Below are 57,671 nucleotides of genomic sequence, written 5' to 3' on the forward strand. Positions count from 1 at the left end.
TCAATATTAAAGGCGTGGAAATTGGCGGCGAGCAACTAGTCGTTATGGGCGGACCTTGCGCCGTAGAAACACCGGAGCAAATCGATGAAATCGCCCGTTTGGTGAAAGCGGCAGGGGGGCAAGTGTTGCGCGGCGGCGCGTTCAAGCCAAGAACAGGGCCATACAGCTTCCAAGGCGTTGGCGTAGAAGGTTTGATCATGATGGCTGAAGCGGGCAAGAAGCATGGACTTCTAACCATTACAGAAGTAATGACTCCTGAGTACGTGGATGTGTGTGCTCAGTATGCAGATATCCTGCAAGTAGGCACACGCAATATGCAAAACTTCGATCTGCTGCGTAAGCTTGGTACGATTCAAACGCCAGTTCTGCTAAAACGCGGATTTAGCTCCACATATGACGAATTCCTGAATGCTGCAGAATACATTCTTGCCGGCGGTAACCCGAACGTGATGCTCTGTGAGCGCGGAATCCGAACATTCGAAACATACACGCGTAATACATTGGATTTATCTGCTATTCCAGTACTTAAACAACTTAGCCATCTTCCTGTCATTTCTGATCCAAGCCATGGTACGGGTCGCAGAGAACTTGTCGTTCCGATGACCAAAGCTTCCGTTGCTGCAGGCGCGGACGGCTTAATCATCGAAATGCATACAGATCCGGACAACTCCATGACTGGCGACGGCGTACAATCGCTGTTCCCGGACCAATTCGCAAACTTGCTTGTTGATTTAGAGAAGCTTGCGCCATTGCTTGGCAAAAAGTTCGATACGCAGAAAGAAGCTATTCTGGCATAATATTATGTTCAAGGAAACGAGTTTCTTCTATTAGGAAGAAACTCGTTTCCTTTTTTTGTATATAAGAAAAGTCTGTGAAAGAGTGTGAGCATAGCTTACACATCAATAAAAAATACCTGACATAAGTATTGACTGTGAAAGCTTAATCGCTATATAATATGTGCAAGATAACAACAAAAAGTTGAACATTAATCATGTAAAGTACGTTGAATGTACGGAAATGGGAGGGTTTTTTAAATGTCAGTTCAAAACGTGTTGAACCTTATCAAGGAAAAAAATATTGAGTGGGTAGATTTTCGTTTCGTAGGTCTTTCCGGTAAAGCACAGCATATCTCTTTGCCAGCTACGGAAGTAGATGAAGAAACATTTGTAAACGGCGTAGCTTTTGACGGTTCCTCCATCCCAGGATTCCGTGGTATTGAACAATCTGACATGGTAATGATGCCAGATACGGAAACTGCTTATGTAGATCCTTTCACAGCTCACCCAACATTGATCATTATGAGCAACATCCATACGCCAGAAGGCGAGCGTTACGATCGTGATCCGCGCAGTATCGCACAAAAAGCTGAAGAGTATCTTCAAACAACTGGTGTTGGTACGACTGCATTCTTCGCACCAGAATCCGAATTCTTCATCTTTGATGATGTTCGTTTCGAAAATGGCATGAACAAGTCTTACTTCGAGGTTGACTCCGAAGAAGCAGGTTGGAACACTGGCCGCAAAGAAGAAGGCGGCAACCTTGGTTATAAAGTTCCAGTTAAAGGCGGTTACGTTCCAGTAGCTCCAATCGATTCCCAACAAGACATTCGTTCCGAAATGTGTAACAAGCTTGCTGACGCAGGTCTTCGCATCGAACGTCACCATCACGAAGTGGCAACAGCTGGTCAAGCTGAAATCAACTTCCGTTTTGACACTTTGACTAAAACAGCAGATAACCTGCTCAAATACAAGTACATCGTTGCTAACACTGCAAGAGAATATGGCAAAGTTGCTACATTCATGCCTAAGCCGCTGTTTGGCGACAATGGTAGCGGTATGCACGTTCACATGTCCATCTTCGACGGAAGCGAGCCTTTGTTCTATGAAAAAGGAGCATATGCAAACTTAAGCGAAATGGCAATCAACTATATCGGTGGTATCCTTTACCATGCACCAGCATTGATTGCTTTGACGAACCCAAGTACAAACTCCTTTAAACGTCTAGTTCCTGGTTACGAAGCACCGGTTAACCTTGTATTCTCCAAAGGAAACCGTTCCGCTGCAGTTCGTATTCCAATCGCGGCTGTGACACCTAAAGGCTGTCGTATCGAATTCCGTACACCAGACAGCACAGCTAACCCATACCTTGCTTTCGCAGCAATGTTGATGGCTGGACTTGACGGTATCAAAAAGAAAATCGATCCACGTGCACTTGGATACGGTCCTTTCGATACAAACATCTATGAAATGTCTGATGCTGAGAAAGCTGAAATCCGCAGCGTTCCTGGTACATTAGACGAAGCTCTTGATGCTCTTGCAGCTGATTCCGACTTCTTGATTGAAGGCGGCGTATTCACACAAGATTTCATCGATAACTATATCGAATTGAAACGTGGCGAAGCGAAACAAGTTGCAATCCGCATTCACCCGCACGAGTACAACCTGTACTTCGATTGCTAATTTCTTAGCCCTTATATATTTTATTAAGATGAGCTGCTTCTATCATGGTCTTCCATGGTGGAGGCAGCTTTTTTTAATGATAACAATTACTTTTTAATAATTATTCTAATTTATTACTGGAAATTTAATGAAAACAAGGTATAATGAAAACATCAATCATTTCATATTCATTATTATTCCAACGCAGGGAAGGAAGATATTTTATGAGAATCACCCTTATTGCAGGAAGCAACCACCAAGCAGCTACAAGTACGAGACTCACGGAGTATATTCAGCACTTGGTACAATCACATGGGCATCAAGCAACACTTATTGATCTGAACAAAACACCAATACCTTTTTATTCACCGGATGATGCTCATGGTGGTCACGAGGCACTTGAATTTCTGAAGCGTGCGATGCACGAAGCGGATAGCATTGTGCTCGCGACGCCCGAATATCATAGCGGAATCTCTGGCGTCCTAAAAAATGCACTGGATCATCTCGGACAAGATCATTTTAATAATAAAGCTGTTCTTTCTGTCAGCTCATCAGGCGGTGCTGTAGCCGTTAGCTCGCTAACGCAGCTGCAAACGATCGTTCGCAATCTTCACGGCATTAACTGCCCAGAGTGGATTTCAATTGGCGGTGATCAGCGGAAAAGTTTTCAAGCAGGGGTAGCTTATGCCGATATTCATCCAGATGTCGATAAACGCGTTAGGCGTGTCGTAAATTCATTCCTCGATTTGACAACTATATTGAATGTTCGACAATAGTTTGTTCGACAAGAAATGATTTAAATTCACATTTTATTTCATAAGAGTAGTGCTAAGCGTTCAGACGCTTTGCATTGCTCTTTTTTTATTGTTAACCAGCGAATAGATGAAAATGTATTTACAAGGCTGTTTGGATCTGCTAAACTGACCACTATCAATTGTTAACTTAAATATTGTTATTCAGGTTGACAATTAATTCTGATTAGGGGGGATTGTCGTGTCAAAATCCTACGAACGGCTTGTGGCCCTAAACAAGTCGCACGTTTGGCATCCTTTTACACAAATGAAAGACTACAATAACGAGGATCCTCTCATCATTGAGCGCGGAGAAGGCGTTAGGCTCTACGATGTCCAAGGACGTGCTTATTACGATGGATTTTCGTCCGTTTGGCTTAATGTTCATGGACATCATGTACCAGAGCTTAACCAAGCCATTTCGAACCAATTAGAGCTAGTTGCTCATTCAACTTTGTTAGGAATGGCTAATATCCCTGCAATTGAATTGGCTGAGCAGCTGGTGAACATCACACCACATGGATTAAACAAAGTGTTTTATTCGGATTCTGGAGCAACCGGGGTGGAGATCGCAATTAAAATGGCTTTCCAGTACTGGCATAACAAGGGGGTACGTAATAAAAAGTCTTTTATCACAATGGGTCAGGCGTATCACGGAGATACGATTGGCGCGGTGAGTGTTGGGGCGATTCCCCTTTATCATGAGGTGTTTCGTCCCATGTTGTTCAAGTCGCACGTCATCCCTTACCCCTATGCTTATCGACATGAAGGAGGGGCAGAGGGAGCCAAAGAAGCGACTATAGATGCTTTGCGAAGTTTGCTAGAAGAACAGGCGGATGAGATTGCGGCACTTATTGTGGAGCCAATTGTCCAAGGAGCCAGTGGGATTGTCGTGATGCCCGAGGGCTGCCTGCGCGAGATGGCTGAGCTTTGCCGTAAGTACGACGTGTTATTAATTGCAGACGAGGTTGCAACTGGCTTCGGCCGGACGGGTGAGATGTTTGCTTGTGACCTGGAAAACGTAACACCGGATCTGATGGTGGTTGGAAAGGGACTCACAGGCGGCTACTTGCCTGTAGCGGCAACGCTGGCGACGGATGAGATTTATGGCGCTTTTTATGCGGATTATCACGAGCAGAAAACTTTTTTCCATGGACACTCTTACACGGGGAATCCGCTCGGTTGTGCTGTAGCTTTGGCCAGCTTAAGGCTTTTTGAGGAGAGAAAGATGTTGGAGGGAGTCCGCTCTAAGGCTGTATTTACTGCGAATAAGCTAGCTGCACTTATAGAAAGACCGCATGTCGGTGAAATCCGGCAAAAAGGATTGATGATCGGAATCGAGCTTGTTCGTGATAAAGGTTCGCGAGAACCGTACGAATGGGAAGAGCGGATTGGCGTACGAACGAGTCAGAAAGCGAGAGAACTTGGCATGCTGACGCGGCCGCTTGGTAATGTGATTGTCTTCATCCCGCCTTTAGCGAGCACTGAGGCTGAGCTTGGAGAGATGACAGCAATTTTGGCGGAATCCATTATTCAGGTCACGGAAGGAAGCGGCGGATCATGAATAAAGATAACGCGGAGCCAATCCGGGGCTTGTTCATCACAGGTACGGATACCGGAGTCGGCAAAACGATGGTAACGGCAGCGATAGCAGCGGCGCTTCGTGCGGATGGTTGCCAGGTAGGCGTGTGGAAGCCCGTACAGTCCGGGGCACGCCTAGGCCGTGGAGAAACAGATGCGGAACGACTGCTGCAGCTAACGGGAATCAATGAACGGCCAGAAGCAGTAGCGCCATACACGTTTGAAATGCCACTTGCTCCTATACTTGCTGCTAGGCATGCTGGCGTGACCTTAACGGTGCTGGAGCTGATCGCCGCGGGCAAGCCGCTTACTAAGCGATACGAGGCCCTGCTTATTGAAGGCGCAGGAGGCGTGGCCGTTCCGCTGAACGATGATGCTCTGATGGCGGATCTGATCGCAGAGCTTCGAATTCCTGCACTGATTGTTGCCCGTTCCGGTCTGGGGACGATTAACCATACGATATTGACGGCAGCTTTTCTATGGCACTATGGAATCCCGATCTTAGGTGTCATTTTAAATGATGGTGATGATCCAGAAATTGGGCACGATCCGAGTGTTGCCACGAACGCGGAGCTTATTGAGCAGTACAGCGGTCTTACCGTTCTCGGGCGTTTTCCTTTTTTACCCGCTGATGTCGATACCGATCTTTTAATACATATGGCTAGGAAATCCATACAACTCGGACCGATCAAACAAGCGTTAAAGTTCTGCCATAATGAACGCCAAGGAGGAGACAATGAACAACATTTCAACCTGTAAGGATTGGCCTTTGTTGGCCCAAAAAGCATTAAACGGCGAGTGTTTGACGGAAGAGGAAGGGCTGGGTGTGCTCGAAGCAGGCAATGATGAGGTTCTGCCGCTGCTCCAAGCTGCTTTTCAAGTAAGAAAGCACTATTACGGTAAAAAAGTTAAATTGAACATGATTATAAATGCGAAAAGCGGGCTTTGCCCCGAGGACTGCGGCTATTGCTCGCAATCGATTGTGTCAACAGCGCCGGTAAGTAAATATACCTTGCTTGATAAAGATACGCTGCTTGCTGGCGCACGTGAAGCAATGGCGCGTAAAGCCGGCACATACTGCATCGTAGCAGCAGGCAAAGGTCCGACAGACAAGGAACTGGCGCAAGTCGTGGATGCTGTAAAAGAAATCCGTGAAACGATGCCGCTCAAAATTTGCGCTTGTTTAGGCATTTTGAAGGACGAGCAAGCGCAGCGACTAGCAGAAGCAGGCGTACATCGATACAACCATAATCTCAATACGAGCAAAGCGAACTATCCGTCGATTACGACGACCCATACGTACGATCAGCGTGTTGAAACGGTGGAAAAAGTAAAAACATACGGCATGTCCCCCTGCTCCGGTGTCATAATCGGAATGGGTGAAACCAATCAAGAAATTGTAGAAATGGCCTATGCGCTGCGTGAACTGGACAGTGATTCGATTCCGATTAATTTCCTCAATGCGATTCCTGGAACACCTTTGGAGCATGCAGGGAGGACCCCGGCGATGAAGGCTTTGAAAGTGCTCGCTTTATTCCGCTTCATCTGCCCATCCAAAGAAATTCGTGTAGCAGGAGGCCGTGAGGTGAATCTGCGTACACTGCAGCCCATGTCGCTGTATGCGGCGAATTCGCTTTTTGTCGGAGATTATTTAACAACGGCAGGCCAATCGATTGGCGTGGATCACCAAATGATCGAGGATTTGGGCTTTGAGATTGAACTTAACGCTTTGTAAGGGGGCAGACAATGAATCCGATATCATCTTTGAAATGGATGGAACAGGAGCTTGCCTCTCTGGAAGAAGCCTCATTGAAACGATCCCTACGGGCAAGTTTAGCAGTTCCAGCGTCTCCAGGGCACTTGTACCGCGGCACAGGACCGCACAACTTGCACAACATGCATAACATGCTCAACTTGTCTGGCAACGACTATCTTGGACTGTCCCAGCATCCTGCGATAATCGAAGTGATGCGGGAAGTGCTGCTCAAGGATGGCGTTGGCGCCGGGTCTTCCAGGCTAGTCACCGGCAATCGGCTGGCTTATACGGAACTTGAAGAAGCTATAGCTGAATGGCAGAGCTGCGAAGCTGCGCTTATATTTGCCAATGGTTATATGGCAAATACAGGAGTTATCCGTGCTGTAGTCGGCAGGGGGGATGTGGTGTTCAGCGATCAACTGAATCATGCCAGTATTGTGGATGGCATTTTGATGAGCCGGGCGGAGATGGCACGTTACAGGCATAACGATATAGAGCACTTAGGGGCGCTGCTGCATAAGCACCGCGACAGGAAACGAAAACTGATCGTTACAGATACTGTCTTCTCCATGGATGGAGATCAGGCTCTCCTGCGAGATCTCATCCTCCTCAAACATGAGTATGGAGCGATACTGATGGTGGACGAAGCGCACAGTGGAGGAGTTTATGGGAGACGCGGCGAGGGGTTATGCCATGTTCTCGGGGTTAAAGACGAGGTGGACATTCATATGGGAACGTTCAGCAAAGCCTTCGGTACCTATGGCGCTTATGTTTGCGGCAGCCGCACGCTCATCGATTACCTCGTGAACAAGGCGCGCACGCTTATCTATTCAACAGCAATGCCACCTGCGCTGCTCGCAGGTATTGCTCAAGCATTGGTGCTGGTGCAGCAGGAGCACTGGCGGCGTGAACGGCTGCACACAAACATTCGTTCCTTCCGATCTTTGTTGCAAAAGTCAGGCTTCCTGCTCGGAATAGGCGACTCTCCTATCGTCCCGATCATCATCGGTGATAATGAGACTGCTTTGCGCTTCAGCGCAACGCTGGAAGAGAACGGCATCGCAGCGGTTGCAATCAGACCGCCGACGGTTCCAGAGGGGACTGCGCGCATACGCTTCTCTTTGTCCTCAGCCCACTCAGATAAAGAACTGCGGTATGCAGCCGCGTGCATTCGTGAGGTAGGATTACAGCTTGGAGTTTTGAGATGATGACACCAGGAAAGAAAGCGACGATCGTATGGTTCCCTGGGTGGAGTATGCCGTCCGAGGTTTTTGACCGGCTTTGTAACGCACTGCCTGATTATCATCACGTGCATGTCAATATTAGCGATTCTGAAACGCCTGAAGACATGCTGTCGATCACCGAAGATGTGGCAGCAGAATGGCAATCTTCGGCAGTCCATAGACCTCTATTCATTGGAGGATGGTCGCTTGGCGGATTGTTGGCGCTTAGATTAGCAGCTCAAGGTTTGGTGGATGGCCTCCTCCTATTTGCGGCTACGGCTCAATTCGTTCGCTCGAAGAGCGAAGCCCATCTAGGCCAGCCGGACGCTTATATCAGGCAGATGATCAAAGCTGCCGCGCAAGATGCGCTTGCTGTAGAAGCCAATTTTCGTCAAATCCTGTGGACAGAAACAGAGCGAGAGGCAGGAATAGGTGACAAACTTCCTCCAATAGGCAGCTGGACAGTACCGGCTCTGACGTCAGGCCTTCAGATTTTGCGGAAGGTGGAAGTTAGCGCTGTACGCTCAGAAATTGCGTGCCCAGTGCTACTGTTCCATGGCAGGGAGGACCGGATATGCCCTTACAAAGGGGCAGAAGAGCTTGCTGCTGGACTGTCTCACGCAAAGTTACATGCCATACCTGATTGCGGTCATGTACCATTTCTAGGAAGGGAAGAGGAAATTGCAGCAGAAATAAGGCGGTGGTGGGTTGAACAACAGCACGGAAATTGAACGTCAATTTAATCGGAGTTCGGCAGGTTCCTACGATCAACACGCTAATGTACAGAGGATGATGGCGGACCAGCTTGCTGCGGCGCTTAAAGTGCTGGATAGCGCGCGCGATAGTGCGCCAATATGTAGGATTCTTGAGATTGGCTGCGGTACAGGAGTTGTGACGAGCGGGTTAGTTGACACATGGCCAACAGCGGTGATTACTGCTTTGGACATTGCACCTGGCATGCTTCGGGCGGCTGAGCAGCGTATAAGGTGCAGTCAGCCTGCTGACAGAGACATACACTTTATTCACGCCGATGTGGAAAAGTGGTCGGCAGCTGCACCGTCGGCTTCATTCGATTTGATCGTCTCCGGCGCCTGCTTTCAGTGGTTAAAACAACCGAAGATGACACTTCAGCATCTTCGGCGTCTTCTTCGCCCGGGCGGTATGTTGGTATTCACGACATTCGGGCCGGCAACATTTGATGAGCTGCATGAGTCATTCATGGAGGCGTATCGTGAGGTTGGGCGTCAGCCGCAGCGGCATGGGCTAACTTTTCAATCCAGCGCTGAGTGGAGAGAAATGCTTGTGGACAGTGGCTTCTCGCACATCCAAGAAGATGGCTTGCTCCAGGTGGAAACGTACCCGACGCCTAGGGATTTTCTGCATACAGTTAAAGCAATGGGAGCTAGCACTTCGGAGGCAGCGGTTGTGCCAGGCATCAGCACACGGCGTTTGTTCGCCAGCATGTACAAGGTGTATGCATCGAGGTTTAGCGTATTAGGAGGCGTTGCAGCTACCTATGAGCTTTTGATGATGCAAGCGAGTGTTCCTCAAAAAGATAGTGACTCAGACAGGTTCTGAAGTCTCTATCTTTTTTGTTTTATACATAGTTTTGACACATTTATGTGCTAAAGTATGGAAAATTGGGCGTGGAGGGAAATCATGGGAGTAACTTGGACGAACACGGAAGTTGTTCATTTATTGCTTCGTGCCGGATTTGGAGGGGCAGAGGACGAGGTTAAGACTTGTGTGGCTCTGGGTCGCGAGGAGACGGTGCGACGGCTTATCGCAGGTGAAGCATTGACCGAAACGGCTGCGCTGACACCTTTTGATCAACTTAACGCAGAAGGTAAGAAAGCTCTGGATCCATTGCAGTTTGGCGATCAGCAAATGTACTGGTTATACCGGATGGTGAATTCCAGCGCACCGTTGATTGAGAAAATGACGTTGTTTTGGCACGGACATTTCGCAACTGCAAATTACAAGGTCAAGGATGTCACACTGATGGTTCAGCAAAATGCGCTGTTCCGCAAGTATGCGTTAGGTAATTATAAGGAGCTCGTACTCGCTATCGGCAAAGATCCGGCTATGATGATTTGGCTGGATGTGAATCGCAATAAGAAAAACAAGCCGAATGAGAACTATGCACGTGAAGTGATGGAGCTTTTTACACTTGGCATTGGTCAATATACCGAAACGGATGTGAAGGAAGCGGCGAGAGCTTTCACGGGCTGGACGTACAGCGAGAAGGAAAATAAAGTAGCTTTTAATCCCAAACAACATGACAATGATCCGAAAACGCTGCTCGGCGAAACGGGAGATCTGGACGGCGATAAGGCAATTGATATTATTTTTCATCAAAAGTCGTTATCTTCGTTTCTAGCTTTGAAATTGCTCAAATATTTTGCTACAGATAATCCGCCAGACAGCTGGATACAGCAAGTGGCGAAGCACATTGTAGAAAAGGCGACAATCGGAGAAGTGCTTCACGAGCTGTTCTTGTCGGACGATTTCTATAATCCCAATTTACGGTTATCTCTCATTAAAACCCCGGCTGATTACGTAGCTAGTATTCTCAAAACGCTGCGGCTGCCTGTAGCCAATGGACATGCGCAAGCGATGAAGAAAATGGGCCAGGAACTCTTTTCCCCGCCTGATGTTGCAGGTTGGAGAGGCGGCTCATCATGGCTGAATACCAACTTGCTGCTCGCGAGGTATCGATTCGCTGAGTCCATTGCTATGCAAATGAACAACAAGAAATGGATGCCGGATGATACCACGCCGAAGCAAGCGGAACTGCCAGAGGAATGGGTGAAGCTGTGGAGTCAGCATCTCGGGATCACGCAATTATCGGATAAGACGTTGAAGGGTTTAAGCGCTTATGTGGCAGATACCATCTTACATACGAAGCAGAAAAACGCCGGTTTACAGGGCTTGTTGCAACTAATCTTAATCAGTCCGGAAGCACAAATGAAATAGCGGAGGTGAAGGCATTGAAATTAACAAGAAGGGAATTTCTGCTGAAGGGTACGGCGATGTTTGCTACTTTAAGCCTTGGCGGCATTTTGTTTACGGAAACCGGCAAATCGATATTCGCAGGGGGAGCCGAGGACGATGTCGACGAGCCAGTGCTCGTTGTTGTGCAGCTTAGCGGAGGCAATGATGGTATTAATACGCTTATTCCTTATGGGCAAGGCGTTTATTATGATTCAAGACCAACGCTGGCTTATCAGCAAAAGGACGTGCTTGCTCTTGATAATCAAGTGGGCTTGCATCCTAGCCTGGCCGGGCTCGCAGCCCTTTACAAGAGTGGGAACATGGCGGTCATTCAAGGTGTCGGTTACCCGGAGCCGGATCATTCCCATTTCCGGTCTATGGAAATTTGGCAGACCGCTGAGCCAGCGATAATTAGCCGAAGCGGCTGGTTAGCCCGCTATGTAGAGTCTTCGCTGCGCGATAACACGAATCCGCTCAAAGCGGTTCAGGTTGGTGCGGCGGGCAGCAAAGCTTTTGCCTCGGAAAAGATGAGCTTTCCTGTTATTCAATCGCTGGAATCATATCATATGATCGATCCGAAAACGGCGATGATGGACAAAAATCGGATAAGCAAAGCTTTTTTGGACATGTATGGTGATCAGAACCAGATGGAACAGCTGCGAGTCGTTGCGGGGCGCGGATATGAGGCGTATAAAAGTGTTGAAGCTATTCAATCGTTAACAGCAGCTTATGTCACTAAGGTAGAGTACCCGAAAACGAATTTTGCCAGTGATCTTCAACTCGTTGCCAAGCTGCTCACGGGGAAGTCGGGAACGCGAGTATGTAATGTCCAAATTGGCGGATTCGATGATCATGCCGATGAAAAGGAGCAGCATGCAAGAGTTTTGACACAGGTTGATCAGGGGCTGACGGCCTTTTATAAAGATTTGGAAGTGCAGGGTCTGCAGGATCGGGTTGCCATCATGGTGTTTTCCGAATTTGGGCGTCGTGTGAAAGAAAATGGGAGCGGTGGCACGGATCACGGCACGGCAGCACCGATGTTTGTGATTGGCGGGAAAGTGAAAGGCGGTCTCTATGGCGCTTACCCGAGTCTAAGTAATTTGGATAACGGGGATTTGAAATATGAGGTTGATTTCCGCTCCGTGTACAGCACTCTGGTGGATAGTTGGTTAAAAGGTGACGCTTCAGCTGTTCTTGGGAAGACCTATGAATCGTTGAAGTTTATATAGGGATAGTGGTAATCTATTTGATAGAGTGAAGATTTCTAGATTTTGATGGACGCATGGAAGGTGGGTTAAGTACGGTGGAAATAAAACCGATCTCGGATCATTTGAAGGAGCAATTAAACATCCTTTTCGTGGGATATAACCCAAGTATTCGATCGGGTGAAACCGGCCATCACTATGCGAATCCGAACAATCGGTTCTACCGCATATTAGTTCAAGCTGGATTAACGCCTCGGCTGTATAAGCCTCAAGAAGATCAAGATCTACTTGAACTTGGTTATGGATTTACGAATATTGTGGCGAGGCCCTCACTGACGGCTGCTGAAATAACGCCTGAGGAATACAGGGAAGGCCGCGTAATTCTCAGGGAGAAGATCCAAAACATGCGACCAAGGGTTGTGTGTTTTGTAGGCAAAGGAGTTTACGAACAATATAGCGGCCGTAGAGGCATGGCATGGGGCAGCCAGCCAGAGCCTATCGTACCAGGTGTAGTAGAGTACGTATGTCCCTCCTCCAGCGGGCTGGTTCGGATGAAGCTCGAGGAGATGGTCGCTATCTATAGCGGAATTAAGAATTTTATCGGGATGGAGTTGGGTAATGGATGAATATTCCATGGCTGCATTGGGCGAAAGAAATTCAAGCGATTAGTCAAGCTGGGCTTACTTATGGCGAGAACGGCTATGATTTGGAGCGTTACGAGGCGCTGCGCAAGATCAGCGTGGAGATGATGAGTCACTTCACGGACACCCCGATTGACAAAGTGACGGAATTATTCGCCAGTGACACGGGGTACCAGACGCCGAAGGTTGATATTCGGGCGGTTGTTCTGCAGGAGCACAAGATGCTGCTTGTAAAGGAAAGAACCGACGGCGCATGGGCTTTGCCAGGCGGTTGGGCGGATATCGGCTACACACCAAGCGAGGTCGCTGTCAAAGAGACACGCGAGGAAGCGGGTTATGAGGTCAAGCCTGTGCGTTTGCTGGCGGTTCTGGATAAGAAGTGCCATGCACACCCTCCTGCTCCCAACTATGTATACAAGATATTTATCTTGTGCGAGTTAATCGGCGGAGAGGCGCTTGAGGTCAGTTTGGAAACGACCGAAGTTGGCTTTTTTGGCGAAAATGAGCTGCCGCCTCTGTCGATAGAGCGGAATACGGTAGAGCAAGTAAAACGGATGTTTGAGCTTGCTAACGGCCCAGCATCGCAGGTGCTGCTGGATTAAAAACAAGAATGCTCCCAGTCGTATAGCCACGGCGGGGAGCATTTTGATTTATCGCGTCAATATAGGCTTAAGTTGATCGAGGATACCCTCCATTTGCTTGGAGCATTGCTCGTACATCGCCTTTGCTTGTTTATTGTTGGTGGTCAGTCCGTATAGCATGAGATCTGCTTCACACTGTTTTAAGCTAGCGAAGAGAGTAGCTTTTTCCTGCGGTACAGGGATATTGATTTTATCATCAAACAAATCTACATACAATTGGCCGTACGAATCGACTTCCCCGAGAAATACATTTTCAATGGTTATTCCTATTTTGTCTAGTTCCGTTTTGAGCCAACCTCGGCTGAAACCGAGAGTAGCCAGTGATTCGTCCAGTATTTCGCCATCCATGATAACCGCTTGAGGTTCCTTCTCAGGTGCCACTTTGATGCCCAAATGTTTGGGTGTTAAGGGCTGATTTTCGCGCTTTAACAGGACATTGATTTCCCCGTTCGGCTCCATGATTGCAAATTCAACATCTGCCACCATGAAAGCAGACCGCTTCCGCAGCTGCTCCATGAGCTCGTCTGTGGTCAGCCGCTCCTTTTTCAAGTTATCTTCCAGCACTTTGCCGTCTCGAATGAGAACGGTCCCCTTGCTGTCAATAAAATCCCGCATTTTTTTGCTTTTAAGCTGCAAATATTCAATGCCTAAAGAACAAGCGATCCAAACAGCCAAAGATACCAAACCAAGGTACCAATTCGCCTCCAGATCAAGTGAGATATAGGCCGCAAGGCTGCCAATGGTAATACCGGTTATGTATTCGAAAAAAGAAAGCTGCGAGACTTGTCTTTTCCCTAACATCTTTGTCATCAGGAAAAGTACGATAACGGCTAACAATGTCCTTAATACAATTTCAAGCCAATCCTGCACGTTGGAACCTCCTACTTGTTGAATAGCTATTTCACAAAGAGAAATGAGCAAAGTCAATTGTATTTCATTGTTTGTAGAGTGTCAGAAAATTATTCAAAACCATACATTTTATGTAAGGGTCAAAGGGGGCCCAGAGCGAAAACGCCCAGCCTCTCATAGGAAGGCTGCCGGCCCAAGTGGCTGCGGTAGAGGACGATGTCCGCTGCCCGCCACGCGGGCAGCGAAGGCGCGCCTGCCAGGGCGGCGCGCGAGAACGGTTCCGCCGCTTGCTGGTAGCGGCGGGCTAGCGTGAGATGCGGCCGGTAGGCGCGCGCCTCGGCCGGAAAGCCATGGCGGGCACAGGCGCCCGCGACCTCGCGCTGCAGCGCAGCCAGCGCGTCCAGTTCGCCGGCGATGCCCGCCCAAAGCACCGACGGCGCTGCCGGAGGTCCGAACACGCCGAGCCCCTCGGCGTGCAGATTCAGCGGCAGCGCAGCTGCTGCGATCTGGCGAAGTTCGTTCGCCAGCGTGTCGGCTGTCTCGGCGGATGTGTCGCCGAGGAAGCTTAAAGTGACGTGGACGTCCTGTGGATGCGTCCACTTATGGAAGGGCAGCCGCTCCTTGAGGGAGGCTGCCAGGAGAGACAGCTCCCGCTGGGACTCCTGCGGGAGACCGATGCCGACAAAAAGCCGGTATTTGTCGGACGGTGTTGAAAGCGCTTTTGTCGAATGAGCAGAAGGATGCATGCGAGTTTAGGCTCCTTTTCAGCTTTTTATGACGCGTACCCTGGTCCGGATTTCCTGCTTCAACTAGCATTGCCAACTAAGGTTTTACTTGATGCATGAGGAGAATATTGCTATCATAGCCATAATACAAAAAGCAAAGGTGTGGTCATTCATGGGAAATCGGGCCTATAACTTTAACGCAGGGCCTGCGGCATTACCGCTCGAAGTTTTGCAGAAAGCGCAAGAGGAACTTGTCGAATTCAAGGGTATCGGCATGTCGATCATGGAAATTTCGCATCGCAGCGCGGAATACGAGCAAGTACATACTGAAACGCAGCAATTATTGAAGCAAATTTTTGCTATTCCGGATGGCTATCAAGTACAGTTCCTGCAAGGCGGAGCGAGTACTCAATTCGCTATGATTCCTATGAATTTCTTGAAGCCAGGCAAAGTGGGCAGCTATGTGCTGACAGGCGCTTGGGCTGAGAAAGCGGTACAGGAAGCAAGTCTTTTCGGAGAAGTAGCTATTGCAGCTAGCTCCAAGGAGAACAAATTTATGAAAATTCCGGATCTCAGTGAAATCAACATTCACCCGGATTCCGCTTACCTGCACTTGACATCCAATGAAACGATCGAAGGCGCTCAGTTCCAAAGCTATCCGGAAACAGGCAATGTGCCGCTTATCGGGGATATGTCCAGCGATATCTTGAGCCGTCCAGTTGATGTATCGAAGTTCGGCATGATTTATGCTGGTGCCCAAAAAAATCTAGGTCCATCAGGCGTGACTGTTGTCATCGTCAAAGAAGATCTTCTGCAAGACCTGCCGAAAACAATCCCGACCATGCTGCGTTACGAAATTCACGGCAAAAACAATTCCCTATACAACACGCCGCCGGTGTACTCCATCTACATGGTAAACCTCGTGCTGAAATGGATTCAGGAACAAGGCGGACTAGCTGTTATCGAGAAAAACAACCTGGAGAAGTCAGGTTTGATCTACAGCGCAATTGATCAAAGCGGTGGTTTCTACCGTGGTCCTGTCGATAAGGGCAGCCGTTCAGCAATGAATATCACTTTCCGTGTGCAGGATGAAGAGCTGGAGAAGAAATTCATCAAGGAAACCGAGCAGAACGGGTTTGTCGGGTTGAAAGGGCATCGCAGTGTAGGCGGCCTGAGAGCATCTACTTACAATGCAGTTCCTTATTCTTCTTGCAAAGCGCTCGCAGATTTCATGATTGATTTCCAAAAACGCAACGGTTAGTAACGGACGAAGACATACATGAGCTATTCATGGCACCCTCGTGTGCGCGTGAATGGCTTTTTTTTGTCTCGGCATGGAATGGTCAGTTCATCGTTTACAATGTCTTAAGATGGCCTCTGAGACGGTTTGAGGGGCTTTTTTTGAGAGGGGTGCGGAACTAGATCTAGTAGGGTAAAAGAGGAGATTCCGAGCGATGTTCCTTTCGACATTTGTGAAAATTTCAAGTCTAAAATGAAAATATTTTTTCAAATCCTCTGGAGCCACGTCCTGTCTGGGTTTGGCTATTTTGGACCTGGAAATGTGTCATAATACACGTTGACAAACACAATATATTGATATAAATTTGAATCTATCAACTAGATGTCGTGGGAAAAAGCGAATTGGACATATCCTGAATTCGCAGCGGAAATACCGCGTAATACCGGGGGAAAGCCCGATTTACCGCCAATTTCAGCCCTTTTCCTACCTGCGGAAATTCAGCTATTTTGTCGAGAGGACAAAGGACAATACTAGATATGGATGGACGGTAAGATTTATATTACTAACTACATATAGGTTATCTACATAAGTTAGACACTAGACGCGAGAATGCTTGAAACCATGATTGAGATGTTAGGAGACGGAGCCCATGCTGATTGCTTACGATTCGAAAACGGGGAATGTTCGCCGATTTATTAACAAACTTCAAATGCCGGCGATCCAAATCGAGGAAGCGATGAAAGTGGACGAGCCTTTCGTGCTCGTTACCTACACAACCGGATTTGGCCAAGTTCCTGAGAAGGTAAGTTCCTTCCTGGAATCGAACGCCTCGAATATGATCGGAGTAGCAGCAAGCGGTAACCGTAACTGGGGAGACGGGTTTGCGAAAAGCGCAGACACCATCTCACAGCTGTATGATGTGCCTGTGTTAACGAAGTTCGAGTTATCCGGCACCAAAAATGATGTAATACGATTTGTTCAGGGGGTACATGCAATTGCGGCACATTGAGCTGAATAATTTATTAATGCAACGCGGAGCGGATGGCTTTTTTCAACTAGAGAAGGATAAAGAAGCCGTTGAAGTTTTTATGCAGGATGTTCATAGTAAAAGCCTCACTTTCCCCGATACGACGGCAAAAGTTCGTTATATGATTGATAACAACTATTATGAGAACGTATATGAGTACTACACGTTAGAGGAAGTAAATCAAGTTTATCAAGTGGCTCACGACAATCAATTCGAGTTCGCCTCGTATATGGCAGCTTCGAAATTTTATACAGACTATGCTTTGCGCAGTGACGATAAATCCTTGTATCTAGAGCATTTCCCGGATCGCGTTGCGATTGTAGCTCTTTACTTGGGGCGTGGTAACGTAGAAACTGCTTCTACGCTTGCTGTATCGATGATGGAGCAGCGCTTGCAGCCGGCAACGCCGACATTCCTTAACGCAGGGAAAAGCCGTCGTGGCGAGATGGTCTCCTGTTTCCTTCTGGAGATGGATGATTCTCTCAACTCTATTAACTACGTGCTGGCGACATGCATGCAGCTTTCCAAAATTGGCGGCGGTGTAGCCGTTAACTTGTCCAAACTACGCGGGCGCGGTGAGTCCATCAAAGGTGTAGAACGCGCAGCCAAAGGGATTATGCCTGTTCTTAAGCTGATGGAGGATGCGTTCTCCTATGCAGATCAAATGGGACAGCGCAAAGGCTCTGGAGCGGCTTATTACAACATTTTCGGCTGGGATCTTATGGAATTCCTGGACAGCAAGAAAATTAATGCAGATGAGAAATCACGTCTGAAAACTCTTTCCATCGGTCTTATCGTACCGAATAAGTTCTACAAGTTGGCAGAAGAGAACAAACCTCTTCATGTTTTTGCGCCTTATACGGTTTTACAAGCCTATGGCAAGCATTTGGATGATCTTGATATTGATGATATGTATGATGAGCTTCTGGCGAACCCGAAAGTTAAGAAAAAAGTAGTGATGAGCGCGCGTGACATGCTGATCAAAATTGCGACAACCCAACTGGAATCCGGTTATCCATATATGATGAATCGTACGAATGCCAACAAGGATCATGCCCTGAAAGGGATCGGAACGATCAAAATGTCTAATCTCTGCACTGAGATCTTCCAATTGCAAGAAACATCGGAAATCAATGATTACGGTCAAGATGATGTGATTCTGCGAGATATCAGCTGTAACTTGGCTTCCATGAACATTGCAAATGTGATGGGTCACAAGAAACTCCGTGAAACCGTTCATGAAGGCATGACGGCTCTGACAGCAGTTAGTGATATGACGACGATCAGCAATGCACCAGGTGTGGCAAAAGCAAATCGTGAACTGCATTCGGTTGGACTGGGAGTCATGAATCTGCACGGATATTTATCCAAGAACAAAATTAGCTATGAGAGTGATGAAGCGAAGGATTTCGTCCGCACATTCTTTATGGCGATGAACTATTATTCGATCGAGAAAAGCATGGAGATTGCCAAAGCGAAAGAGCAGGTTTTTGCAGGCTTTGAGCTGTCAGAATACGCGAATGGCGCTTATTTTAACCGTTACACAGAGACAGATTATCGTCCGGTTACGGATAAAGTGAAAGAACTGTTTGCAGGTATGGAGATCCCATCACGGGACGATTGGAGCAAGCTGCAGGAAGAAGTCCAGAAGCACGGTTTGTATCATGCTTACCGTCTAGCTGTTGCTCCAACACAAAGTATTTCGTATATCCAAAACTCGACTTCGAGCGTTATGCCGATTGTTGAGCCCATCGAGACTCGTACATATGCGAACTCAACGACTTACTATCCGATGCCATTCATGGCACGCGACAATTATTTTTACTATAAATCCGCGTATCAAATGGATCAATTCAAAATTCTCGATCTGATTGCCGAAATTCAAACGCATGTGGATCAAGGCATTTCGACTATTTTGCACGTGAATAGTGATGTGTCTACGAGACAACTTGCTAGATTGTATCTATATGCGGCACACAAAGGACTTAAATCGCTCTACTACACGCGAACAAACCAGCTATCCGTCGAGGAATGTGTAAGCTGTTCGGTGTAATTGGGAAGGGGATTGAACATAGATGAGTATTGCAACTACCATTAATCAGCCAATCGTCAAAAAAGCGGTGAACTGGAACCGGCCAGATGATGATTTCACGATTACATTCTGGAACCAGAACATTATGCAGTTCTGGACGGACGAGGAAATTCCGCTGTCTGATGATAAAATGTCATGGATCACGCTGAGCGGGGCTGAGCGTGAGCTCTACATGAAGGTGCTTGGCGGCCTTACGCTGCTTGATACGATGCAAGGCGGCGTTGGCATGCCGAAGATTCTTGAGCATGTTGACGGGCTGCAGCGCAAAGCTGTGCTTAGCTTCATGGGCATGATGGAGCAAATTCATGCGAAGTCGTACAGCTCTATTTTTACGACACTGTCTACGACAGAAGAGATCAATGAGTTATTCGCATGGGTAGAGCGCAATCCTCATCTGCAGTTCAAAGCGAATAAGATTTCCCATTATTACGAAAATATTACGACGACGAAAGAGCTGTACTTAGCGATGGCAGCGTCGGTTCTGCTGGAGAGTTACTTGTTCTACAGCGGCTTCTATTACCCGCTTTATTTGGCCGGACAGGGTAAAATGACAAGCAGCGGGGAAATCATTGATTTGATTTTACGTGACGAGAGTATTCATGGTCTGTACATTGGTGTATTGGCTCAGGAAGTTTATGCAGAGCTTAGCCCTGCTGAACAAGATGAGGCTTACGAGACATTGTCTGCGCTGCTGAAAGAGCTTCATGCCAATGAGGAAGGCTACACAGAAAGCCTGTATGGGCCACTGGGGCTGGCGGAAGATGTGAAAGCATTCCTGCGTTACAACGCGAACAAAGCGTTCATGAACTTAGGGGTAGAGCCGTTGTTCCCCGAAGAGGAAATCAATCCGATTGTTCTGAACGGACTCAGCACGAAGACGAAGCAGCATGACTTTTTCTCTAAAAAAGGGAATGGGTATGTGCGTACGATTCACGTTGAAGCTTTGACAGACGATGATTTTGTATTTTAATATGTTGATAAAAGGTGCCCTTAGGCGCCTTTTTTTATTGGTTTGGGGTAGGGGGCGCCGCCTGAGCAGTGGCTCTAATGCAGCAAGATGATGATCATTCTTGCTGCATTTCGAGAATCGGAGATGGCTCTGGCATATATCGGGCGGTACTGTCGCGGATGACTAATTCCGGTTTTTTGGGCATCTCAAAAGACGGCGACTTACCTTCAATGCGCTGCAGAAGAAGATCTACAAGCTTGGAGCTAGTCCAAGAGATATCATAGCTGACGTTCGTTAAATTGGGACGCAGCGTGCGAAAAAACTCGGAAGGCCCGAAGCCAATGATGGATACATCCTGTGGTACCCTGTAGCCATAATCAGCGAAGTAGTTCAAGGCTGCAACCGTGGTGATTTCGTTCGAAATCAGAAGAGCTGAAGGTTTCTGTGTCTGAAACAACTGATAGATAGCGTTATAGCTTTGATCCATTTGCCCAATAATAGGGACGATCATTTCTTCCTTGAACGGTACTCCGTATTGTGCCAAGGCTTTCTTAAAGCCATTAATTCTTTCGACATTGAAAGACAACATGCTGCCTTTGACACTGCCCACCAACATACGAATGTCCGTATGGTTCAAATCGAGCAGATATTTAGCTGCAAGGTACCCGCCTTCGAAGTCGTCCGAGGATACGTAGTAACGGTCCTGGGGGTTGTCAGAGTATTTCATGTTGAAGACGTAGGGGACTTCAGCCTCTTCAAGCAAGGAAGTTAACGTGTCATTTTGAGAGGGGCTGAAAATAATAAAGCCATCCGCCAGTTGATTTTTGATCACCTCAAAATAGGAATAAGCATCCCCTTCAGCAGAAGTGATGATTAAAATATTATATCCTTCTTTGTGGGCCTTCTCGGTCAAGCCTTTAAACTGTGCCTGAAATCCGGCATTAGACATAATCTCGCTAATATGAGCCTGGCTAATCACAAGTCCAAGAATATAGCTTTTACCGGACTTGAAGATCCGGGCAGTCTTGTTCGGGATATAGCCGAGACTTTCAATGACCTCTAGTACCTTTTGCCTTGTACGGGGTTTCACGAGATCGGAATCATTTAATACTCTAGAGACCGTGGAAGCAGTGACATTCGCTTTAAGGGCGACGTCACGGATAGTAGGCTTTTTGATTGGGACTCTCCCCTTTGGAAAACTTGAATGATAATAATGATAACGATGCCATTATAGCACTTTATACAAAATATTTACAGTAAATTATTCATGAACAATTGTTTAAAATCAGGTTGACATCGTTTAAATGCAGGGCTAATATGAATGTGTAAGTGCTTTCACATCTTTGTAAAACAAAATGGCAACGGTACCATTTCTTGTGTGAATTTCATTAAAGAGAGGGGTATGACCTTGCACAGTTCGTTGCAAATTTTCGGGAAGCAGACGCGTACATATCATTTTTCAGATAATGGAACTACCTTCTACAATTTGAATTACGTATCACATATGCCAGTAACGACTCAGAGGAATGGGGGGAGTCTTACTTTTGATGATCGGAATAAACATAAAAGTTATGAATACGCAACACTTTTTGAGTTGGAAGAAAGACTCTGCAGTACGATTATGCGAAGTACAATCAAAAAGTTGCAAAGTACGCTAGACTACATTGAACTGTGTATGGATGCCATTCAGCCAGATGATACGAACACGGCCAGGCGTGTGTATCTGCACTTGACGCATGCCATTATTCGAACGGTATATAAAGCAGGTTTTACCCTCCGAGACATGATGGATTGTGATATTGATCCTTGTGCTAACATGGAGAAGTTTGCAACAAAGCAAGAAATTCACCGGTATATGGAAGGGATTTGCCTGCATATTTGTAAACATATGCTTGCTTTACGTGTTGACAAAAATCAACGTATTGTATGGGAGATTAGGTCCTACATAGATGAACACTTTAACCAGGATTTTGGATTAGAGCATGTGTCTGAGCTGGTGAAATGCTCTTCTACGTATATTAACCGCTTACTGAAGCAGTACACGGGAAGCACTTTTTATAACTTACTGACCGCAAGACGCATCGTAAGCTCTAAGCAAATGCTTTCCTTGAATGATTGGACGGTTTGTCAAATTAGTAATGAAGTTGGCTACAACAATGTGCATAGCTTTATCCGTGCCTTTAAACGGAGCGAGGGCATTACACCCGGGCAATATCGCGATTTGCTTGTCTATAACGCCATGGAACTTGACTAACAGAATACGCAATGTTTGTAGAGTAAAGGAATCCTCTGTATGTAAAAATGGCAACGGTACCATTTTAATTTCGATAAGGGGGCAACTATGGAAAGAGTCAAAAATAACAATTTGGGTTTAACTCCTTTAGCCGGTATTTGCAGCTATGAAAGGGCCTGCTCTGTCGGTTATGATATTGACCGTTCTGTGAGTTTATTGAAACGGTATGTGTACGTGGAAACTCAACTGACGAACATTTATGCCGCACATATTGCCCATGTGCCCGAATGGGAAGTGAAGTGTGCCTCAGGATTGCATATGTGGCTGGATGCCGAACACAGTGCCATGCTCCGTAAGCGGATTACGGAGATGCGCGAACCTCCGCATTATTTGGACAAAACGCCAGATGCTGTGATTGAACTGTTTTTCCAGGAGCTGATTCGATCGCAGACGACCCTAGAGTTGATGATTGGTATTTATGGCGTAGCCAAGAAGGAACTTATCCGATCTCTGAACAAGCATTTGGCAGAAACCAATCCGTTAGTGGATCATCCTACGTGTCGAATACTCAAATTCATGCTAATGGAAGAAGAAGAGATGCAGGTTTGGGGAGAAAAGGCGATACAGGCATTGATGATAACAGAGGAGGACCGGATAGCCGCACAACAATGGCAGGAGCATTTGCAATGCTGTCTGCAAGCGGCAGGAGGCTTCTCAGGAGATTTGGAAAAGTCAGCGAACTGGTCGCCTATTACTCCACGTAACGTGGATGGCAAGCCTTATGAAATGAAAGATGAACCTCGCCGGGATGCCCGATTTGTTGATAAGTATAACTTTGCTGGGAAAATAGATGATTACTATCTTGAAGAGACGCGTCCATCAGACGAGAGAACGTATGCCTTGATTTATAAACGGTTGAAGGAAATGACGGTGCCGGAATGGATGGGGCCAATCATTTACAAGACACAGGGAAAACCATGGGACTATTATGTGGACATGAGCAGGCAGCTGTGGGATGAAGCCCGTCATTCTATGCTTGGTGAGGTTGGCTTGTATCAAGACGGCGTTGAGTTTTATAAATACCCGATCGACTTTAGAACAAGCTTAACGTTGAACACGAAGTTCGAGCCGTTGGAAGCGCACATGATTCTGTGGTATTTCGAACAAAGGCAAATGCCCAAAAAGACTGGGAAACGGCTAGAGTGGGTCATTGCCAAATCGTCCGACAATGAGCTTGCTCAAACATTTCAGGATTATGATTGGGCCGACGAGGTGCTTCACACACAAATCGGCAGAAAATGGCTTGTGCCGGAAATCGGAGGCTTGGAAGAACTGAAGAAGAAAGCGGAGGAGTTATTGCCCAGAATCGTGGAAGAAAGGGCCAAGTTGGACGAACGATCGGATCAAAAGCAATGGTGGCCGGAGTTTTTAGCCGAGATACGAGCAGGTCGTGAACGGATTCGCGACAGGTAGCTGAACATGCAAGGAACGCCAGATGAAAAACTCCGTATGGAGCGACTGGTTTAGGAGACCAGCGCTTACCCATACGGAGTTTTCAATCAGTTTTTCTTAGCGACCGAGACGGTTGGTTGAACATATCGTGCCGTACTACCCCGAATGATTAGCTCGGGTTTTTTTGGCCTTTCAAGGGTTACCGGCAGGCCTTCGATCCGCTGTAGTAGAAGGTCGACCAGCTTGTCGCTGGACCATGTGATGTCATAGCTGACATTGGTTAAATTCGGGCGACGATGCCGGAAAAATTCCGAGGGACCGAAGCCGATCACAGACACATCCTGCGGGACGCTGTAACCATAATCGTAAAAATAGTTTAAGGCAGCCACCGTCGTTGTTTCGTTGGATATCATCAGGGCTGTGGGTTTTTGCTTTTGGAACAATTCGTGAATAAGATTATAACTCTCTTCCATTTGACCAGGAATGGTGACGATCATTTCCTGTTTGAACGCTATGCCGTATTCGTCGAGTGCCTTTTTGAAACCATGAACTCGATCTTCATTAAAAGGCATGATCGTCCCTTTTACAATTCCAAGGATAAAACGAATATCTGTATGGTTCAAATCTAGTAAGTATTTGGCCGCCATATACCCACCCTCAACATCATCCGAGGATATGTAGTAACTGTCCTCGGGGTTGTTGGAATATTTCATGTTGAACACATAGGGAATGCCAGCTTCCTCAAGGAGGGAGGTCAAGGATTCATTGATAGATGGGCTTAATATGATAAAACCATCGGCTACCTGGTTTTTGATCACTTCAAAGTAGGAATGGGATTCAGCATCGGTTGAAGTGATAATTAGCATATTATATCCTTCGTTGTGCGCTTTCACTGTCAGTGCTTTAAACCTCGCCTGGAATCCGGCATTTAAGACGAGTTCGCTAATATGCTGCGTACTAATCACTAGTCCGAGGATATGGCTTTTGCCAGATTTGAACACGCGAGCCGTTTTGTTTGGAATGTAGCAGAGGCTCTTGGCCGCTTCCAGCACCCGTTGCCTTGTGCAAGGCTTAACGAGGCTAGAAGCGTTCATAACTCTGGATACGGTGGAGGGGGTTACGTTTGCTTTTTCAGCAACGTCAAGAATGGTTGGCTTTTTGATTGTGCTTCCCTCCTAAACCTAGTAACGATATCAGACATCGAAAACAATTTATTTGGGCAGCTCTCGAAGTTTAGCAAACAAGTCCATATATACTAGACTGCGATCAATATCTATCGCTTCCTTATAAAAATGACGTGAGTCATCAAAGGAATAAGTAAAGCCGGGATTCAGGATCGGAGTCCGCCGTACCATGGAAGGTACCCATTGCTCGTTAAGGACCCAGGCGATAGCCGCAACGTCCCAAAGCACCTTAGACCATCCCATTCTATCCTGACCGAACCGGGTAAACCGACCGTGGAACATATCGCTGAAGTAGGTGCCGAGCTTATTTTTCCCACGCAAACAGGCATCAATCTCATAAGTCGTAGTCAGCAAATGGGACGCTACGCCGTGACACGGGAGCACAACTAAAGGTACGCCGCTGTCAAAAATAAGCGAGGACGCGTGATAGTCTTGCGACACGTTAAAGATTTTCTGAGTAGGCCACCAATAGGCATTAGGACCAAGCCACACGACGACCATATTGTGGATGATTTCAGGACATTTTGCGATAGCCGACGCTACATTTGTTATAGCGCCGATGGCAACCACGTACAGCGGTTCGGAGGATGAAAGAGCCAGATCAATCATTTTATCCGCTGCTTCGCTCGCCACAGGCTCAGCTTGACTGGTCATGTATTGCGCTGAGCCCTTATAGACCGGAGGCGCATTCTTCACTTCCATCAACTGCATAATATTAAGGATTTCTTTATAGCTCTTCTCCATGCCATCCGCCGGGCTGACCGAGTTCCAATTGAAGAACGGTGCAGCAGTTACAGCTAGCAGATCGATCTTTTCTGGGGAAAGCAGCGCGTAGGCTAAAGCGAATTGATCGTCAACTTCGTTGAATGTATCGGTATCCAACACCATTCGAACTCGGCCTTCAGGAAATGTAAGCCTTTGCAGCATCGTGCTGTCATCCAGCTTGGGCCATGTGGAATTAGTCATTTGTGCCACCCTTCCAATCGTTAACATGATTTTGAAATGATAAGTTGTATTATAGTGGAAATAGATGAATGTCTGGAATATTCAATTATCTAACAGAGCCGATTTTTATAAATGTACATTTGTTTCATAATTGCACAATCTGAGAAGCTAACTGTGTATTTACTACATGATAAGGAGGGGGCTATGATAAAGGTATCAAATTACTGTACATAGATTGCGAGGTGTTCGTATGAGTGGCAAATCAGGTTCGCAGCCTGTAAGGCTCGTGAGATCCGCACATCGACCGTTGGCTCTGGCCAGGTTTCTGAAAAATCTCGTCCGTTATAAGTACTTCTATATGATGTTAATCCCCGGACTTCTGTACATAGCCATCTTTCATTATGCGCCGATGTTTGGGCTGGTCATTGCCTTTCAGGATTATCAAATTTTTAATGGGGTATGGGGCAGTAAATTTGTAGGCTTCGACAATTTCATGTACTTATTTCAAGCTCCTCAGTTTATTACAGCTATGAAAAATACGTTTATTATTAGTGCGTATAAAGTTATCTTAGGTTTTCCCGTTCCGATTCTGCTAGCACTACTGATTAATGAAGTTCGCGTTTTGATCTTTAAGCGCAGTATCCAGACAATTCTCTACCTTCCTCACTTTTTATCATGGATTGTCATGTCAGGCTTGATGTTTAACTTCCTATCCGATCAAGGACCGATCAATAAACTAATTAAGATGACAGGTGAAAAGGCGATATACTTTTTCAGCGATGAGGTTTACTTCCGAAGCATTTTGGTCATATCTGATATTTGGAAAGAGATGGGCTGGAACGCCATTATTTACCTGGCAGCGCTGACCGCTGTATCCCAGGAGCTGTATGAGGCGGCCAAGATGGATGGAGCTACACGGTTTCAGTGTATGATAAAAATTTCGCTCCCTAGTATTATGCCTATCATTATGATCATGCTGCTGCTGAGAATGGGAAGTGTCCTTAATGTGGGGTTCGAGCAAGTATTTAACTTGTATAACCCGATGCTTTACGGTGTCGGTGATATCATTGACACGTATGTATACCGAATTGGTGTTCTGGAAAATAAATTTCATATTTCTGCAGCTGCGGGTATGTTCAAATCCGTTATTGCCTGCATCATGGTCGTTACCACCTATTATTTCCTGGAAAAAGTGGAGGATAAGTGATGAAACCGACACATACGCACAACGCCGGGCCACGTCGCCGTGTTTTTGGACGCAATGCTGATAGCGCTTTCAATGTGATGAACCTGCTGATTCTTTCAATGATAACTTTGGCGACACTGCTTCCGGTAATTACCGTTCTTCTAAGCTCAGTAACACCGATGAGTGATGTTATTAATCAACCCAACACGTTTATCGTTATACCGACCAGTCTCACGTTTGAGTACTATGCCTGGTTATTTCGAGGCAGTTCCAAGATTATCGATGCGTATACGATTACTATTCTAAGAACGCTGGTGGGTACAACGGTCAGTCTTGTAATCACTATCTTGACAGCATATCCGCTTTCAAAGAAGTTTCTGCCGGGGCGCGGTGGCATTATGGGGATCTTCTTTTTCACGATGTTGTTCTCCGGTGGAATGATTCCAACCTTTCTGGTCGTTAACAGCCTGTATTTGACAAATACGTTTTGGGCGATGATTATTCCGAGTGCGTTAAGCGTATACAATTTGATCATCATGCGAACATTTTTCCAAACGATTCCGGTTGAATTGGAGGAGTCGGCGATTATCGACGGCGCGTCCGAGATGACAACTCTGTTGAAGGTTATTTTACCGGTAACACTGCCCTCCCTGGCTACTATAAGCTTGTTTTATGCAGTGGCTCATTGGAACTCATTTTTCGATGCTGTCTTGTATATTACCGACCGGCATTTATGGCCGCTGCAGCTGCTATTGCGCGAGATCTTAGTTGCGAATGATATCGGCGGTCTTGCACTCGGTGGCTCGCTGTCTGACAACAGACCGCCTGCATCAGTGCTTATCAACTCCACTATCGTAGTGGCGGTGCTGCCGATCATGTGTGTCTATCCGTTCTTGCAGCGCTATTTTGTACAGGGCATGATGGTCGGCTCCATTAAGGGATAAGCAATTGGTAACAGTTTCCCAAACAGCGGCAAGCCCCGCCAATCGGCAGGTTTGTAATACAACAAATCAATGGGAGGTTATGGAAAATGAACGGAAAGCAGAAAGTCAGCTTAGGTCTATCCGCCGCATTACTTCTATCACTGGTTACCGCTTGTACCAAAAATGATGTATCACCACCGGCAGAGGTTTCAAACTCTGATGCAGGCCCTATCAAGTTATTGTATACAAAGGGAGGTTTTGAAAAGGCACCAGATAACAATCCCATCAAAGATACGATTGAAAAAGCCACTGGCGTGAAATTTGAACAAATTTCCCCGCCTTCAGCTAACTTTGCAGATCAGGTACCCGTTATTATGGCTTCAAAAGACAAACCGGACGTTGCTATGATGCCAACGAGTCAAGCGGTCTTTGACTATGCGAAGCAGGGTGCGCTGCTGGATTTGAAGCCATATATGAGCTTGATGCCGGATATTCAGAAGAATATTCCGAAGGAAGCGTTGGATTACTTTACGGTAGACGGCAAATTGTGGGCAATTCCGCTTTGGCTTCATCCGCAGCGCTACAACTTCGTTATTCGGGGCGATTGGTTAAAAAAGGTTCATATGCCTGTACCCAAAACACTTGATGAGCTGCACAATGTGCTGGTTGCTTTTGTGGAGAAAGATCCTGACGGCAACGGCGCGAAGGATACTTATGGTATCAGCGGCTTGGGGCTTGATTCACTCGACGGCATATTCGGAGCGTTTGGCGTTATTGCTGGCGATGCACCGTGGGTGAGCACAGCGAAAGCAAGCGTCTATTTCGTTGAAAAGGACGGTAAGCTAATTCCCCAAACGACGCGTCCTGAAGCCAAGGAAGCTTTGCAGGTTCTAGCTAATTGGTATAAAGAAGGACTTATTGATCCAGAGATGTTTACGCATAGTTCCGCTGTGAGAGACGAGAAATTTGTTAAAAATCGTTATGGCGTATCAGCCAACTGGTGGACTTGGGAATCGAATATGGAAAACACCATGAAGAAAACCGATCCGAATGTTGAACTGCTTCGCATTGCTCCACCTACAGGACCTCGTGGTGAGTCTGGTTTACGAGGTGCAGGGATGGTTGCCCGTGGCGTGGTCGTATTAAAGGATACGAAGCATCCTTCCGCTGCAGCCAAGTTTATGAACTATTTTAATACCGAAGAAGGCGGTTTTACGACGTATACCGGTCTTGAAGGCGTGCAGTGGGAGAAGAAGGACGGCAAAATCTACACGACAGAGCAGTGGAATAAAGACAGTAAGTGGATTCAATGGTATTCCTTATTCGAAAACGAGGATCCCTTGTTAAAGGTGGAAACTTACGCGGTTCAATCCCGTCGCGATGCTTTCAACTGGAAAGTTATTACTAATGCGGCCGATATGATGAATTCACAGGCAGAACTGAAATACCAAGCCGACTTGCGCGGATTGACAGCGGACTACTACGCTCGGTTCATTACCGGAAAAACACCTTTGTCCGAGTTCGACAAATACGTGGATGAATTCAACAAAAGAGGCGGTAAAGAGTGGTCAGATGAAGTTAACAAAATTTATCAAGAGAAAAAAGCGAAAAAATAGCATGGCTAATCATCAAAGGAGCAGAAAACATGGTGTTATCCCAGAAGAAAGTATCACATGTCCGGTCAGCCAGATCATTCACCGGTGAAGCGACGGAGGCAGCATTCCTTTTAGGGGGAATTGGTACTGGCAACGTATCCCTTGGCAGCCGGGGAGAGTTCAGAGATTGGGAGCTCTTCAATCACCCCGATAAAGGACTTCATTTTCCTAATTCTTATTTTGCAATATGGGCTAAGGAAGAGGGAGAGCCTTCCATTGCAAAGGTACTGCAATCGCAATTCAAACCACCGCACAGCAAGCCGCACGGATACTCCCCGTATGCAGGAGGAGGGCTTCCGAGAATGGAAGCATCCCGCCTGTCAGGTGAGTATCCGATCTGCCGAATCGCGTTCGAGGATTCTGAATTGCCGGTGGAAGTGGAATTGGAGGCCTATACACCATTCATTCCCTTGAATGCCGATGATTCTGGTATCCCTGGGACAATAATGACCTATTGGGTTACAAATGTAACGGATCGTCCTGTAGATGTGACAGTCGCGGGTTCGCTAATTAACCCTGTAGGCGGGATTAGCTTTAATGCTTTCGGCAGCATGGATCTGCCATACACAGGTCGGAATGTAAATGAATTTGCGCAAAAAGATGGAATTAGCGGCCTTTTTTTTCATTCGCATAAGCATGCTAGCTCAAGCACGGATTTGCTTTTTGGAAATATGTCATTGGTAACAGCGAACCCAAATATTACGAGTAAGCGGGTATGGTTGCGAGGCGCCCATTTTGATTATCTTCAGGAGTTTTGGGACGATTTCGCAGAAGACGGCCGACTGAACGATCTTGGTTATGACCTACCTTCCGATGAGCGCAAAACGGATACTGGTTCTTTGGGTATCTATGAAACGTTGGCTCCGGGTGAGACGAAGCAGTTCCAGTTTATTATGAGCTGGTATTTCCCGAATCGTATGAATGGCTGGAGCGAGCAGTTCCGTGTCAGAGCAGAAGGTAGAGAAATCACTCAAAACTATTACGCCAACCGCTTTGACAGCTCATGGTCGGCAGCAGCTTACATCGTCCAGCATTTTGAGCGATTAGAAAGGGAAACGTATCTGTTCCGAGACGTTTTATTCAACAGTACATTGCCTGATTACGTGCTTGACGCGATGTCCGCCAACATGACCGTCCTTCGGAGTACAACCTGCTTCTGGCTAAAAAACGGCAATTTCTTTGGTTTTGAAGGCAGCTTGGATCACTTGGGCAGCTGTGAAGGAACTTGTACGCACGTATGGAACTACGCGCAGACAGCGGCTTTTTTGTTTCCATCGTTAGAACGCAATATGAGACGAACTGAGTTTTTGCAGGAAGTGCACGAGGATGGCAAAATGAATTACCGTGCTACGAAAGTGTTCGAGTCGGAATTCGTTTGGCCAGGCAACATCGTAGCGCCGGGTGCTGCGGATGGCCAGATGGGCGCTATTATGCGGGTGTTCAGAGAATGGAAGCTTAGCGGGGACGATGAATTCGTTAAGGAGCTGTGGCCTTCCGTTCAGAAAGCCTTACAATACGGCATGAAACACTGGGATACAGATGGTGATTATGTATTTGACGGGCAGCAGCATAATACGTACGATATTGATTTCCATGGCCCGAACCCGTTGACTGGAACGTTATTCCTAGGCGCTTTGCGGGCAGCAGAGGAACTAGCGGCATATCTCGGAGAAGCCGACAAAGCGAGGACATATCGGGACATCTATGAAAAAAGCGTAATCCGGCTTGACCAATTAATGTGGAACGGTGAGTACTATGTACAAAAGGTTGAGGATGTAGATCAGCACGAGCACCAGCTTGGTTTAGGGTGCCTCTCCGATCAGATACTGGGCCAGCAATTTGCCCATTTGTACGGCCTTGGATATCTACTACCGCCAGACAAAGTGAAGAGCGCACTGAGTGCAGTGTATAGGCATAATTTTAGAGATAACTTTAACAAGCATGCCAACTGCCAACGTGTTTATGCGCTTAACGATGAACAAGGGTTGCTGCTTTGCTCTTGGCCGCAGGGCGGCCGTCCGAGGCTGCCATTTGTATATTCAGATGAAGTGTGGACCGGAATTGAATACCAGGTAGCTACACATCTGATTTACGAAGGCTTTCTGGAAGAAGGCTTGAAGCTTGTCAAAACGGTTCGTGATCGGCACGACGGGATACGGCGCAATCCGTGGAACGAAGTGGAATGCGGTCATCATTATGCCCGTTCCATGGCCAGTTGGGGTCTGCTCATTGCATTAAGCGGGTTCAAATACGACATGGTTCAGGCCAGAATGGCGTTTACACCTGTGATCCATCAAGACCGGTTCACCTCATTTTGGAGCACCGGCAAGGCATGGGGGACGTATGCTCAACGGATGAATCAGGCCGGGGAATACGAAGTGGAAATCAAAGTGCTCTACGGTGATATGACAGGAGTTAACGTGTTCGCTTGCGGCAAGGAATATGTCCTTTAAATCCTCTGTGCTTTTAAAAATGGCAACGATACCATTTGGTGATTTCATGTCATGGGTATCTTGAAAGGGGTGATGTTTCTAGCTATCTGTTTTGTATCGTGCAAGAAAAACTTCATTAGGACCTAGTTAATAACAAATAATCCATAGAACAAATTGAGGAGAGAACAATCTATGAGCGAAAAAGTGAGCTTAAAGGACAAATTTTACGGATGTATTGCTGGTGTTCATATTGGTTCTGCGATGGGAGCACCTGTAGAGGGCTGGGATTTTGAACGTACAGAAGAAACGTATGGCATCTTGGATAAATTGGTATCTTACGAGCATTTCAATAATGGCTGGGTGCGCGAGGCTGGTACGACCGAGGACGGTGTCGAGAGACAGAAGTTGATGATTTCCGCCATTATTGAGAAGCAGGATCGAGTGACGGCAGAGGAAGTCCGCAGACAGTGGATCGCCAAAATTAAGCCGGAGTCAGCGGGCATGATCTCGGAGCCATTCGAAGCCGTATTGTTAGCGATGGCAAAAAGCGGTATTCCCGCCAGAGACATAGGTAAATATTGTGATTATGCCGGACTGAACAGCTTCTCCCGTTCTTGCCATCCGATTGGACTTATTAACGCTGGTGATGTGGAAAATGCGATTAACGATGTGAATGAAGTCGGACAACTGTATCAGACATCCAATGGACGCGGGTTAAAATGGGCAGCCGTAACGGCAACGGCAATTGCAACGGCTACGAAAGCGAATGCAACGGTTGACAGTGTAATTGGAGCGATCTACAACTACTGCGATCCGGATGTGGTCGTAAAGGAAATTGACCGTGAACTTAAACGCACGCAAGGCATTACGGATATTCGCGAGCTGCGCAAAGTCTTGTATGAGTCGTACAGTATTAGAGGCATTCCTTACGAGGTAAGCTATGCGAATGAAGTTGTAACCAAGGCGATATGCATATTTAGAATGGTCAATGCCAATGTCAAAGATGCTTTGATCACTGCGATTAATATGGGCCGGGATACGGACTGTGTTACAGCGGTTGCTGCAGGAATTTCTGGCGCGCTTAGCGGAACGAAATCCATTCCTGAGGAATGGATCAAGCAAGTTGATTACGCAACTTCGCTGCATGTTGTAAGTAATTCGCACAGAACGATGAAAGAACACTCGGAGGGTTTGTATCAGGCTTATCATTCAAGACTGCTGAAACTGAAAGCGTATTCGGAACAAATGTCTGCGGTTTAACTATAGAGCATAATCTAACTATGTGAGGAGAGTTCATTCAATGAGCGAAAATGTTAGTCTAAAGGATAAATTTTATGGTTGTATTGCCGGAACTCAGGTGGGTGCTGCCATGGGCGCGCCTGTCGAGGGGTTGAGTCATCAAGAGATTGAAGCGAAATACGGCGTTTTGGATACATTTTTGCCATATGAGCGCAATAACAGCGGTTGGACACGTGAGGCTGGTACTACGGAAGACGGCGTGGAAAGACAAAAGCTGATGACGACGGCGATCCTTGCCAAGCAAGATCGTGTGAATGCGGAAGATATTCGCTCCATCTGGGTGAGAGACATGAAATCGGAAGCAAGCGGAACCCTCTTAGAACCGTTTGAAAATACGCTGCTGGCGGTTGCCAAAAGCGGTATCCCTGCCCGAGATATCGGCAAATATTGCGATTACGCGGGAATGAGCAGTGCGTCGGGCTCCTGTCAGCCGATCGGCTTAATTAACGCCGGTGATGTTCGCAATGCGGTTGCCGATGCTTTTGAAATTGGACAGCTGTATCAGACCTCCAAAAGCTACGCAGTGCGTTGGGCAGGTGTTTCCGCGGCAGCGATTGCTTCGGCTACTAGGCCAGGTGCAACCGTGGATAGCGTTATTGGCGACATTTTCAGATATTGCGACTATAGCGATCTTGCGCTTAAAATTGACGGCAACAAGTACGGCTACCTTCGCGATAATGTCATTCAAGAACTGGACTCTGGCTTGAAACGCACCGCACACTGCAAAGACTTCCGTGATTTGAGAGAGGCATTTGACAAAATTTATTACGGCTGCGGAGTTCCGTACTGCAACAGCTTTGCGAACGAAGCATTAACGAAAGCGATTTGCATTCTAAGATTGGTAAATGGAAACGCGTATGAAGCCATCCTTGCCGGCGTAAATATGGGAAGAGATACAGGGGCCGTAGCTGCAATCGCTGGCGGACTGGCTGGCGCGCTGAAAGGTTCGACATCAATCCCCGCGGAGCTGATTAAGCAGGTGGATTACGCGACAAGCTTGAATAAGTACACAACTAATCAAAAAACGATTCAGGAGCAAGCAGATGGCTTGTACCAAGCTTTTCACGCAAGACTCCAAAAAATCAATACATTTACGGAATCCATGCTGGCCGTTTAAAGGGGGAAAGATTTCCGTGTCCAGATTAAAAATAGGCATTATTGGTCTTGGCGAGGTTGCCCAAATTATCCATTTTCCCGTATTGGAAGCCTTGTCCGAGAGGTATGAAATTACTGCAATCTGCGACATTTCACCTAAGCTCTTGGAGGTAATCGGGAACAGGTATCACGTGCCAAACCGTTATGTAGACGCAGCTGAAATGACGAGCCTTCCAGAGCTAGATGCCGTTCTCATTTGCAATAGTGATGAATATCATGCTGACTGTGTGATTGCCGCTCTCAGAAACAAAAAGCATGTGTTAATTGAAAAACCGATGTGCTTAACCTTGCAGGAAGCTGACGACATCATCCGTGTCCGGGATGAAATGGGCGTGAAGGTCATGGTAGGGTATATGAGAAGGTACGCCCCGGCATTTGTGCAAATGGTTGAAGAAGTGAAGAAGCTGGATAAAATCAACTACGTGAGGGTCCGCGATATTATTGGGGGAAATCACTTATTTATCGACCAATCCAGCAAGGTCCACCGTTTCGATGATACCAGTGAACACGCCAAAACAGACCGTGCCGATCGTGCGGCTAAATTGGTGAAGGATGCCATCGGCGAAGCCCCTGCGGATTTGCGCTCAGCTTATCGTTTGCTTTGCGGGCTTGGCAGCCATGATTTATCAGCTATGAGGGAAGTGATCGGATTCCCCAAAAGGGTTGTTTCCGCTCGGCAATGGAATAACGGCCGATTTATGAGCGCGATTTTGGAATATGACGGATTTCATGTTACTTATGAAACGGGGATAGACAATATACGACGGTTTGATGCGCACATTGAGGTTTACGGGAACAACAAATCGCTGAAAGTCCAATACAATACACCGTACATGCGCCATCTTCCTACAACGCTGCAGGTGAATGAAACAAACGAAGAAGCGTATAATGAAACAGCGATTCGTCCTACCTTTAAGGATGCTTACACGTGCCAATTTGAATATTTTTACGATGTGGTCGTTAACGATTTGACGCCGAAAACAACGCCGGAGGATGCCAAAGAGGACTTGCAATTGTTCCGCATGCTGATCGAAGCTATGAAGGATTGTGGGAGGGACAACAATTGAAGATTGCACTCGGAAGCGATCATTGCGGTTTTGAATTGAAAGTGGCTCTGAAGCCGTTATTTGCTAAACTTGGCGTAGAGGTTACAGATTTCGGCTGTCATTCGGTAGAGCCGGTCGATTTTCCGGATGTGGCCAGAACCGTTTGTAACGCGGTGCGTGAAGGGGAGTTTCAGCGGGGGATCATGGTTTGCGGTACAGGCGTAGGCGCCGCAATTGCAGCCAACAAGATTCCTGGCATCCGGGCTTCGGTATGCCATGATATTCATTCGGCTCATCAGTGTGTGGAGCATGATGATGTGAATATCATGTGCTTGGGCGCACAGATCATTGGTCCTTGGCTTGCGGAGGATTTAGTCCGCTCGTTTTTACAGGCAGAATTCAGTACAGAAGAACATTTCCGCAGACGTGTTGGCAAACTTCACAGTTTGGAGCTAGAAAGTGCTAGAGAATTGATGAATGGTAAATAAAAAAAGCAATCGCCGCCCCTGCTTCCTAGAGTGGGCGGCGATTTTGTTATTCATTAAGCCAATGATTCTTTGACGACAGGTTCTGTCAGCTTGTAACCAACATTGCGAATCGTCATGATATATTCCGGATTGCGAGCATTTTGTTCGATTTTATCGCGTAGATGAGAAATGTGCACATCGACGATTCGAGTATCACCAAGGAAGTGGTAATCCCAGACACCATGAAGCAGTTGTTGTCTGCTTAGGACTTTGCCACGGTGTTTGCATAAGAATAGCAGCAGTTCAAATTCTTTCGGAGTAAGTTCGATCGGTGCGCCGTTCATCGTAACTTCCCGTTGGTCAGCTTTAATCGAGATCTGGCCAATTGTAATAGGCGTGTTTTCCGTCGCGGACGGTAAAGTTTGAATACGACGATGAATAGCATGAATACGGGAAATGAGTTCTTGCGGCGAAAACGGCTTCGTCATATAATCGTCAGCACCGTTATCCAGCCCCGCGATTTTATCCGTAAGGTCTTGCATGGCTGTAAGCATAATAATCGGAACGAGGTTATTCTGATTTCTAAGCTTGCGGCATACTTGAAAGCCGTCCATTTTCGGCAGCATAAGGTCTAGAACAATGAGGTCAGGTCGAAAAGTTTGAATTGCATCAAATACAGCTTCACCATCGAATACGCAATATACTTCGAAGCCCACAAGCTTCAGGTTGAACTCTATAAGCATTGAGATTGAAGGTTCGTCATCGACAACGAGGATCTTTTTCTTTAGCATTAGGTTGACTCCTTTTATCGAGAAGGATAACTCTATTATGCGGGAGCTCTATCATCGACATATTAAGATAAAGTTAACGCTGTGTAAAATTGCAATCCTTAGGCGCATATAATAGGATAGAAGATGAGGTGAATTTGACAGAGATGGCTTTTCATATTGTACTAGTAGAACCCGAAATTCCTGCAAATACAGGAAACATATCAAGGACATGCGCTGCAACAGGCACGCATCTCCATTTGGTTAGACCGCTGGGCTTCCAGACGGATGACAAAACGCTGAAGCGTGCAGGCTTGGACTATTGGCACTCCGTTAAACTCGAGTATCACGATTCGTTTGACGAGGTGCTGGAAATGTATAAAGAGCATCGCTTCTTTTTTGCAACGACGAAGGCGAAGAAGCGTTACACAGAATTTACATTTCAGGATGGCGACTTTTTTGTATTTGGTAAAGAGACGAAAGGTCTCCCGGAAGAACTTCTGCGTCAGCATCCAGAGACGCTGCTTCGACTTCCGATGTCAGATAACGTCCGATCGCTCAACTTATCCAATTCAGCAGCTATTATGCTCTATGAGGGATTGCGGCAGACAGGCTTCGAAGGCCTTGACTAGAAAGTAGAATGACGAGATTATTTAGGTCTGTGTCGACAAAATTGACAATAAAAGAAATTTCAGCTTTTAATTAGAAGGAGTTTCTTGACCAATGGCGAATAGTATTCCCTATCAGTCCGTATAGATGTGCTAAGCCTAGACGCTAAGCATAGAAAATGAGAGCGGAAGAGAGGTGAAGTCCTATGATGAAACCAGCCGGAGTCGTTCGTAAAGTCGATCAATTGGGACGTATTGTTCTGCCTAAATCGTTACGTAAACGATATCAAATGAATGAAGGAGATCCTGTCGAGATTTTGGTACAGGGTGATCATATCATTTTGGAAAGATACCGCCCGAAATGTGTATTTTGCGGCAGTATGGAGAGCGTAAGTGAATTCAAAGAACGTTACATATGCGGCATTTGTGTAACCGAAATGAATGCACTTAAAGTAAGAGCATAATACGAAAAAGCATCGTCTTTCCTTCGTGGAAAGAGGTGCTTTTTTTTGTTTGCGCTTGTTTTAGGGGAACTGTGGGACGCTCCAAAGCAGCCAAATGTAAAAAGACCACCAGAATGAAACATTCCGATAGTCTTAGGAAACTTACAGGCCCTTAGTTTTGTCCTCGTTATAGGAAGCCGTCATCATAGCGACGAGAAATAGTACAAAAACGGAATTAACGAGCCAAAATGTTGCTGATAAGCCAAACATTGCTGCACCCCCTATAGGTTAAAGAACGTAAAAGCATATAGTTAAGGCTTATTATACCCAACCATCCTAAAAAAAGAAACGAATAAAGTGTGAATAATTTCGGTTATTTGAAAAATAAAAAGTTCGTAGCCAGCGGTCTTAGCTTTCCATCGGACGGGCGGTTAATGACACTTCCCCCCATGACTAGCGTAGTTGAACCGCCTCCATCAAGGTTATAGGCGTCAACAATGCCTAACTGCAGCATCTTATCCTGCAGCTCAGCGAGCGTTGCTCCTGAGTTGCCGCTTTCATCATATCCATCGGTTACGATAAACAACAGCTGGTCGTTTTTGTAATCGGCCATCACGGTCCTGGCTGCACGAGCCGGCGAGCTCTGCCACTGATAAGGGATGGTCGTTTTGGCTCCGTTCTTGAGGAGCGTCGGAACGAAGGTCGAACCCATCAGCGGATTAAGCTTGTCCAGATCAGCTTGGGAGCTGAACTTGCCGCCAATAAGCTGGCGGTCTTTATTCAAACCGATGAAGGTCGTATCGTTTTTGCTCGGGAAGAAGCCGTTCAAGTACTTGCCGTTCATCACCGTCGTGTCGAGCGGGTAGCGCTTGCCTTTGCTGTCATCGGCAAAGCCTCCAGCATTCACGCCGGCAATAGCGCCGTAGCGTGATGCAGCTTCCAAGGTGGTCTCGCTCGAGCCCATTTTATCCTTGCCCAAGACAAGCTTAATGGCTTTATCACTCTTGAGGTTTACTTTAAGAGCATAACCTTTGTAGTTATTTTCATTCAAAGCAAACAGTTTCAAGTCGATATTTCCAGATGAGGCTTGTCGAATAGGGCTGCCGAGCTTTGCCGTAATCCGCGCATCATAGATGATGCCGGGCTTAGCTACCTGGGCTGTGGCACTCTGAAGTGCCGCCGTTACTTCTGCCGTGCTCTTCTCATACAGCTCAAAATATTGCTGAATAATGGTCTTGGTTTGCGCTGCATCATTCGTTGCTTTGGTCAGCAGGCTGTCTAGGGTACTCTTTTCTTGTTGAAAGGAGACGGGGGTCGGCGCTGTTGTTGACCATGGATGAATGGGGATACTCGCGGTAACGAATAGCAGCCATATTAACATGCCCACAAACGGGGCGCAGGCAAGGAGAAAGACGCGATTAACACCTTGAATCGTAGTCATTATTTTAACACATCCAAGTTCTTCTGCAGCTCATCCAGCTTCTTCTTCACATCAGCAAGCTGAGTGTAGAGCTGGTTGCTGTTATCGGTCTTGCTGTTGGCGCTGTCCTTCGTGAAGGCGAGCAGTTCATTCAGGGAGTCTACCTTGGTTTGTAAAGCTTTCATGTCTGTTGAGACGCTGTCTTTCAATTGGGTAACTTGCTTCTGATAATCTTCTTGCACGACTTGCAATTGCTGCTGGGTTTGCTGTGCGATATCGGTTGTTATTTGTTGTCTTAAATGCTCTGTATACAGCATGGCTGCTGCCACTCCGATTGCGATCAGCATGACCCAACCTAGAAACAAGTAAACGTACGTTTTTCTTCCAGCTTTTGTGGCTTTTGCAGCCCGAGGGAAGGAATTCGCCGTCGTTGTCTCGATTTGCATGCTCATGATAATCACCTCTGTCTCCTAGTATAGCATATTCCCTTATTTATACAGAAATTTAGATAGAATTCGATGTTTTTCGATATTCATTAGGAGTAATCCCCTCTAACTTTTTGAAAACTTTGCTGAAATATTTCTCATCCTGATAACCGACCATTTCAGCAACTTGAGAAATCCGAAGATGCGGATTGCGCAGCAGAACCTTCGCTTTGCTCATACGGATCTGGCCCAAATAATCCGAGAGGTTAACCTCGAATTCCTGTTTGAATTTGCGGGAGATATATTCGCGGCTTAGATAAAAACGGCTCGCGATCTCCTGCAAGGTCACATCTTCGTGATAATGATTCTGAAGGTACTCAGAGATTTCAAAAATAACATTTTTGTCCTTGTGTTGATTCTCAAGCAGCATCTTGGACATGTGTACGATACTCCGAGTAAGCTCCTGCTGCCACTGTGAAAGGGAAAGAATCCCCTGCTCGTCAAGCGGTACTATGACGCTGGTTGGATCATCCGAGAGCATCTCCTTGACTTTATCCTCGCTAATGCCGGAGAAGAACTGCTGTACCCAGCGACGTTTCATGACGGTGTATTCACGCCACCAAAGATCAAGCTGCTCTAGTGTAATGATCTCGCTTTGCTTGACGGTGTCCATCCACTGCCCGATAACTTCCTCAATTTGCTCGATGCTGCCGCTGCGGATAGCCAAATTGATTTTCTCCTCGTACTGGGTGAAAGTAAGCGCAGCTTGAGGAGATTTGGCAGGGTTCAACATGCTATGAATCCAGGTATCCCTAGCCTTGAGGTTGCGTTTGCGAAGCGCATCACGTGCTTCTTGATAAGATAAGGTCACATCAGCAGGGAATGCATGTAAACGACCTATCCCAAAATCAACACGTGTATGCAAGGCTGTACGCATACCTTCATTAATCTTTTCAAGAAAAGCCTCGGCGCCGAGCAGATCCTTCCATAATAGCAATACAATTTCCGTTTCACTGTGCCAGTGGCGGAAAGCGTAGCCGCGTCCATCGGTCGTGAGAAATTCATTACAAATGTTGATGAGCGAGAATAATAATAGATCCATGTTCTGGCTGAATTTATTTTTCACGCTGCGTTCCATGGTATCTAGTGATAAAATGGCAACCCGACATTCGTTATTGCTCCGGGTCAAATGAAGTTCCTTATCGAGCTGCTCTGCGGCACTCTCATAAGTGGAGGGCTCAGCGATGATGCCAGATAGTAACTTGTCCCAATACATCGGCTTAATCGTATTCATTTCAATATTCAGCTCGCGATTGGTTTTACGAAGCTCTTCATCCTTGGTCCAAGCCTGGATCGCTTTATCGAGCGCTTCATTCAGCTGACCTGGATCAATGGGCTTCAGAATGTAGTCGGTTCCTCCATACTTCAAGGTATGGCGCAGTAATGAGAAATCGTCATGACCGCTGATGACGATTGTTTTGGCGTCTGGGGCATTTGCTTGCAGCCACTCCAGCAGCTTCACGCCATTCATGATGGGCATCATCATGTCTGTCATAATAATTTCGGGATGGTGCTGTGCAATGAGCGCGGTAGCAGATTCGCCATCCGGCGCTTCGAGTATGGTATCAATACCGTGCTGCTGCCAGTTCACAAGCAGTCGGATGGCGTCACGTACATGTTTCTCATCATCGACAAGTAAGACTTTCATTAGTTAGCTCCCTTTTTCATCGGGATATGGATGACGATTCGTAAACCCCGGGGTTGCGCATGTTCAATGTCAAGAGCAGCATCATCAGTGAAATACAATTTCACCCTAGTCAACACATTGCTTAGCCCGATACAAGCTTCATCGCCCGTGGAAGGGGCATTTAGTCTGTTTCTAATTTCGCGTAAACGCTCCTCGGTAACACCAATTCCATTATCCTCAACAACCAGTTGTAAATATTCATATTCATCTTCTGTATGCTTAGATGATTGAATGCGCAAGAGCCCGTCCTCGGCTGCACTTGGGCTAAAGCCATGTTTGAAATAGTTTTCGACAAGCGGTTGAATGATCATCTTGGGCACGGAGATGGCTTTGGTGTCTTCTTCGATCTCATAGACGATCTGGAATTGATGCTCAAAGCGCTGCTTTTGCAGCTCCAGATAAGCTTTAATATGTTCAAGCTCTTTGCCTAGAGGGACGACAGATTCATTCGTATTCATGCTGTAATGCATCATTTTGGCAAGAGAAGCGATTAAGGCATATACTTTGGGCGCATCATGCTGCAGAGCTAGCGTACCGATAGATTGCAGCGCATTATTCAGAAAATGCGGGTTGATCTGGGCTTGCAGCGCCATAAGCTGATTGGACTTGTTAGCAAGCTCCAAACGATATTCACGCATGACCATTTGATTCAAATCCTGCATAAGGCCATGGAAGCGATTGGCTAGAATACCCATTTCATCTGTTCGCGTCAGTTCAATATCTTTATGCACCTGGCCTAATTGAACCTGACCAGCTTGAATGCGTGTAATATATCGTATCAATTGCTTTATCGGTTCCGTAAATCGAATAGAGATATAGATCGTTCCACCGATGACGATTAGCATGAAGAAAGTCAGAACTAGGGAGTTAATTAATGTTAATTGCTTGGCATTTTTGGTTAATTGATCATAAGGAAGACGCTTGACTATTGTCCAGTCGACATAGTCCGTTTTCATTTTTTCATAAACATTAATGCCGGCGTAAGGTCCTTTGCTCCATTCATAGGAGCCCCTATCCAAATTGCTGTGAATGGCTTCATTTCCCCAGCTATCTTCAAGTAATTGCCCCCATTTGGAAGGATCCGGACCGAAAACAATGCAGCCTTCATTATCCAGTATGTACAGTTCCTCAGTGTCATGTGTGTACAAGCTCTGCGAAATTTCCGATATAAGGTCTAAATGAAGATCAATGACAAGTTCTCCAATAGAGGTGTTATTGGGTGAGTACAGCAGCTTGCGATGCATAGACAGGACAGGTGTTGGTGCAGAATACACGTTAATTGCAATATTGTAACTGTGGCTCAAATGAGTGGTTTCAAAATAAACGGTTTTGTCTTCCGGAAAAGGACGTAAAGAAGCGTATTTACCAGTGGTGCTTCCTGTGAAATCGTTAATTGACAAAAAGGACCGGTCACTTACTGAAGCATACAAGTAAACCTGTTTGAACTCCTTAATGGCATGCGACATGACCTGCAACCCGCTTTTGATCACTTTATCACTCATGTAGTCGATATCCTGCTTACGCTCCAGAATTTCGTATAATTGTCCGAGCTCTGACAAATGCTGACCTGTATAGATCGTCGTTGACGCTTGAACAACTCCATTTAAATAGTTTAATATATTCAATTTCGCTTGGGAGATGAGGGCCGAATTGTTGGTGACGGTGTCTTCGGTGACTTTTTCCTTGGTGAATATATAGGAGACTACAATGGAGGTAATGAACGGAACGAGTGTGGCGATCAGTAAAAAAAGGATCAGCTTGTTGCGTATGCTATGACGAAACATGTCGAATCAACTCGGTTTCTTCGTGGACTTTTCACCCTATATTGTAGCAGTAGAGGTCAACAAATTCCACCTAATGCATCACGATTATCTGTGTTTCAGAAGGATAAAGGTATTTATACTATAGGTTATAGTTACCTAATCGTAAGGGGGAAATTCCCATGAAACAGAGCAAGGGGTTATCAGGACTATTACAGCAATGGGTGTTTATCGGACCTGCGTTCCTATTTTTCGCGCTCATTGTCGTGATTCCTTTTCTCATGAGCATTTATTATTCATTTACAGAGTGGAACGGTGTGACGACAACCGTGAAGTTTAACGGCTTGGACAATTTCAAGCACCTTCTATTTGATGACAAGGATTACCGCAACGCTTTCTGGTTCACAACGCGGATTACCGTAACAGATGTCATTCTTACGAACCTCGTCGGTTTCCTTCTGGCGCTCTTGCTAACACAAGCGCTGAAAACCAGAAATGTGCTGCGTACTATTTTCTTCATGCCGAACGTCATCGGTGGACTGCTGCTTGGGTTCATCTGGCAGTTCATTTTCGTCAAAGGTTTCGGGACACTGGGCGAGTTGACGAATTGGGGCTTTTTCCAACTGCCGTGGCTTGGCGACGCTCCTACTGCCTTCTGGGCGATTGCGATCGTGAGTATTTGGCAGGGTGCAGGCTACTTAATGATCATCTATATTGCGGCGCTTTCCAATGTGCCCAAAGATATGATCGAAGCAGCTTATATCGATGGAGCAACCCGTTTTCAAGTGCTCAAAAGCATTATTATTCCGCTCATTATGCCAGCGGTCACGGTTTGTCTATTCCTGACGATTTCGTGGAATTTCAAAATGTTTGACCTGAACTTCTCCTTAACCAAAGGTGGACCGTTCAACTCCACAGAATCCGTGTCGATCAATATTTATCAAGAAGCGTTCCGCAATAACAACTATGGCTTAGGAACAGCGAAAGCATTAGTGTTCTTCATCGTAGTGGCCATTATTTCGACCATCCAAGTCATGTATACGAAACGTAAGGAGGTTGAAGTGTAATGGAAACAGTCAAAAAATATTCCGGACGGCTATTCACGCTTGAAGTGCTGGGTATCCTGATCGCTCTGCTATTTCTAATTCCGTTCTACTTTGTTATTGTCAACTCACTCAAAACCTTCCCGGAGCTCGCTGCTAGTACAGCAAAGCTTCCGCAAACTTTATATTTGGATAATTACAAAAAAGTATGGACGATCATGAAATTCCCTAGTGCTTTCATGAACTCGTTGATCATTACGGTATTCAGTAATATTGGGCTAGTCGTTATCAGTTCTATGGCCGCTTACCGCATGGTGCGGAAGCCAAGCAAATTCAATAATCTTGTCTTCTTGGCTTTCGTTGCGGCGATGGTCATTCCGTTTCAATCCATCATGATTCCGCTTGTTCGTGTAGCGAGCCAAGTAGGACTGATGGACAGCAAGCTCGGCTTGATTATTTGTTACTTTGGCTTTGGTGTATCTCTTAACGTTTTCTTGTTCCACGGTTTTATTAAATCCATTCCACTCGAAATCGAAGAATCTGCTACGGTGGATGGTTGCTCGCCTTATGGCGTGTTCTGGCGTATTGTATTCCCGTTGCTAAAACCGATGTCTACGACGGTCGTTATTTTGAACAGTTTATGGATTTGGAACGATTATTTGCTGCCTTCTCTCGTGTTAAACAGTCCTGAACTGCGAACAATACCTTTAGCGACGTTCTCTTTCTTTGGACAATACACGAAACAATGGGATTTGGCTTTGGCTGGTCTAACACTAGGTGTTCTACCGATCGTTATTTTCTTCCTTGCCATGCAGAAGCATATTGTTGAAGGAATTACAGCTGGCTCCGTAAAAGGGTGACATATCTGTTAGGAAGTTCAAAATCTTCCACCTTTATGTTCAATATCCTCTGTGTTAAGGGTTCAAGAAAGTGTTTACAATAAACCATGTAAGCTGATGACGAGGGAATGAATGGCCCGTCATCATCAGGGTAAGCTGAGTAAACAAAAAAAGGGAGGCATTACCTCAATGAAAAAATTAACAATGATCAGTATGGCTGCTTTACTCACACTTTCTGTGGTTGCAGCTGGCTGCGGTAAAAAAGAAGAGACACCTGCACCTGCGGCATCAGCTGGGGCAGCAGCATCAGCAACGCCTGCTGCGGCTGGTAAACCTGTAACGATTAAAATGTTCCAATTCAAAGTAGAAATTGCTGATCAATTGGGTAAATTGGTGGCTGAATATCAAAAGCTGAATCCAAACGTGAAAATTCAAATTGATACAGTTGGCGGCGGCGCGGATTACGGCGCAGCTTTGCTGGCGAAGTTCAACTCCGGCGACAAACCGGACATTTTCAACAACGGTGGCTTCTCAGATCTTGATAAATGGATCGAAAACTTGGAAGACCTCTCCGATCAGCCTTGGGTGAGTGACCTTGTAGATGTGGCGAAAGAGCCAATGACCAAAAATGGTAAACTATACGGACAACCGCTTAACCTTGAAGGTTACGGCTTCCAATACAATAAAGATCTGTTCACGAAAGCTGGCATTACTGAGCTGCCAAAAACACTTACACAACTTGAGGATGCTGCCAAAAAGCTGCAAGCACAAGGGATTACACCTTTTGAAACCGGATATGGCGAATGGTGGGTACTAGGCAATCACTTCGTAAACCTTCCTTTTGCTTACCAAAAGGATCCGAATGCATTTATTGATGGCTTGAATAAAGGAACAGCGAAAATTCCAGGTAACGAACAATTTAATCAATGGGTTAAATTATTCGATCTTCAATTGAAATATGGTAACAAAAACCCGCTGCAAACAGACTACAACACACAAGTAACTGATTTTGCAACTGGCAAAGCAGCTATGACACAACAAGGTAACTGGACACAAGTCCAAATTTCCAAAACAAACCCGGATATCAAAGTTGGCTTCTTGCCAATGCCGATCAGCGATGACGCGGCATCGAACGACAAATTGTTTGTTGGTGTTCCGAACAACTGGGTAATCAACAAAAACTCCGCTGTGAAAGACGAAGCGAAGAAATTCTTGAACTGGATGGTTACATCCGATGTGGGTAAAAAATATATCACTGACGAGTTCAAGTTCATCCCGGCTTTCAAATCCATTCCTGCTGACGAAAAAGTACTTGGACCATTAGCTGCAGACATTATTGCATACAGCAAAGCTGGTAAAACACTGAGCTGGAACTGGTTCAAATTCCCTGGCGGCGAAGCATCCAGTAAAAAATTCGGCGATATTATGCAAGGTTATGTCGCGAAGAAGTATACGAAGGATCAAATGCTTGATGAATTCCAGAAAACATGGGATAGCCTGAAGAAGTAATACGATAATGGTTGGAAACAGAGCCTCAGCGCCAAAAGCTGGGGCTTTTTGCCGTTTAACAGAAGGATTAGGGGCTGTTACAATAAGGAGGACTGGGAAGCGGGGGGCTACGATGTATTTAGGAATCAAGACTTGGTTACAAAGCAGGGGGAACCTACTACCGCAAGAGAAAAGATTAACTCGTGAAGCGATTATTTCGCTCATTATTCATTCTACCTTTCAATTCGGCGCTTCGATGTCGGGTGTGTTTCTGAACTTATATCTTTGGCGTTTAACACACAGCGTAGCCGTAAATGGAACTTACAGTATTATCGTGTACATATTGACACCGATTGGCTTCGCAATTGGCGGCTGGATGATCAAAAAGAAAGACAGAATGGTCTCGTACCGCTTAGGCATCATGCTGATCGGTTTATTTTACTTGAGTGTGATTATCGCGCAAGATGCGCTCGTGAAATATTACGTTGCGTTTGCTATTTTCAACGGGCTAGCCGCCGCTTTTTATTGGGTAGGGTATTTAACCCTCATGTACGATGTGTCAACGGAGCAGAATCGCATTCGATACCTCGCGTATAATATGATTTTTTTCACGATGGCTTCATTAGCAGGACCAGCGCTTGCCGGGTTTATTATCCGTTTGAAAGAAGGACTTAGCGGATATACCATCGTTTTTTCTATAGCATTTTGTATGTTTCTTCTGGCAGCCTTGATCTCTTTGAAAATAAAAGCTTCCAGTGGACACCATAGAGTCTACTATTTAAAGTGGACCGGGCTCATTATGAAAAAAAACCGAGATTGGCTAAAAGCGTTGCTTGGTTTTTTTGGGATGGGCTTGCTTCAAGGTACCATGTTATTCCTTCCGAATATTCTCTTGTTTCAAGTTATGCCGCGGGAAGATATTGTGGGCTATTTAGGCGTGCTTTACTCCAGCCTCAGCATAGCCATGGGCATGTTTATTTCTAAATATGCTCAGGGCAGCAAATCTCGGATGTACTTGGCGATATCCACGATAGGCTATCTGGTAGGTGTATCGCTTTTATTAGGAAGCATCACGATTTGGTCTGTCGTAGGCTTTATGATTCTGTATTCGGTCTTTTCACCCCTGCAAGGCAATACAATGACAGGTTACTATTACGGTCTTATCGCCAAATTGCCGCTTAAAGGAGAACTGAAAGTTGAAAGTGTTGTCGTTCGCGAGCTTTTTCTAAATGTAGGTCGTGTGATTTCCATTTTTTGCTTCATTACATTTGGAAGTGATTTGGAAGGCGGGATGATTCCATGGATTCTCATGATCGCCTCTCTCACACAATTTGCCTTGGTCTGGTCCATTAAGAATCGTTAGAGCGAGCATGAAAGCGCCCTTTCAAGGTTATCCTAGGGATAGCTGATAGGAGAAGAGGGACTTCAGGTTATGGAACAGTATGACAGTATAATTGTTGGTGGAGGCATTGCCGGACTTCAGGCGGCCATTCAGCTTGGGAGATATGAGCATCGTGTTCTCGTCATTGATGCCGGCTATGGCAGGTCGACCTTATGCAAAAGCTATCACAACCTTCTAGGTTGGCCGGATGGCGTTTCGGGTGAAGAACTTCGCAGGCTGGGAAGGCAACAGGCCGAGAAGCTTGGGGTGGCTTTTGCCCATGATGAAGTTGTACAGGCAGTAAATAAGGGGAAGCCAGGAGATGGCTTTGAGTTATGGGGGAAGTCCGGTAAAGGGTACGAAGCACCTACGCTGCTGCTAGCGACAGGATTAATGGATCGCATCCCCGATATTCCCGGGTTAAAGCCGTGTCTGGGATTAACGATTTATGTATGTCCGGATTGTGATGGCTATGAAATAAGAAATAAAACGACCATTGTGATGGGTTCGGGTGATGTCGGAGCTGCGATGGCACTGAAGCTGAGCCTTCGGACGGATAAGCTGACTTACGTTAACCATGGACTGTGCGCCGTGAAAGGCAGCCATTTGGAAGAACTCAAGAAAAAAGGGATCACCTACATAGCGGATGATATTCAAGAGGTAAACGCGAGCGAGAATGGCCTTTTTGGAGGGCTGGTGACGGTTAATGGGAACCGGCTGGAAGCGGAGCGCGGCTTCATTGCTTTCGGAGGGAATGAAGTGAAATCGGATCTAGCCCGTCAGCTAGGCGCGGAACGATTGGAAAATCGGCATATCATGACAGATGCACGTTCCAAAATGACAAGCGTGCCGTTCCTCTGGGCCGCCGGCGATGTTGGCGTCCATGCGGAGCAGGTGACGATTGCGATGGGTGAAGGTGCACAAGCTGCGATATGGATGAACAAAGTGCTGCTTATGTTAAAAGAAGAAGCAAACGCCAATAAAGTGGTCGTTCGCTCTTAAAGAATTCCTAGGGTTTCTCTGCGGTCGCGAGAGCGAAAGCGGTGGTGACGTGAACGTAATCCGCTAAAGCTTTCTCACCAAGCGGGGTAATGTGATAGATGCCGCGGCTTTGGCGAACGAACCAGCGGTAGTAGTTTTTTTGCAGCAGGGAGCTGACGGCTTTGTTATTCGTCAGGTCACGCAGCTTCCGTGGACTAAGAGGTCCATGCTCACGCATCAAATAAGCGCAATGCAGCGATTTCTCACGGTAAGCGGTCATCAGCTTTTGCTGGGAGCTGCCGCCTACGTTGTAGTCACCGCTTCGTTCATGAAACTCATTGACGACCCGTAAAGCTGCTCTTTTATTGTGGCGCAGCGTATAAGGCGTAGGCTCGCAGACGAGATCGACTGCGGGTTTTTTGCGTTTGTAGAATTGAACCGTCAAGACGCCTAGCCCCAGCATACGGCATAGCCGCCGGATATCTTCCCACTGCAAGCGATGTGGAGCTTTCCCTTTATTAGGCAGTTCGAAAGCAACATACACTTGCTCGGTTAGGCGCAGGCGATCGATGCCTTGCACAAGGAGCGGGATGTTAAAGCTTTTCTTGAGCTCTACGACGATAGGGGGTTCATCCCCGCGAATGGCAACTAAGTCACAGTGTTTCACTTCTCCGCGAACGGCATAGCCGCGCTCTTCGAAATATTGTTTCACCGGAGCGTACAGCTCCGTTTCGGTTTGAATAGGCATGATGATTATTCTCCTCCTACTTGCGATGAAGGCAATGTGTATCATTATAGCATAGGTTTTGTTAAAATAGGGGAAGAAGAACTTGTACGTACATCTTGGTGAGGTAGCGTGCGGGGAATGAAGTTTGAGTGATGGAGTAGGAGTTCGAGGAAGTCGAAGTTCGAGTGATGGAACAGGGATTCGAGGAAGCTGAAATTTGGTTTTGGAGATGGAGAGGGGATGTTGGGAATGAGTGAGGTTTTGAATACATGGCTTGGTCGTACGATTGATTGTGCATGTGGGCAGAGGCATGAAATTCCGATTCGTCGTATCGTTATTGAGCGAGACGCTTTGGGGCAGGTGGCCGGTTATGTGAAAGAAGCCGGATATCGTGAAGTCACGCTTGTCGCGGACGAGAAGACGTATCAAGCGGCGGGCGTGAAGCTGCGCGGGCTGCTCGAAGCCGCGCAAGTCAAGGTCAGCATCAGCGTGATTCGTGAGAACGCGATGGGGGAAGTTGCCGCCGACGAGGAAGCGATCGTCCAGCTGATGCTGGACACGCCATTATCGTCGGAGGTTCTGCTTGCCGTGGGGGCGGGAACCCTGCACGACATCGTGCGCTTCGTCGGCCACCGCACGAAGCGGCCTTTCTTGTCTGTGCCGACAGCGCCATCCGTCGACGGCTTCGCTTCGGTCGGCGCGCCGCTCATCGTGCGCGGCTTCAAGACCACGATCCCGGCGAGTTCACCGGAAGCCATTTTTGCTGATCTCGCGCTGCTCGCGGAAGCGCCGCAAGCGATGATCGCAGCAGGCCTCGGCGACATGCTCGGCAAGCACACCTCGCTTGCCGACTGGTCGCTTGGCCGCGTGCTGCTTGACGAGCACTACTGCGAGCTGAGCGCGCAGTTGACGCTGGAAGCCGTGGAGCTCTGCACGGCTCACTTGGACGAGATCGCGCAGCGCACGGATCTCGGCTTGTTAAAGCTGATGGAAGGCCTGCTGCTGTCCGGCCTTTCCATGCTCCTGGTCGGCCACTCGCGGCCGGCCTCCGGAGCAGAGCACCATCTCTCCCATTACTGGGAGATGGTGCTTCTGCAGCAGCGCCGCCGGGCGCTGCTGCACGGCGCGAAGGTCGGCGTCGCGACCGTGATGATGGCGCAGCGCTATGCGTCGCTGCGGGACATCACGGCGGGCGAGGCCGCTTCGCGCCTAGCGCAAAGCCAGGCCCCAAGCCGGCAAACGGATGCGGAGCGCATACGCAAGGCCTATGGGGCCATGGCGGAGCAGGTCATCGCCGAGAATTTCCCGGCGGATGGCGGCGTTGTTGATAGCGAGGCGCTGAAAGCGCGCATCGCTTCGAGGTGGGGCGATGTGCAAGCCATCGCCCGCGCGGTCCCTGCACCCGAGCAGCTGACGGCTTGGCTCGGGGCTGTGCAGGGACCGGTGGCGCCTGAGCAGCTTGGCGTAGAGCCGGAGCTGGTGGAGGCGTCACTGCGGGATGCGCTGTTTGTGCGCAACCGGTTTACGGTTTTGCGTTTACTGCGACTGCTGGACAGTTGCAAGTAGAAACTAACGGACCGAGATGCTGCTAATTCCCATTTCCAGCTCGAAAATAGATCCTAACGGACTCAAGCGCCGCTATCTGCCTTGAAACACCCCCAAACCTGTCTTGAATAACCAGATAAAGGCTATACAGTCCGTTAGCTCTCACAAATACAGCTGGGAACCCTAATAGCGACCCGTGTGTCCGTTACATAAAAACTCCTGAGGTAAAGGCTCAGGAGTTTTTTGCCTTTTTGTCTTTTTGCTTTTTTGCCGCATAGCTCGAACTCACCGAATGATAAAAAAAGACAAAAGCATCGTAAAAAACTGCATCTAGTTTTTCCTGATCGGGGATTATGATAGAAGCATTCAAGGTTTGAAAGCGTGTACACCAAGGTTTCCTTGATGCAGACCAGATTCTATGGAGAAAGGAGGAATCTTACCAAGCAGCATGAGCCAACTTCATGAGCAACATCCAGTTCGCCAATCTATCACTATGAAAGGGGTTAGCCCCCGAATGAAATCATTGAAGCATTTTAGAAGAAGAGTAGCCTTGTCATTGGCCGTATTCCTTATTTGTAATCTTGGTATAGGCCAGTTTTCCCTATTGTCAATGACGAATGTCGCTAGTGCTGCCGAAGCTTCCACAGTTGATGTGCTCGATTCGGAGTTCATTAACAGCCACGGTGGTAATTCAGTTTCCATACATGCAGACCCATCTAGATCGCCTTACGACGTTTTTGGTGAAGCTTTTGGAACAGATAATCCTGTCGAAGGTGCCACCAAAACAGCAAGAGATATTCTCGGAGAAGAGGCCGAAAGACATGTGGCCAATTATTACGATCAGGCATTAGGAAAAGATGTTTTCAAAGTTGAAGTGAATGGCAACGATTGCTTTTCCTGTTATTTGCATAATACAACATATGACAGTACAACCGGACAATTCATCGGAGGGAATGACGACAGACAGCGAATTGAAATCAGACCGCCAGCTGAGAGCCCTGACCGGATTGGTTTGGAGAATGACATTACCGCATACAACTGGAAGCTGAAGATTGATAAAGATCTGACCAAGCCTGATGGTTTTTTCCATATCTTCCAATACAAAGCGTACAACTCCTATGGACTGGTTGGAAACAAATTGCCGCTTCATGACGCTGCTAATTATCCGAGTTTCTCTAGCGCTGAAGACGGTAATCCGATACTTACGTTTACGGTTTCCTCATCTGCCACGCAGAATTTGGAGTTCCGTTATGCCAATATCGGTACGGATGCCGGGCAAGAAACGCTTGCCAGTATTCCGCTGAATGACGTGAAAGACAAATGGGTGGATATTACGGTTAAAATTTTAAACTCGGAATATGGTTGGGTCACAATGATCATGAAAGACGTCGAGACAGGCAAAGTATTGATGGCGTACAACGATCCTAACCGAGTTCTTGATATTTGGAGACGTCCTGAGATCAAGTATAATGGGTCGACCTTCGAAGGGCCGTACCCTGCGGTGGACGATATGATCAACCGTCCGAAATGGGGGATTTACCGAAAAGCGGATAAATCAAATCCCAATGTGAAGGATGCCAAAATATACCTTGCAGACATGACGCTGTATAAGTCTGCAATAGATGCTTCACCGGTTAACCTGGCCTACGGTAAAAAGGCTTATAATTATGGTCCCGCATCCGGCAATGCGTTCCAGGTCGCGAATGCTAAGCCGGAGAGACTCTTGGATGGGGTTCAAACAGACCCAGTCAAGTATACGAGCTTGACACAGGTGCCTCAGAACAATACATCTGCGTTAGGAGATTTGAGTTGGATCGGTACTGAAAGCTCCAAAAAGGGCAGCGTAGTCATCGATTTAGGGAAAAAAATGCCGTTTAGTCAAGTGAAGCTATTCGCCAAATCTTTAAGATTGCAGACGGTGAATATAGCAGTTTCAGATGACGAGACAGATCATTCCGAAGCGGATTTAGGTAATATTATTTTTAAAACAGATACATCCTTTACTTATAATGGTCCTAATAGCGGCGGAGATGATGCGGCAGATAAGGAGTATGTGATTGACCTAGGGAAGACGTTAACTTCCCGATATGTAAAGTTTTATTTTGTAAATGGTACAGGTTCTAATGGTACGGGCACTCCACTTAATGGACTTCCTACATTTGTTATGACAGGACCGCCTCGGATCACGGAGCTTGAAATGTACAATGCGCCTCAAACGCCATCGAATGTGGTGATTGAATACGCTGGAGGTTCTCAAGCGACTATTTCCTGGAATGAGGTTCCTGCTGATCATTTCATCATTTACGATAACGGGAAAGTACTTGTTGATGAGGTGGACGCTAATAGGGTTAACCTGACGAATTTAGATCCTGGCGCTTTATATAATCTTTCTGTGAGGACGGTTTATACGGATCCGTATTCGTTCAAACCGATGCTTTCAGCGATAAGTGAAGTGAAGACGCTGCACACCGATGGAGACCCGATTATTCCTAATCCGCCTTCATCCGTTACAGCGACAGCGTTATCTGATAAATCCATCCAAGTTGTTTGGGATGCTGTAGCAGATGCCCAGAATTACAGGGTGGCACTAGTTAGCGGTGATACGGAAAGGATCGTGGCAACGGAGGTTCAGGATACCTCCTATACGATCAAAGATCTTTCTCCCGGTACGACTTATAAAGTGAAGGTTTACGCGATTCGAAGAGGTACTTTGTCAGCTACTGGCGCAGAAGGTGAAGTAACGACTACAGGCATCAAGAACGCCTCCGACAATCTTTTGTTCAATAAGGAAGTCCAGTATCCGCGAGTTTGGAACGATGATACAAGCAGTTATAGTGCTGGCAAAGCTCTGGACAATGATACAGGTTCCAGGTGGGTTGCGCTAAAAGGCTCGACTTCTTCATGGATGATGGTGGATATGGGGGAACCAACGCCGGTAAACAGCCTTGCATACAATAGCTTTCAAAACAAGTTGAAAAAGGTTTCGTTTTATTATGCCACGGACAGTGAAGCGTTCACGAATCCAAACAGTGATAAATGGATAAAGTTATTGACTGATGACCGTGTTAGCCAAGGGAAATACGGCAATCCGAGTATTACGAATATAGATGAGAAAATATCGCTTCCTGCGCCAGTTGAGGCAAGATTTATTAAATTTACAGTCGATGAAGTCGATGGCGATATTAATGTCAATGAGGTTAAAGCTTTTGGACCGATATCTTTTACGGGCAATTCTGCCCTAAAGGCGACGGAAATAACGGATCGCAGTGCTGCGTTAAGCTGGTCTGGCGCCACAACCACCATACCGGTATCCGCGTATGACATCTACCAAGGAAATACCAAATTAACAAGTGTGACAGCCGATGTCTACAACTATAGTGCAGTCGGCCTGATGCCAAGTTCAGCGTATACATTCAGGGTTAAGGCTGTTAGTCAGTCTGTCTATGGCTCCGTGTACGAGACACTGGGCGGGCTGCCGCTTCAGTTAACTACGTTAGGGCCGATCACGATTCCACCTATAGATTCGGACTCGGATTCGGATTCAGATTCAGAAGACTCTGGTGGCACAGGTTCTGCTTCTGGACCGAAGACATCGAATCCTTCGACTCCTGGGAACCCCGATACTACGAACAGTACCGGAGTGATAACGGCTGTCCGATTGCAAGGGGAGAACGCTTATTTAGCTACGATTCCGGCCGCATCCCTAAGTAGTGGGTCCCTGACAAGTAAGACGGAAGTCAGGTCGGAAATCGGGAATGTGTATTTGCCAGGGAATATGTTCAGCTCCAGCGCGCTAGGAGACAACAAAACGGTTGAATTGAAGCTTACTTTGACAGATAAGTCGACTCTTCCGGGAACGCTTCAGCAGTTGATTGGAGATAGACCGATTGTTGATTTAACCCTATGGGTAGACGGCAAGAAAGTGGAATTTAATAATCCTTCCGCTTCTGTTGAATTAACCGTGCCTTATCAACCGACAACCGAAGAGTTAACCAATCCGGAACACATTGTCGTTTGGTATGTGGATGATAGTGGCGCTCTAACGCCAGTTCCGAGCGGGAAGTATGAGGCTGGCAGCGGAACGGTCACGTTTAGGACCACACATTTTAGCAAGTATGCGGTAGGATTCGTTGTGAAAAGCTTCGACGATCTTACGAATGTCGAGTGGGCTAGGAAGTCTATTGAAGTGTTGGCGTCCAAAGGTATCATTAACGGAAAGTCCGACGTAGAATTTGCGCCGGGAACGCCAATAACACGAGCGGAGTATATTACGCTGCTCATGAAGACGTTAGGTATATCAGCTACATCTGAGGCTGTATTTGATGATGTGAAACCATCTGATTACTTCTATCAGGAAGTCATGATGGCGAAGGCGCTTGGGATTGTGGAAGGGAAAGATGGGAACTTGTTTGCACCCAATGAAGAGCTTACCCGCCAAGATATGATGACGATGACAGCAAGAGCCTTGAAACAGGCAGGCAAGCTGAATACGGCGGTCAGTACAACAAGTCTAAGCACATTCGCAGATTATAAAGATGTTGCGGACTACGCTGAAGAAAGTGCCGCTTTATTAGTTAATAAAGGCCTGATTCAAGGTAACGGTAATTTGCTGCAACCACTGAATAAAACTACACGAGCAGAAGTTGCCGTTCTGATGTATAGAATTTATAACGACTAAAGTTTTCTATGCATGTATGGACTGTATAGACGGACTGGACGCCCTAGGGAGCATGCACCCTAGGGCGTCTTTTTATATATGGCTCCCTAGCAAAAGTGTAAAAAATCACAACCCCGCTAAATTTTTGCCATCCCTTTAATTCAGATTGTTTTCTATACTTGTAGCGTATGCATGACTGCACGATGGTGAGGAGGAGCAAAATGAAATTCAATAACGGGAAAGTAAACGAGATACAAATTGCTTATATTGGTGGAGGCTCCATGTATTGGGCCAAAAATCTCATTGCGGATCTTGCGCTGGACGAACAATTGTCGGGTACGATTCGATTGTATGACCTTGATTATGACAAAGCCAAAAATAACGAGAGATTAGGTAACTCCGTTTCTGATTATGCCGAAACGAAGTCCAAATGGACCTACAAGGCTTACCCGACTCTGAAGGAGGCGTTAAGCGGTTGTGATTTTGTGTTCATTTCGATTCTTCCCGGAACGTTCCGCGAGATGGCATCCGATGTGCATGAACCGGAGAAATATGGCATTTACCAAGCGGTAGGCGATACAACCGGACCCGGGGGGTTGGTTAGGGCACTGCGGACGATTCCCATGTATGTGGAGATTGCCCAGGCTATAGAGCGCTTTTCACCGAATGCTTGGGTGTTTAATTATACGAATCCGATGACGCTTTGCACGCGGACGCTATACGAAGTGTTTCCGGGAATCAAGGCGCTTGGCTGCTGCCACGAAATCTTTGGTACACAAGGATTATTGATACGCATGCTGCGTGATATGGAAGGTATAGAGGGTGTGCATCGGGATGATGTGAAGGTGAATGTGCTAGGGATTAATCATTTTACATGGATCGATCAAGCCACTTATCAGCATATAGATTTACTCCCGATGTATCGGAAGTTTGTAGATAAGTACTATGAGTCGGGCTTTGAGCATAACAAAGATGCTTGGATGACAAACACGTACACGGCAGCTAACCGAGTGAAATTTGATTTGTTCCGACGTTACGGCATTATTGCAGCGGCAGGTGATCGCCATCTCGCAGAGTTTATGCCTCCATGGTATATGAAGGATGCGGAAACGGTTCGCTACTGGAAATTTGGCTTAACGACGGTCCAAAGTCGTGTGGAGAAGCACGCTGCGACGGAGCTTTATTACAGCAAGCTGATTAGTGGAGAGGAGAAGCTGCCGCTGAAGGCATCGGGGGAGGAAGAAGTTAGACAACTCAAAGGATTAATCGGCCTTCAACCTTTTGTTACCAATATCAATGTTCCGAATGTGGGACAAATGAAGGGGATACCACTGGGAGCCGTTGTCGAGACGAACGCCGTGTTCTCAGCGAACAGTCTGCGTCCTGTTTATGCAGGCGAGCTTCCGCTCGCTGTTAATAACCTGGTGCTGCAGCACACAGTGAATCAAGAACTTATTTTGAAGGCTGCGCTACAAAAGGATAAAGCGTTAGCGTTCAATGCTTTCGTGAACGACCCGCTTGTGAATATCGATGTGAACCAGGCGGAGATGCTGTTCGATCAGATGCTGCAAAATACGAAATCGTATTTGCCAGGATGGAACATCTAATGGCGGCTCGATCATGAAAGAAGATCAGGGCTACAGTGCTTCCGTCACGGTTGATCCGCAAGATAACAAGGCGGTGCGCCGCATTATTTTTAAGCTTGCCGGAC

At 46.7% G+C, this 57,671-nt stretch carries 49 protein-coding genes (2 of these 49 cut by a window edge); 38 read left to right on the forward strand and 11 right to left on the reverse strand.

Annotated features, from left to right (window positions below; all coding sequences use genetic code 11):
* The 13 genes from aroF to AC58VC_RS12660 form a co-directional block, all read left to right on the forward strand.
* A protein-coding gene (gene aroF / locus AC58VC_RS12600; protein WP_145659934.1) for a 3-deoxy-7-phosphoheptulonate synthase crosses the window boundary here: on the forward strand, window positions 1-797 show its 3' portion. 247 nt of this gene lie to the left of the window's left edge; only the last 797 of its 1,044 coding nucleotides appear in the window; its start codon lies off the left edge, out of view; its stop codon occupies window positions 795-797.
* Between the two features lie 237 nt (window positions 798-1,034).
* Window positions 1,035-2,459, forward strand: coding sequence for a type I glutamate--ammonia ligase (gene glnA / locus AC58VC_RS12605; protein WP_497369120.1), 1,425 nt, complete (start codon window positions 1,035-1,037; stop codon window positions 2,457-2,459).
* 203 nt (window positions 2,460-2,662) lie between these two features.
* Window positions 2,663-3,214, forward strand: coding sequence for an NADPH-dependent FMN reductase (locus tag AC58VC_RS12610; protein WP_497369121.1), 552 nt, complete (start codon window positions 2,663-2,665; stop codon window positions 3,212-3,214).
* Window positions 3,215-3,425: 211 nt separating this feature from the next.
* The gene (gene bioA, locus AC58VC_RS12615; protein WP_497369790.1) at window positions 3,426-4,793 is read left to right on the forward strand and encodes an adenosylmethionine--8-amino-7-oxononanoate transaminase; all 1,368 of its coding nucleotides are present in this window, start codon (window positions 3,426-3,428) and stop codon (window positions 4,791-4,793) included.
* Window positions 4,790-5,569 (forward strand): dethiobiotin synthase, encoded by a 780-nt coding sequence (bioD, locus tag AC58VC_RS12620; RefSeq protein WP_497369122.1) that lies wholly within the window; start codon window positions 4,790-4,792, stop codon window positions 5,567-5,569. The genes bioA and bioD overlap by 4 nt, the downstream gene beginning before the upstream one ends.
* The gene (gene bioB / locus AC58VC_RS12625) at window positions 5,547-6,545 is read left to right on the forward strand and encodes a biotin synthase BioB (RefSeq protein ID WP_497369123.1); all 999 of its coding nucleotides are present in this window, start codon (window positions 5,547-5,549) and stop codon (window positions 6,543-6,545) included. The genes bioD and bioB overlap by 23 nt, the downstream gene beginning before the upstream one ends.
* A gap of 11 nt (window positions 6,546-6,556) precedes the next feature.
* On the forward strand, window positions 6,557-7,774 hold the full coding sequence (bioF, locus tag AC58VC_RS12630; protein WP_497369124.1) for an 8-amino-7-oxononanoate synthase: 1,218 nt from the start codon (window positions 6,557-6,559) through the stop codon (window positions 7,772-7,774).
* Window positions 7,774-8,520 (forward strand): alpha/beta hydrolase, encoded by a 747-nt coding sequence (locus AC58VC_RS12635; RefSeq protein WP_497369125.1) that lies wholly within the window; start codon window positions 7,774-7,776, stop codon window positions 8,518-8,520. Before bioF ends, AC58VC_RS12635 begins: the two co-directional genes overlap by 1 nt.
* Complete coding sequence (gene bioC, locus AC58VC_RS12640) at window positions 8,498-9,367, forward strand: malonyl-ACP O-methyltransferase BioC (protein ID WP_497369126.1); 870 nt, start codon at window positions 8,498-8,500, stop codon at window positions 9,365-9,367. The genes AC58VC_RS12635 and bioC overlap by 23 nt, the downstream gene beginning before the upstream one ends.
* Before the next feature lie 81 nt (window positions 9,368-9,448).
* Window positions 9,449-10,765: a DUF1800 domain-containing protein gene (locus tag AC58VC_RS12645; protein ID WP_497369127.1), complete on the forward strand. Its 1,317-nt coding sequence runs from the start codon at window positions 9,449-9,451 to the stop codon at window positions 10,763-10,765.
* Window positions 10,766-10,770: 5 nt separating this feature from the next.
* The gene (locus AC58VC_RS12650) at window positions 10,771-12,012 is read left to right on the forward strand and encodes a DUF1501 domain-containing protein (RefSeq protein WP_497369128.1); all 1,242 of its coding nucleotides are present in this window, start codon (window positions 10,771-10,773) and stop codon (window positions 12,010-12,012) included.
* Between the two features lie 80 nt (window positions 12,013-12,092).
* Window positions 12,093-12,614 carry a mismatch-specific DNA-glycosylase gene (locus AC58VC_RS12655; protein WP_497369791.1) on the forward strand — a complete coding sequence of 174 codons (522 nt, stop codon included), beginning with the start codon at window positions 12,093-12,095 and terminating at the stop codon, window positions 12,612-12,614.
* Window positions 12,611-13,231 carry an NUDIX hydrolase gene (locus AC58VC_RS12660; RefSeq protein WP_497369129.1) on the forward strand — a complete coding sequence of 207 codons (621 nt, stop codon included), beginning with the start codon at window positions 12,611-12,613 and terminating at the stop codon, window positions 13,229-13,231. Before AC58VC_RS12655 ends, AC58VC_RS12660 begins: the two co-directional genes overlap by 4 nt.
* Window positions 13,232-13,279: 48 nt before the next feature.
* On the opposite strand, the gene AC58VC_RS12665 is transcribed toward AC58VC_RS12660, so the two are convergent.
* Window positions 13,280-14,140: a DUF421 domain-containing protein gene (locus tag AC58VC_RS12665; RefSeq protein ID WP_497369130.1), complete on the reverse strand. Its 861-nt coding sequence runs from the start codon at window positions 14,138-14,140 to the stop codon at window positions 13,280-13,282.
* Between the two features lie 119 nt (window positions 14,141-14,259).
* Window positions 14,260-14,865: an RNA 2',3'-cyclic phosphodiesterase gene (gene thpR / locus AC58VC_RS12670; RefSeq protein ID WP_497369131.1), complete on the reverse strand. Its 606-nt coding sequence runs from the start codon at window positions 14,863-14,865 to the stop codon at window positions 14,260-14,262.
* 151 nt (window positions 14,866-15,016) lie between these two features.
* On the opposite strand from thpR, the gene serC reads away from it, so the two are divergent.
* From serC to nrdF, 4 genes are all read left to right on the forward strand, one after another.
* Entirely contained in the window at window positions 15,017-16,105 is a 1,089-nt protein-coding gene (serC, locus tag AC58VC_RS12675) for a 3-phosphoserine/phosphohydroxythreonine transaminase (protein ID WP_497369132.1), read from the forward strand.
* A 628-nt stretch (window positions 16,106-16,733) separates the two neighbouring features.
* On the forward strand, window positions 16,734-17,093 hold the full coding sequence (gene nrdI, locus AC58VC_RS12680; RefSeq protein WP_497369133.1) for a class Ib ribonucleoside-diphosphate reductase assembly flavoprotein NrdI: 360 nt from the start codon (window positions 16,734-16,736) through the stop codon (window positions 17,091-17,093).
* Complete coding sequence (gene nrdE, locus AC58VC_RS12685; RefSeq protein WP_497369134.1) at window positions 17,080-19,164, forward strand: class 1b ribonucleoside-diphosphate reductase subunit alpha; 2,085 nt, start codon at window positions 17,080-17,082, stop codon at window positions 19,162-19,164. Before nrdI ends, nrdE begins: the two co-directional genes overlap by 14 nt.
* A 22-nt stretch (window positions 19,165-19,186) precedes the next feature.
* Window positions 19,187-20,173 (forward strand): class 1b ribonucleoside-diphosphate reductase subunit beta, encoded by a 987-nt coding sequence (gene nrdF, locus AC58VC_RS12690; protein WP_497369135.1) that lies wholly within the window; start codon window positions 19,187-19,189, stop codon window positions 20,171-20,173.
* A gap of 94 nt (window positions 20,174-20,267) precedes the next feature.
* On the opposite strand, the gene AC58VC_RS12695 is transcribed toward nrdF, so the two are convergent.
* Window positions 20,268-21,329, reverse strand: coding sequence for a LacI family DNA-binding transcriptional regulator (locus tag AC58VC_RS12695; protein WP_497369792.1), 1,062 nt, complete (start codon window positions 21,327-21,329; stop codon window positions 20,268-20,270).
* Window positions 21,330-21,560: 231 nt separating this feature from the next.
* Between AC58VC_RS12695 and AC58VC_RS12700 the strand changes: the two genes are divergently transcribed.
* Window positions 21,561-22,406, forward strand: coding sequence for a helix-turn-helix transcriptional regulator (locus AC58VC_RS12700; RefSeq protein ID WP_497369136.1), 846 nt, complete (start codon window positions 21,561-21,563; stop codon window positions 22,404-22,406).
* A gap of 87 nt (window positions 22,407-22,493) precedes the next feature.
* Entirely contained in the window at window positions 22,494-23,858 is a 1,365-nt protein-coding gene (locus AC58VC_RS12705; RefSeq protein ID WP_497369137.1) for a hypothetical protein, read from the forward strand.
* An 86-nt stretch (window positions 23,859-23,944) separates the two neighbouring features.
* Here the strand turns inward: AC58VC_RS12705 and AC58VC_RS12710 are convergent, their stop codons facing one another.
* The gene (locus tag AC58VC_RS12710; protein WP_497369793.1) at window positions 23,945-25,000 is read right to left on the reverse strand and encodes a LacI family DNA-binding transcriptional regulator; all 1,056 of its coding nucleotides are present in this window, start codon (window positions 24,998-25,000) and stop codon (window positions 23,945-23,947) included.
* 48 nt (window positions 25,001-25,048) lie between these two features.
* Window positions 25,049-25,987 (reverse strand): nucleoside hydrolase, encoded by a 939-nt coding sequence (locus AC58VC_RS12715; protein WP_497369138.1) that lies wholly within the window; start codon window positions 25,985-25,987, stop codon window positions 25,049-25,051.
* 229 nt (window positions 25,988-26,216) lie between these two features.
* Between AC58VC_RS12715 and AC58VC_RS12720 the strand changes: the two genes are divergently transcribed.
* The 8 genes from AC58VC_RS12720 (at window position 26,217) to rpiB (ending at window position 36,150) form a co-directional block, all read left to right on the forward strand.
* A complete protein-coding gene (locus tag AC58VC_RS12720) occupies window positions 26,217-27,173 on the forward strand; it encodes an ABC transporter permease (protein ID WP_497369139.1) in 957 nt (318 codons plus the stop codon).
* Entirely contained in the window at window positions 27,173-28,096 is a 924-nt protein-coding gene (locus AC58VC_RS12725) for a carbohydrate ABC transporter permease (RefSeq protein WP_497369140.1), read from the forward strand. The genes AC58VC_RS12720 and AC58VC_RS12725 overlap by 1 nt, the downstream gene beginning before the upstream one ends.
* Before the next feature lie 86 nt (window positions 28,097-28,182).
* Window positions 28,183-29,691, forward strand: coding sequence for an extracellular solute-binding protein (locus AC58VC_RS12730; protein ID WP_497369141.1), 1,509 nt, complete (start codon window positions 28,183-28,185; stop codon window positions 29,689-29,691).
* Between the two features lie 29 nt (window positions 29,692-29,720).
* Window positions 29,721-32,183: a GH116 family glycosyl-hydrolase gene (locus AC58VC_RS12735; RefSeq protein ID WP_497369142.1), complete on the forward strand. Its 2,463-nt coding sequence runs from the start codon at window positions 29,721-29,723 to the stop codon at window positions 32,181-32,183.
* Between the two features lie 171 nt (window positions 32,184-32,354).
* The gene (locus AC58VC_RS12740) at window positions 32,355-33,422 is read left to right on the forward strand and encodes an ADP-ribosylglycohydrolase family protein (protein WP_497369143.1); all 1,068 of its coding nucleotides are present in this window, start codon (window positions 32,355-32,357) and stop codon (window positions 33,420-33,422) included.
* Window positions 33,423-33,462: 40 nt separating this feature from the next.
* A complete protein-coding gene (locus tag AC58VC_RS12745) occupies window positions 33,463-34,578 on the forward strand; it encodes an ADP-ribosylglycohydrolase family protein (protein WP_497369144.1) in 1,116 nt (371 codons plus the stop codon).
* 16 nt (window positions 34,579-34,594) lie between these two features.
* Entirely contained in the window at window positions 34,595-35,683 is a 1,089-nt protein-coding gene (locus AC58VC_RS12750) for a Gfo/Idh/MocA family oxidoreductase (RefSeq protein WP_497369145.1), read from the forward strand.
* Complete coding sequence (gene rpiB / locus AC58VC_RS12755; protein WP_497369146.1) at window positions 35,680-36,150, forward strand: ribose 5-phosphate isomerase B; 471 nt, start codon at window positions 35,680-35,682, stop codon at window positions 36,148-36,150. The genes AC58VC_RS12750 and rpiB overlap by 4 nt, the downstream gene beginning before the upstream one ends.
* Before the next feature lie 53 nt (window positions 36,151-36,203).
* Here the strand turns inward: rpiB and AC58VC_RS12760 are convergent, their stop codons facing one another.
* A complete protein-coding gene (locus AC58VC_RS12760; protein ID WP_497369147.1) occupies window positions 36,204-36,920 on the reverse strand; it encodes a response regulator in 717 nt (238 codons plus the stop codon).
* Window positions 36,921-37,063: 143 nt separating this feature from the next.
* On the opposite strand from AC58VC_RS12760, the gene trmL reads away from it, so the two are divergent.
* Window positions 37,064-37,528, forward strand: a complete 465-nt coding sequence (gene trmL / locus AC58VC_RS12765; RefSeq protein WP_161408823.1) for a tRNA (uridine(34)/cytosine(34)/5-carboxymethylaminomethyluridine(34)-2'-O)-methyltransferase TrmL — start codon at window positions 37,064-37,066, stop codon at window positions 37,526-37,528.
* A gap of 185 nt (window positions 37,529-37,713) precedes the next feature.
* A complete protein-coding gene (locus tag AC58VC_RS12770) occupies window positions 37,714-37,968 on the forward strand; it encodes an AbrB/MazE/SpoVT family DNA-binding domain-containing protein (protein ID WP_497369794.1) in 255 nt (84 codons plus the stop codon).
* A gap of 352 nt (window positions 37,969-38,320) precedes the next feature.
* Here AC58VC_RS12770 and AC58VC_RS12775 read toward each other — a convergent pair whose 3' ends face one another.
* From AC58VC_RS12775 to AC58VC_RS12790, 4 genes are read right to left on the reverse strand one after another with little or no spacing between them, the layout of a single operon-like run.
* Entirely contained in the window at window positions 38,321-39,388 is a 1,068-nt protein-coding gene (locus tag AC58VC_RS12775) for a phosphodiester glycosidase family protein (protein WP_497369148.1), read from the reverse strand.
* Entirely contained in the window at window positions 39,388-39,819 is a 432-nt protein-coding gene (locus AC58VC_RS12780) for a hypothetical protein (RefSeq protein ID WP_161408825.1), read from the reverse strand. Before AC58VC_RS12780 ends, AC58VC_RS12775 begins: the two co-directional genes overlap by 1 nt.
* A gap of 52 nt (window positions 39,820-39,871) precedes the next feature.
* The gene (locus AC58VC_RS12785) at window positions 39,872-41,500 is read right to left on the reverse strand and encodes a response regulator (RefSeq protein ID WP_497369149.1); all 1,629 of its coding nucleotides are present in this window, start codon (window positions 41,498-41,500) and stop codon (window positions 39,872-39,874) included.
* Window positions 41,500-43,323: a cache domain-containing sensor histidine kinase gene (locus AC58VC_RS12790; protein WP_497369150.1), complete on the reverse strand. Its 1,824-nt coding sequence runs from the start codon at window positions 43,321-43,323 to the stop codon at window positions 41,500-41,502. Before AC58VC_RS12790 ends, AC58VC_RS12785 begins: the two co-directional genes overlap by 1 nt.
* Before the next feature lie 158 nt (window positions 43,324-43,481).
* On the opposite strand from AC58VC_RS12790, the gene AC58VC_RS12795 reads away from it, so the two are divergent.
* From AC58VC_RS12795 to AC58VC_RS12815, 5 genes are all read left to right on the forward strand, one after another.
* A complete protein-coding gene (locus AC58VC_RS12795; protein ID WP_497369151.1) occupies window positions 43,482-44,366 on the forward strand; it encodes a carbohydrate ABC transporter permease in 885 nt (294 codons plus the stop codon).
* Window positions 44,366-45,202 carry a carbohydrate ABC transporter permease gene (locus AC58VC_RS12800; RefSeq protein ID WP_497369152.1) on the forward strand — a complete coding sequence of 279 codons (837 nt, stop codon included), beginning with the start codon at window positions 44,366-44,368 and terminating at the stop codon, window positions 45,200-45,202. Before AC58VC_RS12795 ends, AC58VC_RS12800 begins: the two co-directional genes overlap by 1 nt.
* 168 nt (window positions 45,203-45,370) lie before the next feature.
* Entirely contained in the window at window positions 45,371-46,690 is a 1,320-nt protein-coding gene (locus AC58VC_RS12805; RefSeq protein ID WP_497369153.1) for an ABC transporter substrate-binding protein, read from the forward strand.
* A 112-nt stretch (window positions 46,691-46,802) separates the two neighbouring features.
* Complete coding sequence (locus AC58VC_RS12810) at window positions 46,803-48,032, forward strand: MFS transporter (protein ID WP_497369154.1); 1,230 nt, start codon at window positions 46,803-46,805, stop codon at window positions 48,030-48,032.
* Between the two features lie 69 nt (window positions 48,033-48,101).
* Complete coding sequence (locus tag AC58VC_RS12815; protein WP_497369155.1) at window positions 48,102-49,052, forward strand: NAD(P)/FAD-dependent oxidoreductase; 951 nt, start codon at window positions 48,102-48,104, stop codon at window positions 49,050-49,052.
* A gap of 7 nt (window positions 49,053-49,059) precedes the next feature.
* Here AC58VC_RS12815 and AC58VC_RS12820 read toward each other — a convergent pair whose 3' ends face one another.
* Window positions 49,060-49,779, reverse strand: coding sequence for a DUF2161 domain-containing phosphodiesterase (locus AC58VC_RS12820; protein WP_497369156.1), 720 nt, complete (start codon window positions 49,777-49,779; stop codon window positions 49,060-49,062).
* Window positions 49,780-50,007: 228 nt separating this feature from the next.
* On the opposite strand from AC58VC_RS12820, the gene AC58VC_RS12825 reads away from it, so the two are divergent.
* The 4 genes from AC58VC_RS12825 to AC58VC_RS12840 form a co-directional block, all read left to right on the forward strand.
* Window positions 50,008-51,324 (forward strand): sn-glycerol-1-phosphate dehydrogenase, encoded by a 1,317-nt coding sequence (locus AC58VC_RS12825; RefSeq protein WP_497369157.1) that lies wholly within the window; start codon window positions 50,008-50,010, stop codon window positions 51,322-51,324.
* A gap of 493 nt (window positions 51,325-51,817) precedes the next feature.
* Entirely contained in the window at window positions 51,818-55,981 is a 4,164-nt protein-coding gene (locus AC58VC_RS12830; protein WP_497369158.1) for an S-layer homology domain-containing protein, read from the forward strand.
* A gap of 200 nt (window positions 55,982-56,181) precedes the next feature.
* Complete coding sequence (locus AC58VC_RS12835; RefSeq protein WP_497369159.1) at window positions 56,182-57,567, forward strand: family 4 glycosyl hydrolase; 1,386 nt, start codon at window positions 56,182-56,184, stop codon at window positions 57,565-57,567.
* A 13-nt stretch (window positions 57,568-57,580) separates the two neighbouring features.
* Window positions 57,581-57,671, forward strand: partial view of an MATE family efflux transporter gene (locus AC58VC_RS12840; RefSeq protein WP_497369160.1) — the start only. The gene runs 1,289 nt beyond the window's last position; 91 of the gene's 1,380 nt are visible here — the first part of the coding sequence; the start codon lies at window positions 57,581-57,583; its stop codon lies off the right edge, out of view.

The sequence above is a fragment of the Paenibacillus sp. J22R67 genome (genome assembly GCF_059692175.1).

Coding starts and splice junctions, on each gene's coding strand:
- glnA (WP_497369120.1), top strand. CDS start 1,035: ATGTCAGTTCAAAACGTGTTGAACCTTATCAAGGAAAAAAATATTGAG.
- AC58VC_RS12610 (WP_497369121.1), top strand. CDS start 2,663: ATGAGAATCACCCTTATTGCAGGAAGCAACCACCAAGCAGCTACAAGT.
- bioD (WP_497369122.1), top strand. CDS start 4,790: ATGAATAAAGATAACGCGGAGCCAATCCGGGGCTTGTTCATCACAGGT.
- bioB (WP_497369123.1), top strand. CDS start 5,547: ATGAACAACATTTCAACCTGTAAGGATTGGCCTTTGTTGGCCCAAAAA.
- bioF (WP_497369124.1), top strand. CDS start 6,557: ATGAATCCGATATCATCTTTGAAATGGATGGAACAGGAGCTTGCCTCT.
- AC58VC_RS12635 (WP_497369125.1), top strand. CDS start 7,774: ATGACACCAGGAAAGAAAGCGACGATCGTATGGTTCCCTGGGTGGAGT.
- AC58VC_RS12645 (WP_497369127.1), top strand. CDS start 9,449: ATGGGAGTAACTTGGACGAACACGGAAGTTGTTCATTTATTGCTTCGT.
- AC58VC_RS12660 (WP_497369129.1), top strand. CDS start 12,611: ATGAATATTCCATGGCTGCATTGGGCGAAAGAAATTCAAGCGATTAGT.
- thpR (WP_497369131.1), bottom strand. CDS start 14,865: ATGCATCCTTCTGCTCATTCGACAAAAGCGCTTTCAACACCGTCCGAC.
- serC (WP_497369132.1), top strand. CDS start 15,017: ATGGGAAATCGGGCCTATAACTTTAACGCAGGGCCTGCGGCATTACCG.
- nrdI (WP_497369133.1), top strand. CDS start 16,734: ATGCTGATTGCTTACGATTCGAAAACGGGGAATGTTCGCCGATTTATT.
- nrdF (WP_497369135.1), top strand. CDS start 19,187: ATGAGTATTGCAACTACCATTAATCAGCCAATCGTCAAAAAAGCGGTG.
- AC58VC_RS12705 (WP_497369137.1), top strand. CDS start 22,494: ATGGAAAGAGTCAAAAATAACAATTTGGGTTTAACTCCTTTAGCCGGT.
- AC58VC_RS12715 (WP_497369138.1), bottom strand. CDS start 25,987: ATGACTAATTCCACATGGCCCAAGCTGGATGACAGCACGATGCTGCAA.
- AC58VC_RS12720 (WP_497369139.1), top strand. CDS start 26,217: ATGAGTGGCAAATCAGGTTCGCAGCCTGTAAGGCTCGTGAGATCCGCA.
- AC58VC_RS12725 (WP_497369140.1), top strand. CDS start 27,173: ATGAAACCGACACATACGCACAACGCCGGGCCACGTCGCCGTGTTTTT.
- AC58VC_RS12730 (WP_497369141.1), top strand. CDS start 28,183: ATGAACGGAAAGCAGAAAGTCAGCTTAGGTCTATCCGCCGCATTACTT.
- AC58VC_RS12735 (WP_497369142.1), top strand. CDS start 29,721: ATGGTGTTATCCCAGAAGAAAGTATCACATGTCCGGTCAGCCAGATCA.
- AC58VC_RS12740 (WP_497369143.1), top strand. CDS start 32,355: ATGAGCGAAAAAGTGAGCTTAAAGGACAAATTTTACGGATGTATTGCT.
- AC58VC_RS12745 (WP_497369144.1), top strand. CDS start 33,463: ATGAGCGAAAATGTTAGTCTAAAGGATAAATTTTATGGTTGTATTGCC.
- AC58VC_RS12760 (WP_497369147.1), bottom strand. CDS start 36,920: ATGCTAAAGAAAAAGATCCTCGTTGTCGATGACGAACCTTCAATCTCA.
- trmL (WP_161408823.1), top strand. CDS start 37,064: ATGGCTTTTCATATTGTACTAGTAGAACCCGAAATTCCTGCAAATACA.
- AC58VC_RS12770 (WP_497369794.1), top strand. CDS start 37,714: ATGAAACCAGCCGGAGTCGTTCGTAAAGTCGATCAATTGGGACGTATT.
- AC58VC_RS12775 (WP_497369148.1), bottom strand. CDS start 39,388: ATGACTACGATTCAAGGTGTTAATCGCGTCTTTCTCCTTGCCTGCGCC.
- AC58VC_RS12780 (WP_161408825.1), bottom strand. CDS start 39,819: ATGAGCATGCAAATCGAGACAACGACGGCGAATTCCTTCCCTCGGGCT.
- AC58VC_RS12785 (WP_497369149.1), bottom strand. CDS start 41,500: ATGAAAGTCTTACTTGTCGATGATGAGAAACATGTACGTGACGCCATC.
- AC58VC_RS12790 (WP_497369150.1), bottom strand. CDS start 43,323: ATGTTTCGTCATAGCATACGCAACAAGCTGATCCTTTTTTTACTGATC.
- AC58VC_RS12795 (WP_497369151.1), top strand. CDS start 43,482: ATGAAACAGAGCAAGGGGTTATCAGGACTATTACAGCAATGGGTGTTT.
- AC58VC_RS12800 (WP_497369152.1), top strand. CDS start 44,366: ATGGAAACAGTCAAAAAATATTCCGGACGGCTATTCACGCTTGAAGTG.
- AC58VC_RS12805 (WP_497369153.1), top strand. CDS start 45,371: ATGAAAAAATTAACAATGATCAGTATGGCTGCTTTACTCACACTTTCT.
- AC58VC_RS12810 (WP_497369154.1), top strand. CDS start 46,803: ATGTATTTAGGAATCAAGACTTGGTTACAAAGCAGGGGGAACCTACTA.
- AC58VC_RS12815 (WP_497369155.1), top strand. CDS start 48,102: ATGGAACAGTATGACAGTATAATTGTTGGTGGAGGCATTGCCGGACTT.
- AC58VC_RS12820 (WP_497369156.1), bottom strand. CDS start 49,779: ATGCCTATTCAAACCGAAACGGAGCTGTACGCTCCGGTGAAACAATAT.
- AC58VC_RS12825 (WP_497369157.1), top strand. CDS start 50,008: ATGAGTGAGGTTTTGAATACATGGCTTGGTCGTACGATTGATTGTGCA.
- AC58VC_RS12830 (WP_497369158.1), top strand. CDS start 51,818: ATGAAATCATTGAAGCATTTTAGAAGAAGAGTAGCCTTGTCATTGGCC.
- AC58VC_RS12835 (WP_497369159.1), top strand. CDS start 56,182: ATGAAATTCAATAACGGGAAAGTAAACGAGATACAAATTGCTTATATT.